Below are 55,876 nucleotides of genomic sequence, written 5' to 3'. Positions count from 1 at the left end.
TCGTTCTCTGTCCGGTCTTGCAGACCCGTACGTGGCCGCCACCCATCACACTGCAAGTCATGAGTGCGGCTCTAGTGAATCCACAGAGGGCTACGCCATGCTTAAAATTGTCCCCGACCCACCCCATGATAATCATTCCCTTGAAGACACCCTGATCCAGGCCGCGGACTATGCGCTGTGCGCCACGACCGTGGTGCACCAGGCACTGCTGCTGCACCCCAAGTCCCCGGTATCGATCTTGATGATGACCTCGCTGGATGAAATGGAGGCGCTACGGGTTTTGCTCGAATCGGCGCTGATCCAGGTGCAGATGCCCACAGGCCCTCGGACCTTGCATTAAGGCTTAAATGATCTGCCGCCTGAGCCGGCCCACAGGGCTCAGCAGCGCTGCGGGCATTGTAGGAGCCGGCTTGCCGGCGATGAGGCCAGGCCGGGCAGCGGAAATTTCAAGGAGTTTGAGCAATGACCACTCACACGACCAAATTCACTGTCGGCAAGACCACCTTCTTCCAGGGTGAAGACCACAGCCACCCACTGTTCCGCATCGAAGCCGGCATTCCATGCCAGGATGCCCGGGAGCAAGCGTCGGAGTTGATGGGGTATGTGCGGGAACTGACCATAATTGGCCTGATGGATGAGAAACCCATGATGATATGGGCTTCGCATTACCTCAGTGCCATGGCCAAGGCGCTGATGGATGATGCCGAGTTGGGCATGATGCATTAACAGCAGGCATTAAAAAGCCGGCTTGTGGCCGGCTTCTCGGGGACGCTTCCGGCTAATTTATGGTAAGCCGCAACCGCCTTAACTGTGTGGCCATCAAGGGCCTGAAAGAGATGGCGAACGTTCGTGTGAAACGTTGCCGAGCCCTCTGGACTGCGGCTTGCGCCGGTCGGGGCTGAATGTGGCGCGTAGCATACAAGGGCCTGCACAGGATGCCCAGCAAAAAATGGCACAGGGTGTTTCATTCGGGGCGTTGCTGGCAAAAATGCGACCAGTGGAAAACCCAGCCAAGTATCTTCAAGTGCTGTGCCTGGCGCTGGGCAGGGGTGAAGCGTTCCACGGTGTAGTTGCGCCGGTCATGGCTGTGCAGGCACAGGGTGCCCTTGTGGCCGAGGCTGAGGCTGTTCACCCTGAGTGCGCCATTGTGCAGCAGGGCATAGGTTTCACCGTCCTTGACCCGGGTCTGGCTGACGTCAATGGCCAGTATCGCGTCGCGTGGCACCCACGGCGCCATGTTTTGACTTGGCATGGCCAGGCAGACGACATTTTCTGTTGCCACGCCCAAGGCCTGCAGCGCCTCAACCGGGAGTTGCAGGTATTTGCCGTCCAGAGCCACCAGCTTGCCGTCGTGCACTTGCTGAAACGGCACTTGCAAGAGCCGGGTGGCCCGGGTCGATAGCGAGGTGGGCGAATTGTCCGAGGCGAGCGGCAGGGCACAGCTGCGCAGGATCGAGCTGGGGTGTTTGGGGCCTTCGCCACAGCGTAGCCAGCGGCGGTGAACGCAGAACAGGTCGGCCAGTTCGTCCAGGCGAGCCAGGGGAACGCCGCGTTTGAACCAGTTGTTGACGTGCTGGGGCGTCACACCGCGCTGGGCGGCGAAGTCGGAAGGGGTCAGGCCACACTCGTGGAGGAGGGCCTTGAGGCGGTCACCGGAGGTTTTCATGCAGCCGAGTGTAGCGGCGCGGTGCCAGTAGGGATATGAACCGGGTGTTGACGTGACGTGTAAGAAAAATGCCGTGTTGTAGGCTGTTGGATTAGGACAACGTAGGATCTTTTACTGTTTGCGGGACAGCGCGCACAAAAAAGCCCCGCCGAAGCGGGGCTTGGTGCAACCGGTATCAGCCCTTGTAGGCAGCGACCGATTTGGTGATCGCGGCGCGGGCGGCGTCGGCGCCTTCCCAGCCTTCGATCTTGACCCACTTGCCCTTCTCGAGATCTTTGTAGTTCGCGAAGAAGTGCTCGATCTGCTGGATCAGCAGTGCTGGCAGGTCGGTGTATTCCTTCACGTCAACGTACAGCTGCGACAGCTTGTCGTGCGGAACAGCGATGACCTTGGCGTCGCCGCCGCCGTCGTCGGTCATGTTCAGAACGCCGACCGGGCGGGCGCGGATGACCGAACCTGGGGCGACCGGGTAAGGCGTAACCACCAGCACGTCCAGCGGATCACCGTCGTCGGCCAGGGTGTTCGGGATGAAGCCGTAGTTGGCCGGGTAGAACATCGGGGTAGCCATGAAGCGGTCGACGAACAGGGTATCGCTGTCCTTGTCGATTTCGTACTTGATCGGCGCGTGGTTGGCCGGGATCTCGATGGCGACGTAGATGTCGTTCGGCAGGTCTTTGCCAGCCGGAATCTTGCTGTAGCTCATTGGGCAGTGCCCCCGTGTTTGATCAAAAAAGTGGCGGCGATTATAGGCACATTCGGCCAGGGCATGCCACGCCCGACCTGATGCGCGGGCGCCTCAGGCGTGGCTTTCGCGGTAGTCCGGGTGCTCGGCCTGCAACCGCGTCAGGCGCGCCAGAGGGTCCTGGCGGTAGAACAGCGAGAGTTGCCGGTACACCTGTGGATAAGCCTGCTGCAAGAGGTCGGGGGCGCTGAAGAAGTACTCGCTGGTGACGGCAAAGAATTCTGCCGGGTTTTCGGCCGCATAAGGGTCGATGGCCGTTTGCGTTTCAGGGTCGGCGTCCAGCTGGCGGTTGAGGTCGTCATACGCCTGCTGCATGGCCGTGGCCCAGTCTTCAACCTGCATGTCACTGTGCAGCGGTGGCAGGCCATTGGCATCGCCATTGAGCATGTCGAGCTTGTGCGCCAGCTCGTGGATCACCAGGTTGTAGGCTTCCCAGCCGCCGCTGGCCAGCACCCCGGCCCAGGCCATGATCACCGGGCCCTGCTGCCAGGCCTCGCCGCTGTGTTCGCCATCCCAGACATGCTCCACGCCACTGGCGTCGCGATGGCGCTGGGGGCTCTTGAAGTCGTCCGGGTAGAGGATGATCTCGTGAAAACCCTGGTACCAGTTGAGTTCCCCCAGGTGCAACAGCGGTAGCTGGGCCTGGGCGGCGAGGAACAGGCGTTGCTGATCATTCAGCTCGACGCCGGGCAGGGTGGTCAGGTGCTTGTCGAGCAGGAACAGGATGCAGGCATCACGTAGCCGACGGTCTTCGTCGTCGCTGATGCCGTCGAGCATCGGCAGGCGTTCACGGATCACCTGCCATTGCTGTGGATCGACCGGGTAGCGCGCCAGCGTGCGCTTGCGCCGCCAGGCGCTGAAGGACCACATGGCGTTCGTCAGTGTGCCTTGGCGGTGCGGCCCAGGCGCCCGCGCAGCAGGCCCAGGACCATGGGTACCAGCGACAGGAAGATGATGCCGACCACCATCAGCGAAAGGTGCTGCTTGATGAATGGCACGTTGCCGAAGAAGTAGCCGAGGGTCACCAGGCCGCCGACCCACAGCAGCGAGCCTGCAACGCTGAAGGCCAGGAAGCGTGGGTAATGCATGTGGGCGATGCCAGCGACGAACGGCGCGAAGGTGCGCAGGATCGGCAGGAAGCGCGCCAGGGTCACGGTTTTGCCACCATGGCGTTCATAGAATTCATGGGTGCGCTGCAGGTAGTCGCGACGGAAAATTTTCGAATCGGGTTTGTTGAACAGCCGTTCACCGGCCGTTCGCCCGATCACGTAATTGGTGCTGTCACCCATGATTGCCGCAGCCATCAGCAGGCCGGCCAGCAGCACCGGGTCCATGCCGCCACCTGCGGCCACGGCGCCGGCGATGAACAGCAGTGAATCACCCGGCAGGAAGGGCATTACCACCAGGCCGGTCTCGCAGAAAATCACGGTGAACAGGATGGCGTAGATCCAGGGGCCGTAATTGGTGACCAGCAGATCAAGGTAGGCATCGAGATGCAGGATGAGGTCCAGCGGGTTGAAATCCATGTACAGCACCTGTGTTCTTGACCCGCAGCTACGGGCGAGCGGACTTGCGGTAGGGTAAATTTTCAGACATGCCAGGAGCAGGCATTATACGGCCAAGTCGCGAGGATGCCCGGAGAGTTTGTAGCGGGGGGTTACTGAGGGTGCAGGTACCGGCCCGATCGCCGGCCAGCCGGCGCCCGGGCCAGTACTGATCAGTCTTGGCTGATCGGCAAGATGTAGCTTTCGAACTCGGTATCCTTGCGAAAACCGATGGATTCATAGGTCCTCTGCGCCACCTCGTTGTTGGCGCTGGTCGAAACCCGCATGCGCACGGCCTGGGTATCCTTGGCCATTTTCTTGGCTTCACGGATCAGGTGGTCAGCCACCAGCATGCGACGTGAGTCTTCGGCCACATAGATGTCATTGAGAATCCATACCCGCTTGAGCGACAGCGACGAGAAGCTCGGGTAGAGCTGGCAGAAGCCCAGCAGTTTGGCGTCGTCATCGTCCGGCAGTGCCAGGTAAATGACCGACTCGTCGCGTTTGAGGCGCGTTTCCAGGAATTTGCGCGAGCTGTCCGGGTATGGCAGTTGCCCATAGAACTCGCGGTATCGGACGAACAGCGGGGTGAGCAGGTCGAGGTGTTCCAGGGTTGCCTTGATAATGCGCATGTGCGGCCCTCAGAGTCCATTTGGGAAACAGCGGAATGCCAGCAGCTTTCAATCGCATGCTGCCCAATGCCGGCCAGAAGCGCAATCCACCGTCCGTGACATGTTCTTTACCCTTCACCGAGTAGGAAATTGCCTTTTTGATTAGAGGTGTTTTCACTGTCGATAGTATGGACCTCCGCTTCGTCCTTAAGATTCACGCCAGATAGCTGTCGGCGACAGGCCTCGCGCATCAGGTATAGCAGGCGATGCGCGGCCATGCCGTAGCTCAGGCCTTCCAGGCGCACGTTGGAGATGCAGTTGCGGTAAGCGTCGGTCAGGCCCACCTTTGGCGCGTAGGTGAAATACAAACCCAAACTGTCGGGTGAACTGAGCCCGGGGCGCTCGCCGATCAGCATTACGGTCATGCGCGCCCCCAGCAGTTGGCCCACTTCGTCGGCCACGGCTACCCGGCCTTGCTCCACCAACACCACCGGTGCGCTGGTCCAGCCATCGGCAGCGGCCTGTTCCTCGAAACGGGCCAGGAACGGCAAGGTATGGCGATGCACGGCCAGGGCCGAGAGGCCGTCGGCCACCACGATGGCAAGGTCGCAGCCGCCAGGGTTGGTCTGGGCGTGCTGGCGCAACTGTTCCACCGAGCGATCGTTCAGGCGCCGGCCCAGGTCCGGGCGTTGCAGGTACTGGTTGCGGTCGCTGGCGGCGCTGTGCAGTACCAGGCTGTCACGCCCGCGTTCCTTCAATTGTTCGCTCAGTGCCGTGTGGTCGAATGCCAGGTGCACGGCATCGCGGGCCTGGGCGTGGGCGAACTGGAAGTCCAGCTGGGCGCCGGTTGGCAGGCTGATGCCGCTACGCCCAAGGGCGATACGTGCCGGGGTCAGGCTGCGAAGGGCCTGCCAAGGGTTTTCGGGGGTGGGCGTCTGATGGTCCATGGTCACCTCTATGCCAGCTGCGCCAAGGCCTGGCGGAACGCCGGCGGCAGGTTGTCGCCAAAGCGCACCCGGCCATCGGCCTGGGTGAATATGCCGGTGCGCTGCAACCATGCCTCGAACTCAGGCCCGGGCTTGAGGCCCAGGGTCTGGCGCGCATACAGCGCGTCATGGAACGAGGTGGTCTGGTAGTTGAGCATGATGTCGTCGGAACCGGGGATGCCCATGATGAAGTTGATCCCGGCCACACCCAGCAGGGTCAGTAGGGTGTCCATGTCGTCCTGGTCGGCCTCGGCGTGGTTGGTGTAGCAGATGTCGCACCCCATCGGCACGCCCAGCAGCTTGCCGCAGAAGTGGTCCTCAAGGCCGGCACGGATGATCTGCTTGCCGTTGTACAGGTACTCGGGGCCGATGAAGCCGACCACGGTGTTGACCAGAAACGGTTTGAAATGGCGGGCAACTGCGTAGGCGCGGGTTTCGCAGGTTTGCTGGTCGACGCCGTGGTGAGCGTTGGCCGACAGGGCGCTGCCCTGGCCGGTTTCGAAATACATGAGGTTCTGCCCGAGCGTGCCGCGCTTGAGCGACAACCCGGCCTCGTAACCTTCCTGAAGCACGTTGAGGTTGATGCCAAAGCCGGCGTTGGCCGCCTCGGTGCCGGCAATCGACTGGAACACCAGGTCCAGCGGCACGCCGCGGTTGATTGCCTCGATCGAGGTGGTGACGTGGGTCAGCACGCAGGCCTGGGTGGGAATGTCGTAGCGCTGGATGATGGCGTCGAGCATTTCCAGCATGGCGCAGATCGAGGCGATGCTGTCGGTGGCCGGGTTGATGCCGATCATGGCGTCGCCATTGCCGTACAGCAGGCCATCGAGAATGCTGGCGGCAATCCCGGCCGGCTCGTCAGTGGGGTGGTTGGGCTGCAAGCGGGTCGACAGGCGCCCGCGCAAGCCCATGGTGCCGCGAAAACGGGTGACTACACGGATCTTCTGCGCCACCAGTACCAGGTCCTGTACGCGCATGACCTTCGATACAGCAGCGGCCATTTCCGGGGTCAGGCCAGGCGCCAGGGCGCGCAGGCTGTCCTCGTCGGCTTCGTCACTGAGCAGCCAGTCACGCAGGCCGCCGACGGTGAGGTGGCTGACCGGGGCGAAGGCCTGGGCGTCGTGAGTGTCGATGATCAGGCGGGTAACTTCGTCCTGCTCGTACGGGATGAGCGCTTCGCTGAGGAAGTGGCTGAGCGGAATATTGGCCAGTGCCATCTGCGCCGCCACCCGTTCACCGTCGTTGGCGGCAGCAACGCCAGCCAGGTAATCCCCGGAACGTGCGGGGCTGGCTTTGGCCATCACGTCCTTGAGGCTGTCGAAGCGGTAGACCAGGTGGCCTACCGTGTGTACGAAACTTGCCATACAGAATCTCCAGAGTGCCGCGGGCGTGCCCGCGGCAGGTGTCGGCAATCAGTGCAGGGCCTCTTCGGCCTTCTGGATCGCGGCGAATTCCTCTTCCGGTGTACCCGCAACCAAGTGGTGGCGGCTGTAGAACGCAAAGTAGGCAATCAGTACTGCATAGATCACTGCGGCGCCAATCACCACCCGTGGGTCGACCAAAAAGCCTGCGACCACGGCGATGCATGCCAGCACCAGGGCTACGCCCGAGGTGAAGATGCCACCAGGGGTGCGATAGGGGCGTTCCATCTTGGGCCGGCGGATGCGCAGGGTGATGTGCGCGGCCATCATCAGTACATAAGACAGCGTCGCACCGAACACTGCAACCAGGATCAGCAGGTCGCCCTGGCCGGTCAGTGACAGGCCGAAACCGATGATGCCAGGGATGATCAGGGCCAGTACCGGGGCCTTGCTCTTGTTGGTTTCGGACAGCTTGCGCGGCAGGTAGCCGGCGCGGGAAAGGGCGAAGATCTGCCGCGAATAGGCATAGATGATCGAGAAGAAGCTGGCAATCAGACCGGCCAGGCCAACCAGGTTGACGAAGCCGCCCATCCAGGTGGAACCGCCATACGCCTTGGAAAGTGCTTCTACCAGTGGGTTGCCGGAGGCTTTGAGCGCTTCGGAGCCCGCACCACCCGGGCCTACCACGAGGATCAGCAGGGCAAACGCCAGCAACACCAGCATTGCGCCAATCAGGCCGCGTGGCAGGTCACGTTTCGGGTTCTTGGTTTCCTCGGCCGCCAGCGGCACGCCTTCTACCGCCAGGAAGAACCAGATCGCGTAGGGGATTGCCGCCCACACGCCAACATAACCGAACGGCAGGAAGCTGCTGGCGCCGACCGCGTCGGTCTGGGCGATGTCGAACAGGTTCGCCGCATCAAAATGGGGCACCATGCCCACAAGGAAGACAGCCAGGGCGATGGCGGCGACGGCGGTGATGATGAACATCAGCTTCAGGGCTTCACCGACCCCGAAGATGTGGATGCCGATAAAGACGATGTAGAACGCCAGGTAGATCATCCAGCCGCCAATGCCGAACAGGGACTGGCAGTAGGCACCGATGAACACCGCGATGGCTGCCGGAGCGATGGCGTACTCGATGAGGATCGCCGTGCCTGTCAGAAAGCCGCCCCACGGCCCGAAGGCGCTGCGGGCAAAGCCATAGCCGCCCCCGGCGGTAGGGATCATCGAGGACAGTTCGGCCAGCGAAAAGCACATGCACAGGTACATGGTGGCCATCAGCAGGGTGGCAAGGAACATGCCGCCCCAGCCACCTTGGGCGAGGCCGAAGTTCCAGCCGGCATAGTCGCCGGAGATCACGTAGGCGACGCCCAGGCCCACCAGCAGGACCCAGCCGGCGGCGCCTTTTTTCAGTTCACGTTGCTGGAAATAGTCCGAACCGACCTTTTCGAAATCGACGGAAGCGCCTGCCGGTGCGCCGGAGGATTGATCGCTTGGCATAGTTTCACCTGTTCTTTTTCTTGGTGGCCGGAAGGGTTCCGGCCGATGGTGATGGGTACTGCAGGAAGCGAGCCATGCAAGCTACAAGCCGCAAGCTACAAGCCTCAAGAAAAAGCAGGTTGGCGTTCTATCCGCTTTTTCTTGCAGCTTGCAGCTTGCCGCTGCCGCTTAGAAGAAGCCCAGCGGGTTGATGTCGTAGCTCACCAGCAGGTTCTTGGTCTGCTGATAATGGTCGAGCATCATCTTGTGGGTTTCACGGCCCACGCCGGACTTTTTGTACCCGCCGAACGCGGCGTGCGCCGGGTACAGGTGGTAACAGTTGGTCCATACGCGGCCAGCCTTGATGCCGCGGCCCATGCGGTAGGCGCGGTTGATGTCGCGGGTCCATACACCGGCGCCAAGGCCGAACTCGGTGTCGTTGGCGATGGCCAGTGCCTCGGCTTCGTCCTTGAAGGTGGTGACGCTGACCACCGGGCCGAAGATTTCTTCCTGGAACACGCGCATCTTGTTGTTGCCTTTGAGCAGCGTCGGCTGGATGTAGTAACCGGTCGCCAACGCGCCTTCCAGCTTCTCCACCTTGCCACCGGTCAGCAGTTCGGCGCCTTCATCCTGGGCGATCTGCAGGTACGACAGAATTTTTTCGAACTGCTGTTGCGAAGCCTGGGCGCCGACCATGGTGTCGGTGTCGAGCGGGTCGCCGCGCTTGATCTGCAGCACCTTCTTCATCACCACTTCCATGAACTGCGGGTAGATCGACTCTTGCACCAACGCCCGCGACGGGCAGGTGCATACCTCGCCTTGGTTGAAGAACGCCAGCACCATGCCTTCGGCAGCCTTGTCGATGAAGCTCGGCTCGGCCTGCATGATGTCTTCGAAGTAGACGTTGGGTGATTTGCCGCCCAGTTCGACGGTAGACGGGATGATGTTCTCGGCGGCGCATTTCATGATGTGCGAGCCGACCGGGGTAGAGCCGGTAAAGGCGATCTTGGCGATGCGCTTGCTGGTGGCCAGTGCTTCGCCGGCCTCGCGGCCATAGCCCTGGACTACGTTGAGCACGCCGGGCGGCAGCAGGTCGCCAATCAGCTCTACCAGCACGGTGATGCCCAGCGGGGTCTGCTCGGCCGGTTTGAGCACCACGCAGTTGCCAGCGGCCAGGGCCGGGGCCAGTTTCCAGGCGGCCATCAGGATCGGGAAGTTCCACGGGATGATCTGCCCGACCACGCCCAGTGGCTCATGGATGTGATAGGCCACGGTATTTTCGTTGATCTCGGCGGCACCGCCCTCTTGGGCGCGTATGCAGCCGGCGAAGTAGCGGAAGTGATCGACCGCCAGCGGGATGTCGGCGTTGAGGGTTTCGCGGACCGGCTTGCCGTTGTCCCAGGTTTCGGCGATGGCCAGCACTTCCAGGTTCTGCTCGATGCGGTCGGCGATCTTCAGCAGCACGTTGGAGCGGTCCTGCACCGAGGTGCGGCCCCAGGCATCGGCGGCTGCGTGGGCGGCGTCGAGCGCCTTGTCGATGTCTTCGGCAGTGGAGCGGGGGAATTCAGCGATCAGCTTGCCATTCACCGGGGAGGTGTTGTCGAAATACTGCCCCTTGACCGGAGCTACGAATTCACCACCGATGTAGTTGCCGTAGCGGCTCTTGAAGGAAACCTTCGCGCCTTCGGTACCGGGATGTGCATAACGCATGGTGTGTCTCCTGGTTAATTGTGTTTGTTGAGGAGTTGGAAAGCGTAGAGCAAAGGTTGGGCCAGCGTGGGGAGGGCCATTGGAATCAAGGGGTTGCGCAGTTTCTGGATGAGCCTGCAGAGTGGGCTGTCCCAGGAGTGGCACGGCCTGGGTGACACTTTGTACCGTTTGCGACACGCTTGATTGCGGTGCATTGCAAAGCCCGGGCGGGTGGAGGATGCTGGCAGGACGCTCTATCTGCGGAGAACAAAAACCAATGCAGAGCCACCACCTCAGTCGGCATGCCCAGCAAGTGCATACCGTTGCCCACGGCGAAGCCGGCGGTGCCGGTAGCGACCCGTCGATTGCCCGATCCTGGCTGCGATGCCTGGAGGACTATCATCTTGATCCCGAGGTGCTTGCGGCGCCGGTCGTGCTGGAACACGGCCGCCTGCTCGAAAGCCGTGAGCGCCTGAACCAGGTGCTGAAAATCGCCGACAATGAAATGAACAGCCTGCACCAGCAGCTATCAGGTGCCGGGCACGCGGTACTGCTGACCGATGCGCGCGGTGTCATCCTCAATTGTGTCACCGCACCCAGCGAACGGCGCATTTTCGAGCGTGCAGGGTTGTGGTTGGGCGCTGACTGGAGCGAGGCGCGCGAAGGCACCAACGGCATCGGCACCTGCCTGGTCGAGCGCCAGGCGCTGACCATCCATCAGAACGAACACTTTCGCGGGCGGCACACCGGGCTGACCTGTTCGGCCAGCCCTGTTTTCGACCCGCATGGCGAGCTGCTGGCAGTGCTCGATGTGTCATCGGCGAGGCCGGATGTCTCGCGTCAGAGCCAGTTTCATACCATGGCGCTGGTCAACCTTTCGGCAAAGATGATCGAGAGCTGTTACTTCCTGCGCCACTTCGAGCAGCAATGGTTGCTGCGCTTCCATCTGCAGGCCGAGTCGGTGGGGTTGTTCAGCGAAGGGCTGCTGGCGTTCGACGCCGATGGCCGTGTCTGCGCGGCCAACCAGAGCGCCCTCAACCTGTTGGGCACCGTCCGTGGCGGGGTACTGGGCAAGCCGCTGGAAATGTTTTTTGCCTGTAACCATGATGAGCTCTTCAGCCGCGCCATGCCCAATGGCAGCACGGCCTGGCCGCTGTATACGCGTGATGGTCGCCAGGTATTTGCCAGCTTGCGCGGGCAGGCGAAGGCACCGGTGTGGGCGGTGCCGGCGGGTTTGCCCGAAGCCCGGCCAGAGGCTGCCCCCGGCATTTGTCTGATGGACCCGGCGCTGCAGGGTGATTTCCGGCGTGCGCTGCGGGTGTTCGAGCGTGATGTGCCACTGCTGGTGTCGGGCGAGACCGGTTGTGGCAAGGAAGCCTTCGCCCAGGCAGTGCACCACGCTAGCCAGCGACGCGGCAAGCCGTTCGTGGCAGTCAACTGCGCCTCGATTCCCGAAAGCCTGATAGAGAGCGAGTTGTTCGGTTACCGCGGCGGCAGTTTTACCGGGGCGCGCAAGGAAGGCATGCGCGGCAAGCTGCTGCAGGCCGATGGCGGCACATTGTTGCTCGACGAGATCGGTGACATGCCGCTGGCGCTGCAGACCCGTCTGCTACGGGTGCTGGAGGAACGTCAGGTGGTGCCGGTCGGTGGTGAGCCGCAAGCGGTCGATGTGCGGATCGTCAGTGCTACCCACCGCGACCTGCTTGAGCGGGTGGAGCAGGGCACCTTCCGCGAGGACCTGTATTACCGGCTCAATGGCCTGGAAGTGACGATGCCGGCGGTGCGTGAGCGCAGTGACAAGGCTCAGTTGCTGGATTTCCTGTTGCGGCAGGAAGCGCAAGGCCAGGCCATCGAAATCGAGCCAAGCGCCCGCCAGGCGCTGCTGGATTTTGCCTGGCCGGGCAATGTGCGCCAGATGCGCAACGTGCTGCGTACGTTGGTGGCATTGTGTGAGGATTGTCATGTCGCGTTTGCGGATCTGCCCGCAATCGTGCGCAACACTTCCAGCCCTGTAGGAGCGGCCTTGTGTCGCGAAAGGGCCGCCGAGCGGCCCCAGGATTTCGATAACGCTGCCCAGTTTGCGGGGGCCGCTTCGCAGCCCTTTCGCGACACAAGGCCGCTCCTACAGGCGGAGGGCCAGGCCCTGTTATCCGTACTGGAGGCAAACCGCTGGCACCTGACCCGTGTCGCCGAGCACTTGGGTATCAGCCGCAATACCTTGTATCGCAAACTGCGCAAACACGGCATCGCCAGGGGCGTCTGAGCGAAACAGCGGGTGCGATTTCCCGCGCCCTGGGCTACCCTGCCTCGAAGTTTTGCGAGGTCGACCATGCATATTCATATTCTCGGTATTTGCGGCACTTTCATGGGTTCGCTGGCGGTGCTGGCCAAAGAACTCGGCCACCGTGTGACCGGTTCGGACGCCAACGTCTACCCACCGATGAGCACCCAGCTCCAGGCCCAGGGCATCGAGCTGACCCAAGGCTATGACCCGGCCCAGCTGGACCCGGCGCCGGACCTGGTGGTGATCGGCAACGCCATGTCGCGGGGCAACCCGGCGGTGGAGCATGTGCTCAACAAAGGCCTGCCTTATGTCTCCGGCCCCCAGTGGCTGGCCGACCATGTGCTGCAGGGGCGTTGGGTGCTGGCCGTGGCCGGTACCCACGGCAAGACCACCACCAGCAGCATGCTGGCCTGGGTCCTGGAGCATGCCGGCATGAGCCCCGGCTTCCTGATCGGTGGCGTGCCGCAGAACTTCTCGGTGTCGGCACGCTTGGGCGATACGCCGTTCTTCGTGGTGGAGGCCGACGAATACGACAGCGCGTTCTTCGACAAACGTTCGAAGTTCGTGCACTACCGTCCGCGCACTGCGATTCTCAATAACCTTGAGTTCGACCACGCGGACATCTTCCCGGATCTGGCCTCCATCGAGCGTCAGTTCCATCACTTGGTGCGCACCATTCCGAGCGAAGGCCTGGTGATCCATCCGACCACCGAACAGGCGCTGGAGCGGGTAATCGGCATGGGTTGCTGGACGCCAGTGCAGACCACCGGCGAGGGTGGCCAATGGCAGGCGCGCTTGCTCAGTGCCGACGGCTCGCGCTTCGAAGTGCTGTTCGAGGGGCAAGCGCAAGGCGTTGTGGACTGGGCCCTGACCGGCCAGCACAACGTTGCCAACGCGCTGGCAACATTGGCCGCTGCCCGTCACGTGGGGGTGGTGCCTGCCATGGGCATTGAAGGCCTGAGCGCGTTCAAGAGCGTCAAGCGGCGCATGGAAAAGGTCGCAGAAGTTCAAGGCGTGACCATCTATGACGACTTCGCTCACCATCCGACGGCTATCGCCACCACCCTCGACGGCCTGCGCAAGCGGGTGGGCGAGGCACCGGTGATCGCCATCATCGAGCCTCGTTCCAACTCTATGAAGCTGGGCGCGCACCGTGACGGCCTGCCGGAAAGCGTCAACGATGCCGACCAGGTAGTCTGGTATGCGCCAGCCAACCTGGGCTGGGACCTGGCGGCGACTGCGGCGCAGTGCAAGGTGCCGAGCGTGGTCGCCGACAGCCTCGAAGCGATCATCGAGCGGGTCAAGGGCCAGGCGCGGCCGGGCACACACGTGGTGATCATGAGCAATGGCGGCTTTGGCGGCCTGCATGGCAAGCTGGCCGAGGCCCTGAAGTGAGCGGGCCGGAACGCATCACCCTGGCCATGACCGGCGCCTCCGGCGCGCAGTATGGCTTGCGTCTGCTCGATTGCCTGGTGCGCGAAGACCGTGAGGTGCATTTCCTCATCTCCAAGGCCGCGCAATTGGTGATGTCCACCGAGACCGACGTGCTGCTGCCGCCCAAGCCTCAGGCCATGCAGGCCTTTCTGACCGAGTACACCGGTGCTGCCGATGGGCAGATCCGCGTGTATGGCAAGGAGGACTGGATGTCGCCGGTGGCCTCGGGCTCCGGCGCACCGGCGGCCATGGTGGTGGTGCCGTGCTCCACCGGCACCTTGTCGGCCATCGCCACCGGGGCCTGCAACAACCTGATCGAACGTGCCGCCGACGTGACCCTCAAGGAGCGTCGCCAGCTGATCCTGGTGCCGCGCGAGGCGCCATTCTCGACCATCCATCTGGAGAACATGCTCAAGCTCTCGCAGATGGGGGCGGTGATCTTGCCGGCAGCGCCCGGCTTCTATCACCAGCCGCAGACCATCGATGACCTGGTCGACTTCGTCGTGGCGCGCATTCTGAACCTGCTGAACATCCCGCAGGACATGTTGCCGCGTTGGGGGGAGCATCATCTTGGGGCGGATGATTGAAGCGCACTTTACCTGCAATGCTGGCCGTCCTGCTGCTTGACGGCTGTGCCACGGTGCGCACGCTTGATGCCAACAAACCGGGCGCGCCGGTGGTGTATGCCGGCACCCGGCTGGACTTGTACGTGATCAATGGCGGGTGCTGCCCCAAGGATCATTTCGGGGCTCAGGCGCCGGCGTATCCGCGGCTGGACCTGCCTGGGAGCATGCTGCTCGATACCCTGCTGCTGCCATTATCGTTGCTGACGGCTGCCGGGATCGGCTTCCAGGCCACTGGCGGTCTGTAACGGCCCTGTCGCCGGCTTGCCGGCGACAGGGCCGTTCAGGCGGGCGCTATTTCTTGCCTAATCTACGCAGCTCATCCGACTCGACAACCCGAATCCCGTCCTCTTCCTCCAGCGCCAGGCGCCATAGCGCCCGCGCCAATGTGCAGGCTTCGATGCCCCGATACTTGCCCGGCATCAACCGTGCAAACGGGGAAGCCAGCCGTTCGCCCAAGCGCGGCGCAATGCGCTCACCCAGCAGCAGCGAAGGCCTGACAATCGTCAGTTGCGGCCAATCCTGCGCCTTGAGCGCCTCTTCCATTTCGCCCTTGACCCGGTTGTAGAAGATCGACGACTTGGGATCGGCGCCGATGGCGCTGACCACCAGCAGGTGGCGCGCACCCATCTCCCGTGCACGCTTGCTGAAGGCCACCACCATGTCCAGGTCGACGGCGCGGAACGCCTGCTCGGAGCCGGCCTGCTTCAAGGTAGTGCCCAGGCAGCAGTAAGCGATGTCCACGCGCCCGGCCAGTTGCGGTAGGAACACCGCAGGGTCACCGACCGGGTTTTCCAGGTGTGGGTGTTCGGCCAGGGGGCGGCGGGTGGGTGCCAGAACGCGGCTGATGGTGGGCTCGTTGAGCAGGCGGTCAAGCAGGTGTTCACCCGTCAGGCCCGTGGCTCCGGCAAGCAGGACATGCTGAGGCGTCAAGTACATGATGTCTCTCCTGTGTTACACACAAGTCTAGTGCGGGGCTGGCCTTTTTTCCTGCCCCTGCGAAGTCGCTTGTGCGGCATTACGTAAGGCTTTTTCAGCTTGCTGCTGGCGCAAGCGTTGCCAATGTGCCAGTACGGTTGATGGTGCCCAGATCTGTGGCTCGGAGGCTTCGAAACCTTCCCTCTTCTCACGTTCGGCAACACTGCTGCGCGCCAGTTCGAACGCTTGTTCGAGGTCGTCGGTCTGGTTCAGCGCCTGGGCAAACAGAGCCTCGCCGAAATAGGTGAAATCGGCCTCTTCCGAGCAGCCGAATGACACCCTGTCCGCCCGTGCGGCAGTCATGATGATCGTCCGCTCATCTTTGAGCGGGGCGATGTAACCCCCTGAATAGCAGGCGGAGATGACGATCACCTTGTCGCGCTCTTTGAGCGGCGCCAAGGCGCTGGCCAGTTCGTCGGCGGACAGGTCGGCAAGCTGCAGGCGTGGTTGGTCGAATACCAACTGGTGGTCCTGGCTGCCATGGCTGGTCAGGTAGATGAACACCAAGTCCTGCGGGCCGGTGCGCTCAGCCAGTGTGCGGGCGGCGCGGGTAAGGTTCTCGCGGGTTGCCATGGGCCGTGTGGACATCTGGTCGCGGTGGTTGACCAGCGTGATCTGGCCGTGGGCACCGAAGCGCACCTTCAAAAGATTGCTGACGTAGTCGGCCTCGCGCAGAAATACACTCTGCTGGCCGTCACCGGCGACCACCAGGCTATACAGCTCAATGGGCGGCGCGGAGCGCGGTACGCGCGCCAGCGCCTCATCCAGTAGCTTGCCCTGATTGAGCAGGGCCAGTTCCAGCGGGTCGGGGAGCAGTTTGCCGTTGTGGTCGCGAACGCGCACACCATTGACCCAGTAACCGCTTTGCACCTTGCCGCTGGCCAGGGTCAGTTTACCCTGGCCCTGGTAGGCGTCGTTTTCGAAGCCGCCGACGTAGCGGCTGCCATCGGGCAATTGCAGGCTGCCCTGGCCGGCCAGGCGCCAGTCGACGAAGCTGCCCTTGTAGTGGCTGCCATCGCTGCCCAGCATTTCCCCCTCGCCAAGCAGCGAGCCGTCCTTGAACTCGCCGATCCAGACATCGCCTTCGGCGTTTTCATAGCGGCCACGACCTTCCAGGCGGTTGTCCTTGAACTCGCCGATATATTGCTCGCCATCGACGCTGTCGTAGGTGCCGCTGCCCTGCAACAGACCGTCGACGAAGCGGCCACTGAACTGATTGCCGCTGGCATCGCTGCGTACGCCGGCACCATTGGGCTTGCCGCTGGCAAACAAGCCCTGGTAACGGCTGCCGTCCGCCAGTTCGAGCTCACCCGCGCCATGGTACTGATCGTCCTTGAACTGGCCGCGGTAGGTCTGGTCCGCCTGCTTGAGCGTACCTTCGCCGTCGCGACGGCCGTGGCTGAAGGTGCCTGCATAGTGGCTGCCGGGGGTGGTCAGGTCGCCCACGCCCTGAAACAGGCCGGCGGCGAACTGGCCGCGATAGACCTCGCCATTGCTGCCATGCCACTCGCCCTGGCCATGCCATTGGCCATCCTTGAAGCCGCCGGCGTACCAGCTGCCGTTGGGATAGTCGATGCGCCCTTCGCCTTGCAGCAAGCCGTCAACCACCTGGCCCCTGTAGCGACCGCCGTCGGGCAGGCGCGCATCCGGTGGCAACAGCGATTCGCCATCGCCACAGGCAGCGAGCATCAGGGTCAGGGTGAGAGGCAACAGAGCACGCATGGCCGAATCCGGGCAAAAGTTATGCCGAGTATGCCGCACAATGGGGCGGATGAGACAGCCATGGCAGGGGCCGCGTGGCGACCCCCAAAAAAAGATCAGACGAAGCAGAGCGAAAGCGGCTCGGCGATATAGGCCGGCTTCTCTTCGCCTTCGATCTCCAGTGTCGCGGTAGCCTTGAGCAACCACTGCCCAGGTTTCTTCTCGGTCACCTCACCCAGATCCACCTTCAGGCGCACCTTGCTGCCGACTTTCACCGGCTGAATGAAACGCACACTGTCGAGCCCGTAATTGACCACCATCTTCAGGCCTTCAGGCAGCACCAGTATGTCTTCCATCAGCTTTGGAATCAGCGACAAGGTCAGGAAGCCATGGGCAATGGTGCAGCCAAAGGGTGTCTTGGCCGCTTTGTCAGGGTCGACATGGATGAATTGAAAATCGCCCGTGGCCTCAGCGAACAGGTTGATGCGTTGCTGGTCGATCTTCAGCCAGTCGGAACGTCCCAGTTCCTTTCCAACGTACTGCGAAAGCTCGGTAACCGGTACATAGGGCATCGCGACTCTCCAGGTTGTCATTTGGTACGAGTGTGCAAGATCAGCACGGCGAACAATTACAGTCAAGTTGCCAGCATCAGGGCGAATATCCGCCCATAGCCTTGCGCGTGCTTATAATGGCCGGCATGGCCGAAAGGAGATCCTTATGCTGTTGCGTGGTTTGACCTGGCTGGTGCTGTTCCAGCTGCTGGGTACGGCGCTCAATCATCTGTTGGTGCCGATACTGCCCGGGCCGATCATCGGCCTTTTGCTTTTGTTGTCGTTCCTCATGGCCCGCGGTGAGGTCGGCAAGCCGTTGAACGAGGCGGCGAGCAGTCTGTTGCGTTACCTGCCGCTACTGTTGGTGCCGCCAGCAGTGGGTGTGATGGTGTATGCCAAGGATATCGCTGCAGACTTTTGGGCCATCGCCGGCGCGCTTCTGATCTCCTGCCTGGCCACCTTGGTCTTTGTCGGTGTATTGATGCAGAAACTCATGCATCGCCAGGGCAAGCGCGGGGAGCAGCCATGATCCTCGATTGGCAGGGCGCGCTCGATGCGGTTGTCCACCATCCGCTGTTTGGCATTGGTATTACGCTGGGTGCCTATCAGGTGGTGCTGGCAGCTTACGAGAAAACCCGCTGGATCTTCCTGCAGCCAGTACTGGTGTCGATGGTCATGGTGATCGGTGTGTTGCTGGTCTGTGGTATCGACTACCGTGAGTACCGCAAGAGCACCGAGATCATGAACATCCTGCTGGGGCCGGCCACGGTGGCCTTGGCCGTGCCGCTCTACCTCAACCTGCGGCGTATCCGTCAGCTGTTCTGGCCGACATTTACTACGCTGGTAATCGGAGGCCTGTTCGCCACGCTCTGCTGCCTGTTGCTGGGCTGGTGGTTCGGCGCCGAACACATGATCCTGATGACCATGGCGCCGAAGTCGGTGACCTCACCGATTGCCATGCTTGTGGCCGAGCAAATTGGTGGTGTGGCGGCCCTGGCGGCGGTCTTCGTGTTGATCACCGGGGTGATCGGGGCCATTTTCGGCCCTGCGCTGTTGAGCCGTTTTGGTGTGCATAGCCCCGAGGCGCGCGGCATGTCCCTGGGCGTGACCGCGCATGCCGTGGGTACCTCGGTGGCCTTGCAGGAAAGTGACGAGTGCGGCGCGTTTGCCGCACTGGCGATGAGCCTGATGGGGGTGGCCACGGCGGTGTTCCTGCCGTTGGCGGTCAGCCTGGTGGCTTGAGGAGTTGTGATGACGCTACCGCTGTTTCCCCTCAATACTGTGTTGTTTCCCGGTTGCCTGCTGGATTTGCAGATATTCGAAGCCCGCTACCTGGACATGATTGGCCGCTGCATGAAGCAGGGCACAGGCTTTGGTGTGGTGTGCATCGTCGAAGGCGAGCAGGTCGGCAAGGCGCCGCCTGTGGTTGCATCGATCGGGTGCGAGGCGCTGATCCGTGATTTTGTCCAGCAGGACAACGGTTTGCTGGGTATCCGTGTGGAAGGTGTGCGGCGCTTCGAGCTGGGTCAGACCGAGGTGCAGAAAGACCAGTTGCTGCTGGGCGATGTGCATTGGCTGGCGGAGCAGGCGGACAGCCCGCTGACCGATCAGGACGATGACCTGCTGGCCCTGCTGGTGGCGTTGGGTGAGCACCCGATGGTCGAGGCGCTGGACATGCCCCGTGACGTCGCGGGGCGCCAGGCACTGGCCAACCAGCTGGCTTATCTGCTGCCGTTCATGGAAGAGGACAAGCTGGACTTGCTGGCGATCGACTCGCCGTCACAGCGGCTGGCAGAAATCCAGAGGCTGCTGGAGCGGATTCAGGGCGAGTTGTTTGCCTGATAGAGGGTGGCTGCCTGTACAGCCCTATCGCCGGCTTGCCGGCGATAGGGCTGTACAGGCAGCGTCAATATTGGTAACGCTCCAGGGCCAGCGGCAAGGCATACAGGGCAAAGAAAGCCAGCAACGCGATACACGCCGGTAATACCAGCCACCATACCCGTTGTGGCAATGCATTGAGCGGCTGGCGATATTGCACCAGCGTCAGGCTGAGCGCGCAGACGCAGCAGGCCAGCAAGGCTCCGGCCAGGATGTCGGTCGGCCAATGCGCTCCCAGGTACACGCGCGACAGGGCAATCGCCAACGCCGGAATGCACCCCAGCATCACCCAAGTCAGGCGCATGCGTGGCGGCTGGCCACGCCCGGCCAGCACCGCCATCACCAGGAAGAACGCAAACGAGGCCGAGCTATGCCCGCTGGGCATGCTGTAACTGGTCAAGGGGTCGGTCAGCACCTCCGGTCGCGCCCGGGCGAACAGCCATTTCAGCGAGCCATTGGCAATTGCCGTACCCATCAAGGCGCCACCGGCGAACAGTGCATGCCGCCATTGTCGGGCGAGCAGCAGCAGGCCGGTGAGCAGCCCGCCCAGGAACAGTTGGGTGCGGAAATCGCCCAGGCGGGTTACCAGTACCATGGTGCCGTCCAAGGCTTGGCTGCGATGCTCCTGCACCAGGGTCATCACGCCCTGGTCGAACTCGTGAAAATACGGCCATCCCAGAAACACCCCGGCCAATGCCAGAAAGCTCAAGCCGGCGATCAGCCGCGTCCCGTGGCGCTGGTCGCGTACGCTGCTGTTCAGGCTCAGCCCGATCAGCACCGCCAGGGCGCCGGCGATGATGCCTGCATCCAGCCAGAACCCTTCCGGCAAGGGCAGGCGCATGGCCGCCCCGGTAGCCCAGCCCGGCAACAGGTAGGCGACCGACCAGCCGGCACCGGCCAGCACGCTGACCGCAATGAAACGCGGCAACGGCATGTCGAACATGCCCGCGACCATCGGCAGCATCGGCCGCAGCGGGCCTATGAAACGGCCAACCAGCAAGCTGGCGATGCCGTAGCGCTGAAAGTAGGTTTCAGCGCTGCCGATCCATTCCGGATGGTGGCGCAACAGGGGTAGGCGGCGGATGTTCTGGTGGAAGTACTTGCCTATCGTGTAAGACAGGGCGTCACCGAGCAGGCCACCGAGGAACCCCAGCAGCAATGTTTCGCCCAGGCTGAAGGTGCCGCTGCCGGCCAATACCGCGACGGCAAACAGCAGTACCGTACCAGGTACGATGATGCCGGCGATGGCCAGGCATTCGATGCAGGCCACCAGAAAAATTGCCACGCCAAGCCACTGCGGGTTGGCGCTGAGCCAGCCGGTCAGGCTGTCGAGCCATTGGCCCATGTTTCAGCTTCCTTGTTTGAGAATGAAAAAGTCTTGCCCTTCGACTTGCCCCCGGCGCAGCGGGTTCCGGGTGCAGAAGCGGGCGTATTCGGCGTCGATGAAACGGTACGGCAGGTGCTCATCGCGGCCATGGGGGATACCCAGGCGCGCGGCCTGGACCACTTTGGGCACGGTGATGGCACAATCCTCGACGTACAGGCGTTCAGGGTCGAAGCGCTGGCCATCCCACTGCGGTACCTTCAAGCCCAAGGCCCGGCAGAGCAGGGTCTGGCCGGCGCACAGGCGTTCGGCTGGGCGCAGCTTGCCGCTGGCGTCGGGGTTGTTCCACTGCATTTGCGCCAGGCTGTTGGCACCGGAAAGGGCGTCCACCCAGGGGTAGGCCGACTTTATGAGCACTGCATTGCCTGGGCCGTGTGCGCTGAAGTTGAGCGAGTCACCTCCGCGGGCGTAATACATGTAGATATGCCCGCCATCGAGAAACAGCGCCCTGCGTTTCTCTGTGTAGCCAAGCGAGGCATGGCTGCCCTTGTCAGTCAGGTAATAGGCCTCGGTTTCGATGATCCGTGCGGCCAGCCACAGGTCGTCATGCCGATGGCGGATGACCTTGCCCAGCAGGGCTTTGGCCAGGGTCTGGGCGTCTCGGTCGAAGAAGCTGTCGGGCAAGGCGCGGGCAGGGCAGGGGGTCGTGTCTGGCATGCTGGCGGTTCGTCGTGGTCAGGCGCGGATGATAGCAACGATTGGCTTAATCGAGGCTGAACCAAGACAGTTCGATAAGGCCGGTTACATCTTTCCTACAGATTCTTGTCTGCCATTTTCTACCATCCGCCACCCGCCGCTGGGCGTATACCTGCGCGGCAGTTATAATCAGCCGATTTCCCCTTCGCCAAGACACCGAACCCATGACTGAGTCCGTTCTTGACTACATGACCCGTTTGGGTCGCGCCGCTCGCCAGGCCTCCCGGGTGATCGCCCGCGCCAGCACTGCGCAGAAGAACCGCGCCCTGCAGGCTGCTGCCGATGCACTGGACGCCGCGCGTGCCGAGCTTACCGCAGCCAACGAACAGGACCTGGCCGCCGGCCGTGCCAACGGTCTGGAGCCTGCCCTGCTCGACCGCCTGGCCCTGACCCCAGCGCGTATCGACGGCATGATCACCGGCCTGCGCCAGGTGGCCAGCCTGGCAGACCCGGTCGGCGCCATCCGCGACATGAGCTATCGCCCGTCGGGTATTCAGGTCGGCAAGATGCGCGTGCCGCTGGGGGTGATCGGGATCATCTACGAATCGCGCCCGAACGTGACCATCGATGCCGCCAGCCTTTGCCTGAAGTCAGGCAACGCCACCATCCTGCGCGGCGGCTCCGAGGCCATTCACTCCAACCGCGCCATCGCCACGTGCATTCAGCGTGGCCTTGCCGAGGCCGGCCTGCCGGCCGCCGTGGTTCAGGTGGTCGAGACCACCGACCGTGAGGCGGTTGGCGCGCTGATCAGCATGCCTGAGTTTGTCGATGTCATCGTCCCGCGGGGCGGCCGTGGCCTGATCGAACGCATCAGCCGCGATGCCCGTGTGCCGGTCATCAAGCACCTGGACGGCATCTGTCACGTCTATGTTGCCGAGCACGCGGACCTGGACAAGGCCTGGCGCGTTGCTTTCAACGCCAAGACTTACCGTTACGGTATTTGCGGTGCGATGGAAACCCTGCTGGTCGACCAACGTGTGGCTGAAGGTTTCCTGCCGGAAATGGCCCGCCGTTTCCAGGAAAAGGGCGTCGAACTGCGCGGGTGCGAGCGTACCCGTGCGCTGATCGAGGCCAAGCCGGCCAGCGAAGACGATTGGCACACCGAGTACCTCGACGCCATCCTGTCGATTCGTGTGGTCGATGGCCTGGACCAGGCCATCGAGCACATCAACCACTATGGCTCGCATCACACCGATTCGATCATTACCGAACACCAGGGCCAGGCCCGTCAGTTCATGGCCGAGGTGGACTCGGCATCGGTGATGCTCAACACCCCGACCTGCTTCGCCGACGGCTTCGAGTATGGCCTGGGCGCGGAAATCGGTATTTCCACCGACAAGCTGCACGCCCGCGGCCCGGTCGGCCTGGAAGGCCTGACCTGCGAGAAGTACGTAGTGATCGGCGATGGCCAACTGCGCGGCCAGGAGTCCTGCTGAGTTGAGCAAGGCCCAGGCAGTCCGGCGCATCGGCATTCTTGGCGGTACTTTCGACCCCGTGCACATCGGCCACCTGCGCAGCGCGCTTGAGGTCGCCGAGTTCATGGGGCTGGAAGAGATGCGCCTGTTGCCCAATGCCCGGCCGCCACACCGCGACACCCCGCAGGTGGCGGCCGAAGATCGCCTGGCGATGGTGCGTGGGGCCGTGCAAGGCGTCGAACGCCTGAGCGTGGATGCCCGCGAGCTTGAGCGCGACAAACCGTCCTACACCATCGATACGCTGGAGTCGGTCCGCGCCGAACTGGGCGCTGCTGACCAGCTGTTTCTGGTGTTGGGCTGGGATGCCTTCTGCGGCTTGCCTGGCTGGCACCGCTGGGAAGAACTGCTGCAACACTGTCACATCCTGGTGCTGCAACGCCCGGATGCCGACGTTGAACCCCCTGACGAGCTGCGCAACCTGTTGGCCGCGCGCTCCGAGAGCGATCCCACCGCCATGTCCGGCCCGGCGGGTAGTATTTCGTTCGTCTGGCAGACACCGCTTGCGGTGTCGGCTACACAGATCCGACAGCTGCTGGCCAGCGGCAGGTCGGTGAGGTTCCTGGTGCCGGACGCCGTACTGGCCTACATCGAGGCGCATGAACTGTATCGTGAGCCTAACTGACGGTGCCCTGTGGGCGCCTCATCCAACGAGTTGAACGAGTTTTATATGAGCAAGCAGAAAATCAATGGCGAAGAACTGGTCAAGCTGACCATCAGCGCGCTGGAAGACGTCAAGGCCCAGGATATCCAGGTCATCGACGTTCGCGAGAAGCACAGCCTGACCGACTACATGATCATTGCCACCGGTACCTCCAATCGCCAGATCAACGCGATGCTGGAAAAGGTCCGTGAAGCGGTCAAGAAAGAGGGTGCGCAGCCGCTGGGCGAAGAAGGCAAGGGCGACAGCGACTGGGTACTGCTGGACCTGAACGACGTCATCGTGCACATGATGACCGCCGCTGCCCGCCAGTTCTACGACCTGGAACGCCTGTGGCTGGGTGCCGAGCAGAGCCGCGCCGCCGATGCCAAGCACCACAGCCCGGAAAACGCCAGCGACTACTTCACCGACAAGCTCAAAGACCGGGAATAAGGAAGCGTCGTGCGTCTGCGCCTGATCGCGGTCGGCTCGCGCATGCCCAAGTGGGTCGAGGAAGGCTGGCATGAATATGCCAAGCGCCTGCCCCAGGAGCTGTCGCTGGAGCTGGTGGAAATTCCGCTGAACACCCGTGGCAAGAATGCCGACGTCGCCCGCCTGATTCGTCAGGAGGGTGAGGCCATGCTGAGCAAGGTTCAGCCCGGGGAACGCATCGTCACCCTCGAGGTCCATGGCAAGCCCTGGAGTACCGAGCAATTGGCGACCGAGCTGGACCGCTGGCGGCTGGATTCGCGCACGGTGAATTTGATGGTGGGCGGCCCGGAAGGGCTGGCGCCTGAGGTTTGTGCGCGCGCCGAGCAACGCTGGTCGCTGTCGCCGCTGACCCTGCCGCACCCGTTGGTAAGGATACTCATCGGCGAGCAGATCTACCGCGCCTGGACCGTGTTGTCCGGGCACCCTTACCACAAATGAGCCTGTAAGCAGTCCGATGTCGCAGCCGATCCGCCTCAAGGACCACGAGAAAGACGCCCGCCTGGTGCGTAACCGCGTCGTGGTCGGCGCCGTCGCGATCATGCTGCTTGTCTGCGTGTTGATCGCACGCCTGTACTACCTGCAGATCATCCAGTACGACTACCACTCCACGTTGTCAGAGAACAATCGGGTGCACGTGCAGCCGATCCCGCCGACGCGCGGGCTGATCTTCGACCGCAATGGGGTGATCATCGCCGATAACCGGCCGAGCTTCAGCCTGTCCATGACCCGTGAACGTGCGGGTAACTGGCAGGAAGTGCTGGACAATATCGTGGAAGTGCTGGAGCTGACGCCGGACGATCGTGCACTTTTCGAAAAACGCATGAGGCAGGGGCGAAGGCCGTTCGAGCCAGTGCCGATCCTGTTCGAGCTGAACGAAGAGCAGATCGCCCGCGTGGCGGTCAACCAGTTCCGTTTGCCTGGCGTCGAAGTGGTCGCCCAGTTGGTGCGGCATTACCCGCAAGGTGCGCATTTCGCCCATTCGGTAGGGTATGTCGGGCGGATCAACGAGAAAGAGCTCAAAAGCCTAGATCCGGTGAACTACAGCGGCACCCACCATATCGGCAAGACCGGCATCGAGCGCTTCTACGAAGCCGACCTGCATGGCCAGGTCGGTTACGAGGAAGTCGAGACCAACGCTCGCGGGCGCGTGCTGCGGGTCCTCAAGCGTACCGACCCGAAACCTGGCAAGGACATCGTGCTGAGCCTGGACATCAAGTTGCAGGAAGCTGCCGAAGCGGCCCTGGGTGGGCGCCGCGGTGCGGTGGTAGCGCTCGACCCGCGCAACGGCGAAGTGCTGGCGATGGTCAGCCAGCCGAGTTTCGACCCCAACCTGTTCGTCACCGGCATCAGTTTCAAGGCCTACGCCGAGTTGCGCGACTCGATCGACCGGCCGCTGTTCAACCGCGTGCTGCGCGGCTTGTACCCGCCGGGTTCGACCATCAAGCCGGCGGTTGCCATCGCCGGCCTCGACAGTGGTGTGGTCAACGCCGGCAGTCGTGTGTTCGACCCGGGGTATTACCAACTGCCCAACTACGATCACAAATACCGTAACTGGAACCGCAGTGGTGATGGCTGGGTCGACCTGGATACCGCAATCATGCGTTCCAATGACACCTATTTCTACGATCTTGCCCACAAGATGGGTATCGATCGGCTGTCCATCTACATGAACAAGTTCGGCATCGGCCAGAAAGTTGCCCTGGACATGTTCGAGGAGTCGGCCGGGCTGATGCCGTCGCGTGAATGGAAGCGCGCCACCCGCCGCCAAGCCTGGTTCCCAGGTGAAACCCTGATTCTGGGCATCGGCCAGGGCTACATGCAGGCAACACCGCTGCAACTGGCCCAGGCCACAGCGCTGATCGCCAACAAAGGCGTTTGGAACCGCCCGCACCTGGCCAAGACCATCGAAGGCCAGCCGCCCGTGGACCCGAACCCGATGGAAAACATCATCCTGCGTGACAAGTCCGACTGGGCCAAGGTCACCCACGGCATGGAGCAGGTGATGCACAACGCCCGCGGTACTGCACGCAAGGCTGCGGCCGGTGCCCAGTACCGCATTGCCGGCAAGAGCGGTACCGCGCAGGTGGTAGCGATCAAGCAGGGCGAGAAATACGACCGCAACAAAATTCAGGAGCGCCACCGCGACCATGCGTTGTTCGTCGCCTTCGCCCCGGCCGACGATCCGAAGATCGTGGTTTCGGTGATGGTCGAGAACGGCGAGTCCGGCTCCGGTGTAGCCGCACCCGTGGTGCGGCAGATCATGGACGCCTGGCTGCTCGACGAGAACGGTCGGCTCAAGCCCGAGTTCGCTCCTGCCACTGTCGCCCAGGAAACGGCCCCGTGAAGAACAATTTCGATCGCATGCTCTCCAGCGAGGACGTGATGCGTCGACGCGCCAGCTTCCTGCAGCGCATCCACATCGACGGCCCCTTGCTGGTCATCCTGCTGACCCTCGCCGCCGGCAGTCTGTTCGTGCTCTATTCTGCCAGCGGCAAGAACTGGGATTTGCTACTTAAGCAGGCCACTTCATTCGGTATCGGGCTGGTGTCGATGTTCGTCATCGCTCAGCTTGAACCCCGCTTCATGGCGCGCTGGGTGCCTCTTGCCTATCTCACTGGGGTGCTGCTGCTGGTCGTGGTGGACGTCATGGGCCATAACGCCATGGGTGCCACGCGCTGGATCAACATACCCGGGGTAATACGCTTCCAGCCCTCGGAGTTCATGAAGATCATCATGCCAGCGACCATCGCCTGGTACCTGTCCAAACGCACCTTGCCGCCTCATTTGAAACACGTGGCCATCAGCCTGGTGCTGATTGGCGTGCCGTTCATCCTCATCGTCCGCCAGCCGGACCTGGGTACGGCGTTGCTGATCCTTGCCTCCGGCGCCTTTGTGCTGTTCATGGGCGGCCTGCGCTGGCGCTGGATCCTCAGCGTGCTGACGGCAGCTGTGCCTGTGGCGGTAGCCATGTGGTTCTTCGTCATGCACGACTACCAGAAACAGCGTGTGCTGACGTTCCTCGACCCTGAAAGCGACCCGCTGGGCACCGGCTGGAACATCATCCAGTCCAAAGCGGCCATTGGCTCGGGTGGCGTGTTCGGCAAGGGCTGGCTGCTGGGCACCCAGTCGCACCTGGACTTCCTTCCCGAGAGCCATACCGACTTCATCATCGCCGTGCTCGGCGAGGAATTCGGCCTGGTCGGCATCTGCCTGCTGCTGATCGTTTACCTCTTGCTGATCGGTCGTGGGCTGATGATCACGGCTCAGGCGCAGACCTTGTTCGGCAAGCTGCTTGCAGGCAGCCTGACCATGACCTTCTTTGTATATGTATTCGTCAATATCGGTATGGTCAGCGGCCTATTGCCCGTGGTGGGCGTGCCGCTGCCCTTCATTAGTTATGGCGGAACTTCGTTGGTGACGCTGCTGTCAGCGTTTGGCGTTCTCATGTCGATCCATACGCACCGTAAATGGATCGCACAGGTTTGAAAAAGGTGAAGAATTTCATGCAAGCAGTGCGTAACTGGGCTGCCCGTTTTGCGCCGTGGTTCGGCGCGGTGGGCCTGTTCGCCGCTGTCCAGCAGGCGCATGCCGGCGATTATGACGGCTCGCCTCAGGTGGCCGAATTCGTCGGTGAGATGAGCCGCGACTATGGCTTTGCCAGCGAGCAGTTGATGGGCGTGTTCCGCGAGGTTCAGCGCAAGCAATCGATCCTGGACGCCATATCGCGGCCGGCCGAGCGGGTAAAACCGTGGAAGGATTACCGACCGATGTTCATCACCGACGCGCGCATCGCCCGCGGTGTGGACTTCTGGCGCCAGCATGAAGCGGTGCTGGCCCGGGCGGAGCAGGAGTACGGCGTACCGGCGCAGTACATCGTCGCGATCATCGGCGTGGAAACCTTTTTTGGCCGCAACACTGGCAACTACCGTGTGATCGATGCCTTGTCGACCCTGGGCTTCGATTACCCGCCGCGCGGCGAGTTCTTCCGCAAGGAGCTGCGTGAATACCTGCTGCTGTCGCGCGAAGAACAGCTCGACCCGCTGACCCTCAAAGGTTCATACGCCGGTGCCATGGGCCTGCCGCAGTTCATGCCGAGCAGCTTTCGCAACTACGCGGTGGACTTCGATGGCGATGGCCACATCAATATCTGGAACAACCCTGACGATGCCATCGGCAGTGTCGCCAGCTACTTCAAAGAGCACGGCTGGGTGGCTGGGCAGGGCGTGGTCAGTCGTGCCCAGGTCAGTGGTGCGCGGGCAGACGACGGCCTGACCACGGGCATCGAGCCGGTGAAAACGGTCGCAGAGTTGCAGGCGCTTGGCTGGTCGAGTCATGATGCGTTGCGCGGTGATCTGCCAGTCACCGCCTTCCGTCTGGAAGGCGCAAACGGGCCTGAATACTGGTTGGGCCTGAAGAATTTCTACGCGATCACTCGCTACAACCGCAGCGTGATGTATGCCATGGCGGTGCATCAGCTTTCGGAACAGCTGGTCCAAGCACGGGGCGTCAAGTAATGCGCGCAATGATTTCTGCCAATACCTTCAAGTTGCTGGCCTGCATGGCCGTCGGCATGCTGCTGGTCAGTTGCTCCTCCAGCCGGCCGGCCCCCCAGAAAAGCGGCAATACCGTTCGTGCGCAGCCTGGCCTGGATATCAACCGTGCCCACAAGGACGGTGCGCCGTGGTGGGACGTGGATGTGAACAAGATCCCGGACGCGACGCCGACCGTGCACACTGGCAACTACAAGGCCAACCCTTACACGGTGCTGGGCAAGACCTACTACCCCATACAGGACTCGCGCAACTACCGTGCCGAAGGCACCGCCTCCTGGTACGGCACCAAGTTCCACGGGCAGAACACCGCCAACGGTGAGCTGTACGACCTGTATGGCATGAGCGCAGCGCACAAGACCCTGCCGCTGCCGGCCTACGTGCGGGTGACCAACCTCGCCAACGGGCGCAGTGTGATCCTGCGGGTCAATGACCGTGGCCCGTTCTACTCCGACCGCATCATCGACCTGTCCTATGCCGCAGCCAAGAAGCTCGGCTATGCCGAGAGCGGCACCGCGCATGTGCGGGTCGAAGGTATCGATCCCCAGCAATGGTGGGCTCAGCGTGGCCAGCAGCCGCCGTTGATGCTCAAGGAGCCTAAGGCCACCCAGCCTCAGGCGATTGCGGCCAGCACCGGGCGTGTCGAGCAATGGTCGCCGCCGGCGCAGCAACACGCAGCGCCCGTAGTGCCAGTGCAAGTGGGTGGCAACAATGTGCCGGCAGGCAACGGTGGCAGCTTCCTGCAGGTGGGCGCGTTTGCCAACCCCGACGCCGCCGAGCTGTTGCGTTCGAAGCTGAGCACCATGGTCAGCGCACCGGTGTTCATCAGCTCCATCGTGCGTAACCAGCAGACCCTGCACCGCGTGCGCCTGGGGCCGATCAGCAGCCAGGGCGAAATCCAGCAGGCGCAGGACAGCATTCGCCTGGCGAACCTTGGCCAGGCCAAGCTGGTCACAGACTGACGGCAGCGGCAAGCTTCAAGAAGAAGCCAAGGTGCGCGTCGCCTTGTCTTGCAGCTTGAGGCTTGAGCCTCTAGCTGTCTGTTTTGTCATGAATTGACGGGCGCGGCCATGTACAATGTCCGCTTTTGCCCGCAGCGACATAAAGCCGCACTTCCTGGGCTCGGCCCTGAGCCGCAAAAACTAGACTGACTGGCGCTGGGCACACGATGTGGCCCAGGGAACATCTCAGACCATTAGCGATTTTCGAGAGACGGATGAACATCACCAACCTTGCCAAACGACTTTGCCTGCCCGTACTGCTGATGATCACGCCTGCTGCCTTTGCGGCAGAGCAGATGATGCCGGCACCACCGCAACTGGCAGCCAAGTCCTACGTACTCATGGACGCGTCCAGCGGCAATGTGCTGGTCGAGAACAATGGTGACGAGCGTCTGCCGCCGGCCAGCCTGACCAAGCTGATGACCGCCTACATCGCCACCCTGGACATCCGCCGTGGCCAGATCGGCGAGAACGATCCGGTCACCGTCAGCGAGAATGCCTGGCGCACCGGTGGTTCGCGCATGTTCATCAAGGTCGGTAGCCAGGTCACCGTCAGTGACCTGCTGCATGGCATCATCATCCAGTCGGGCAACGATGCATCGGTCGCCTTGGCCGAGCACATCGCTGGCAGCGAAGATGCCTTTGCCGACATGATGAACAAGACTGCCGCCGACCTGGGTCTGTCCAACAGCCACTTCATGAACCCGACCGGTCTGCCGCACCCGGACCACTACTCCTCGGCCCATGACATGGCTACCCTGGCGCGCGCGATCATCAACGTCGACCCGGCCCACTACGCCATCTACTCGCAGAAAGAGTTCTTCTGGAACAACATCAAGCAGCCAAACCGCAACCTGCTGCTGTGGCGTGACAAGACAGTCGATGGCCTGAAGACCGGCCACACCGAAGAAGCCGGCTACTGCATGGTGGCCTCGGCTGTACGCGACGGCCAACGCTTGATCGCGGTGGTGTTCGGCACCAACAGCGAGCAGTCCCGTGCTGCCGAAACCCAGAAGCTGCTGACCTATGGCTTCCGCTTCTTCGAAACCCAGACCTTCTATCAGAAGGGCACGGAACTGACCCAGGCCCCGGTCTGGAAAGGCGCCACCAGCATCGTCAAGGCCGGCCTGGCCGACGACCTGACCCTGACCATGCCCAAAGGCCAGATGAAGCGCCTCCAGGCTTCGATGACCATGAACCCGCAGCTCACCGCACCGATCGCCAAAGGTGACGTGATCGGTAAAGTGGAAGTCAAACTGGACGAGAACGTGGTTCACAGCGCCGACCTGATCGCCCTGGATGGCGTAGAGGAAGGTGGTTTCATCCGTCGTATGTGGGATAGCATCCGTCTATTCTTCTACGGGTTGTTCAACTGATACGTGACCTGCACGCCCCCGTAATCCTGCGGGGGCGTTGTTGTTGCCACGGCTTACGAGGCCGTTTCCGCCATGAGCGAACCTGACGTCAAGTCGCACAAGATCGAATTCCCCTGCGCCGATTACCCGATCAAGGTCATCGGCGATACCGTTGTCGGCTTCAAGGACATGGTGATCGAGGTCCTGAGCAAGCATGCCAAGGTCGACCTCGCCACTTTGGCCGAGCGCCAGAGCAAGGAAGGCAAGTACACCACGGTGCAGTTGCACATCGTTGCCGAGAGCGAAAATCAGCTGCACGATATAAACAGCGCCCTGCGTGCCACCGGCATCGTGAAAATGGTGCTCTGATGTCCCTTTGTCTCGGTTTTCGCGAGCTTGGCCTGCAGCCCTATGAACCGGTGCTGGAAGCCATGCGTCGCTTCACCGAGCAGCGTAGCCCGGACAGCCAGGATGAAATCTGGCTGGTAGAGCACCCCGCGGTTTTCACCCAGGGCCAGGCCGGCAAGGCCGAGCACCTGCTGGTACCGGGCGATATTCCGGTGGTGCAGACCGATCGGGGTGGCCAGGTGACCTACCACGGCCCCGGGCAACTGGTTGCCTACCTGCTGCTGGACGTGCGCCGCCTTGGCTTTGGTGTGCGCGAACTGGTCAGCCGCATCGAACAGACGCTGATCGAGCTGCTTGCCAGTTACGGTGTCAGCGCTGCGGCCAAGCCCGATGCGCCGGGTGTCTATGTCGACGGAGCGAAAATCGCCTCCCTCGGCCTGCGAATCCGCAATGGCCGTTCTTTTCACGGCCTTGCTCTGAACGTGGACATGGACCTTGCGCCATTCCGCCGAATCAACCCCTGCGGGTATGCGGGGCTGGCCATGACCCAGCTGCGTGACCTGGCAGGCCCGATCGAACTCGACGAGGTCAGGACAAGGCTGCGCGGACAGCTGGTCAAGCACCTCGACTATGCTGAGCAGACGACCCTGACGGGCGGAATCGACTGAATATGACAACTGTGCAAGAAGCCGTGCCGAACCTGATACCTACCCAGGATGCCACCCCGCGCCCAGCGCCGAAGAAGGTGGAAGCTGGGGTCAAGCTGCGTGGTGCCGACAAGGTGGCGCGCATTCCGGTGAAGATCATCCCTACCGATGAGCTGCCCAAGAAACCCGACTGGATCCGCGTGCGCATCCCGGTTTCCCCTGAGGTAGACCGCATCAAGCAACTGCTGCGCAAGCACAAGCTGCACAGCGTGTGCGAAGAAGCTTCCTGCCCGAACCTGGGTGAGTGCTTCTCCGGTGGTACCGCCACCTTCATGATCATGGGCGACATCTGCACCCGTCGCTGCCCGTTCTGCGATGTCGGCCACGGCCGGCCGAAACCGCTGGATGTGGACGAGCCGAAAAACCTGGCTGTTGCCATCGCCGACCTGCGCCTGAAGTACGTAGTGATCACCTCGGTGGACCGCGACGACCTGCGCGACGGTGGTGCCCAGCACTTCGCCGACTGCATCCGCGAGATCCGCGCGCTGTCGCCGGGCGTACAGCTGGAAACCCTGGTGCCGGATTACCGTGGCCGGATGGATGTGGCCCTGGAGATTACCGCGCAAGAGCCGCCGGATGTTTTCAACCACAATCTCGAAACCGTACCGCGCCTGTACAAGGCCGCACGTCCCGGTTCGGACTACGACTGGTCGCTGGACCTGCTGCAGAAGTTCAAGCAGATGGTGCCGCACGTACCGACCAAGTCTGGCCTGATGCTCGGCCTGGGCGAGACGGACGAAGAAGTGATCGAAGTGATGCACCGCATGCGTGAGCATGACATCGACATGCTCACCCTCGGGCAGTACCTGCAGCCTTCGCGCAGCCACCTGCCAGTGCAGCGTTTCGTGCACCCCGACACCTTCGCCTGGTTTGCCGAGGAAGGCTACAAGATGGGCTTCAAGAACGTCGCATCGGGCCCGTTGGTGCGTTCGTCCTACCATGCCGACCAGCAGGCTCACGAAGCCAAGATCAAGCTCTGATCCTGGTTTGAGCCGTACATGCCGATGCACGCCGAAAGGCGGCATCGGCATTTTTGTTTTTGTGCCCAGCGCTGCAAGGAGTTGCGATGAATTGCGCCGAAACGTTTGAACACCGCCTGCCCGCCGCGCTGCCCGGCAATGCCTGCTTTGCCATTGTCGCCCCGGCGGGGCCGGCAAGGCTGGATGCGCAAAAGGCTGGCCAGTGGTTTGCCGAGCGCGGTTATCGCTGCCGTATCTACCCTGGAGTGGGGCAGGCCGAAGGCTATCTGGCGGGCTCCGATCAGCAACGGTTACAGGATCTGCACGATGCCTTCGCTGACCCGACCATTGACGCGGTCCTGTGTATGCGCGGTGGCTATGGCAGCATGCGCCTGCTCGATCAGCTCGACTTCGACTTGATCCGGCGCAACCCCAAGCCGCTGATCGGCTACAGCGACATCACTGCGCTGCACACGGCTATCTATCGTCATAGCGGATTGATCAGCTTTCATGGGGCGATGCTCAACGCTGACCTGCTGGGTGCCAAGCTCGCACCGACCGAGTCGTCGCTGATGGCGCAGTTGAGTGGGGCGTTAGGGGAGGGTGATGCCATCGTGCACCCGGCTGAATTCGTCTTGAATTGCGTGGTGCCTGGTGTTGCCAGGGGGCGTTTGCTGGGCGGCAACCTGTCGATTCTGGGGGCGACCCTGGGAACACTGGCGCAGATCGATACGAAGGGCTGCATCCTGTTCATCGAGGACGTCAACGAGCCGCTTTACCGGGTGGACCGGCTGCTGACCCAGTTGCGTCTGGCAGGCAAGTTGGCGGGGGTGAAGGGGGTGCTGGTGGGGGATTTTGCCGGTATCACCGTGGCGGCGTTGACGCCCCTGTTGCTGGACATCTTCGCGCCGTTGGGTGTGCCAGTGCTGTCCGGGTGGCGCAGCGGGCATTGTGACCCGAACGTGTGTTTGCCGCTGGGTGCAGAGGTGGTGCTGGACAGCGAGGCGCGGAGCCTGGTATTGGCGCAGGATTTGTTCAAGGGGTGAGATTGTCGGGGCCGCTTTGCGGCCCTTTCGCGACGCAAGGCCGCTCCTACAGGGGGATGAGCGATTTCTCGTGTCGCGATGGGGCGCAAGGCGCCCCCGGCATTATCACCGTTGACGCAGGCTATCGAGCAACTTGTGCGTCGGGTACCCATCTGCTGGCCACCCAAAACCCTGCTGCGCATTGCGAATGGCCTTACGGGTATTGGCACCGATGATGCCATCGGGGTTGCCCGCATCATGCCCGTTGGCGTTGAGCAGGTTCTGCAGCTCCATGCGCTCGCTGCGGCTCAGCGGCAAGTCTTCTTTGGGCCAGCTGCCTGCGATGAAGCCCCAGCCCGAAAAACGATCGCCCAGCAAGCTCACGGCCAGTGCATAGGACGATGAGTTGTTGTACTTGAGAATGGCGCGGAAGTTGTCCAGCACCAGGAATGCTGGGCCACGGGCGCCGGCCGGCAGCAGCAGGGCTGCGGAAAGTTCGTTGCTGCCCATCGGCAGTTTGGTGCCCGCCGGCAGTTTCACACCCAATTGCAACCACTCACTGACGGGCTTGCGCAGCGCGCCATCGGCCAGCCAGAAGTCGAAGCCTGCAGGTACCTGAACCTCGAAACCCCATGGTTGCCCGCGCTTCCAGCCGGAGCTTTGCAGGTAATGCGCAGTCGATGCCAAGGCATCCGGAGTGCTGTTCCAGATATCGCGGCGGCCGTCACCGTCGAAGTCCACTGCATGGGTGTTGTAGGTGGTGGGAATGAACTGGGTCTGGCCCATGGCGCCGGCCCAGGAACCACGCATGGCCTCTGGCTGGATGTCACCATGCTGGATGATCTGCAGCGCGGCAATCAGCTGATCCTGGGCAAACTGCGGGCGGCGGCCTTCATACGCCAGGGTCGCGAGTGAGCGAATTACCGACTTGCTGCCTTGGAACTGGCCAAAGTTGCTCTCCATGCCCCAGACCGAGACCAGGACCTGACGGTCTACACCATAGCGCTGTTCGAGGCGGGTCAGCAGCTCGGCATTCTGCTCAAGCAGTTTCTTGCCGTTTCGCACTCGCAGCGGCGACAGTGCTCCCTCCAGGTATTCCCACACCGGGCGGGTGAATTCGGGCTGGCTGCGGTCTGCCTTGATCACATCCATGTCCGGCGTCACGCCAATGAACGCGCGGTCGAAAGTGCTTGCCGAGATACCAGCCTGCAGCGCTTGCTGGCGGAAGCCGGCCTGCCATTGGGCAAATGTTTGCAGCGGCTGAATTTCAGTGCTGACGTCGGGCGTGGCGCTGGGCAGAGTCACTACCGGCGCGGGCTGGGCGGGGGCCAGCGGCAGGGCGTCGGCGGCGGTGGGCTTTTCCGCGCAGGCGACGAGCAGGATTAAGCTGGAGGCCGCGAGCAGCTGGCGGGATTTCCAGCGAGGGGTAAGACTGAAGGGCATGCACAGATCCAGAATTTCAGGTCAGGTGCCGACCATATCATGCCTGCGCTTTCGATGCTTTCATGCGGCCAAAAAGTAAGAAGCCTCCCAATCTCTCGATTGGAAGGCTTCGCGGCGGTAGCTGCCTTTGCCCTTGTCCGGTCGCTCCTGGCGGCAGCGGAACAAGGGTTGGGCGACGATGGATTTGGCCTTGTTGGGGCCGTGCTTCTTCGGCTTTTTGCTCATGGCGGGATTCCCGGGCTGGGGGGGTTTCGGGGCGGACTCTAGGCCTGTAGAGAGGCCGGGGCCAATTGATTGTGTCAATGGTTTGAAATACCGGGGCTGCAAAGCAGGCTCCCAGTATTTGAGTCACTCAGGCGGTAGAGCCAACCGCTGCCCGGCCATGAGCAATGACAAGCGTGACAGCCCGGTCCATGGTGACCCCACGGCTTGCCCCTTGATCTGCGCATCGATGCGCTGGGCATCCTGCAGCAGCTGCGCCCAGCGCTGCGCCGACAGGCGCTGCAGGGCTTTGCTGACCAGCGGCCGGCGCTTGTCCCATACCGGTGGGCGGGCCTGGCTGAAGGCCTTGTCCAAGGGCACACCCTGGCTGAACTGCTGCGAAAGCCCCGCCAGCAGACGCAGTTCGCGCGCCAGGGCCCACAGAATCACAGGTGGCTCCACGCCTTCACCGCGCAGGCCTTCGAGCATGCGCAGGGCATGCGCAGCTTCGCCATTGAGAATGGCATCGACCAGGCCGAAGACATCGAAGCGCGCGCTGTCGGCAACGGCCGCCTGCACCGTGTCTACGGTGACCTGGCTGCCGTCGGCGAGCAGTTTGAGCTTTTCGATTTCCTGGGCAGCAGCCAGCAGGTTGCCTTCGACACGTGCGGCAATGAGGTCGACCGCATCACGCTGGGCCGAAAGGCCGGCCTGTGCCAAACGCTGGTTGATCCACTGCGGCAACTGCTGGGCATCCACCGGCCAGATCTGGATGAACTGGCAATGGCTGCCCTCGATCAGGGCCTTGCCCCATTTGGTCTTCTGCGCACTGCCATCGAGTTTGGGCAGGCTGACCAGCAGCAGGGTGTCCTCGGCAGGGTTGGCGCAGTATTCCATCAGCGCCGCTGCGCCTTTGTCACCAGGCTTGCCCGAGGGCAGGCGCAGTTCCAGCAGCCGGCGTTGGGCGAACAGGGACAGGCTGGCGCCCGCCTGCAGCAGGGTGCCCCAGTCGAAACTGGCGTCGGCGCTGAACACCTGGCGCTCGTCAAAACCCTGCTGACGCGCAGCATTGCGTATGGCGTCGGCGGCTTCCTGGCACAGCAGCGGATCGTCGCCACTGACCACATAGACAGGGGCCAGAGCGCCTTGCAGGTGCTTGTTGAGTTGGGCGGGGGCGAGCTTCATCGGAAACAGGCGGGGCACCGGAGTGCCCCGCACGGGCTTAATTGCCCGGAATTTCCAGCGGAGATTGCTGCGGCGTTTCCGCCTGCTGGCTGCGCGCGGCTTCTAGTGCGGCGGCTTCGGCCTTGGCGCGTTCGTCAGCTTCGCGCTGCAACTGGTCCAGCTGAGGCGGCGTCAGCATCTGCAGGCGCACGACCATGGCGTTGACCAGGTCGCGGCGCATTTCTTCGCGGGCAACAGTGGCTTCCTGGTCGGAACCGGTGATGTTGCCGCCGTCGCGTACATAGATTTTGCGCACTTCCAGCTTGTCGCTCATCAGCTCCAGGTTGTTCAGGCCAAGGATGCTGTAGCTGAGCACTGTGGTCAGTTCGTACTCGGCAGATTGGTTGCTGCTGGCGTAGGACGCTGCGCGCTGGGTTTGCTGTTCGTTGGTCAGTACCAGGCGATACGGGGCGCCGGTGTGCACATTGACGCCGCTGCGCTCCAGTACTTCGCGCAGTTGAGTCACGGTCGGGCCGTAGGCATCACGTGCACTGACGTCCATTTCCTTGACGCTGAGCTCGGAGGTGCCGGTGCCGCGCAGCTGGAAACCGCAGGCGCTGAGCATGATGGCCAGGCCCAATACCAGCAGATTGCGTTTGATCATGTTGTTGCTCCCTTGTGGGCCGATACCGCCCACCCGCACTGGCTGCAGGTGGGCGTTGCCATCAGTTGGCGACGATGTTGACCAGCTTGCCTGGCACTACGATGACCTTGCGGATGGTCAGGCCATCGATGAAGCGCAGGACATTTTCGTTGTTGCGGGCGGCGGCTTCGATTTCTTCGCGGCTGGCGGCTGCAGGCATTTCTACCTGGCCACGCAGTTTGCCGTTGACCTGGACCACCAGGGTGACGGTGTCCTGCACCAGAGCGCTTTCATCGACAACTGGCCAGCCAGCATCGATAACCGCTTGCTCATGGCCCAGCGCCTTCCACAGTTCGTGGGAAATGTGCGGGGTGATCGGGGCCAGCAACAAGGTGACGGCCTCCAGGCCCTCTTGCAGCAGCGCACGGTCTTGCTCGGTGCCCTGGGGGGCCTTCTCCAGGACGTTCATCACGGTCATCACCTGGGCGATGGCGGTGTTGAACTTGTGGTACTGGCCCACATCGGTGCTGGCCTGCTTGATCGCGGCGTGAATTGCACGGCGGATGACCTTCTGCTCGTCGTTCAGCGTGGCGAGGTCCAGTTTACCCGGCAGGCCCTGGTTGACGTGGCCCTGGGCCAGGCGCCAGACACGACGCAGGAAGCGGCTTGCACCTTCGACACCAGAGTCCGACCATTCCAGGCTCATGTCGGGCGGCGAGGCGAACATCATGAACAGGCGGCAGGTGTCGGCGCCGTAGGCTTCGATCATCGACTGTGGGTCGACGCCGTTGTTCTTCGACTTCGACATCTTCTCGGTGCCGCCGATTTCCACCGGCAGGCCGTCGGTCTTCAGGCGTGCGCCAATGATCTTGGCCTTGGCATCGCGCTCGATTTCGACGTCGGCCGGGTTGAACCAGTCCTTGCCACCGTTGCTGGCGACGCGGTAGTAGGTATCGGCGACCACCATGCCCTGGGTCAGCAGGTTCTTGAACGGTTCATTGGAGGTGACCAGGCCTTCGTCACGCATCAGCTTGTGGAAGAAACGCGCGTAAAGCAGGTGCAGAATGGCGTGTTCGATGCCGCCGATGTACTGGTCGACCGGCAACCAGTGGTTGGCCGCTTTCGGATCGACCAGGCCCTTGTCGTAGTTCGGCGAAGCGTAGCGGGCGAAGTACCAGGACGACTCGACGAAGGTGTCCATGGTGTCGGTTTCACGCTTAGCCGCAGCGCCGCATTTCGGGCAGCTGCACTCGTAGAACTCGGGCATGCGCGCCAGCGGCGAACCGGCGCCGTCCGGCACCACGTTCTCTGGCAGGGTGACCGGCAGCTGGTCTTCCGGCACCGGCACGTCGCCGCAGGACGGGCAGTGGATGATCGGGATCGGGCAGCCCCAGTAACGCTGGCGGCTGATGCCCCAGTCGCGCAGGCGGAACTGGGTGCGGGATTTGCCCAGCTCCTTGCGGATCAGGGCCGCCTCGATGGCGTCGAAGGCGCCAGCGAAGTCCAGGCCGTCGAACTCGCCGGAGTTGATCAGCTGGCCGTGCTCGCCGTAGGCCGCCTGCCATTCGCTGCCGACTTCGTCGCCGGCGCTGGTGCGCACCACAGCCTTGACCGGCAGGTTGTACTTGTGGGCGAACTCGAAGTCGCGCTCGTCGTGGGCCGGTACGGCCATTACGGCACCGTCGCCGTAGTGCATCAGCACATAGTTGGCGACCCATACCGGCAGCTTTTCACCGCTCAGGGGGTGCTCGACCAGCAGGGAAGTGGGCATGCCCTTCTTCTCCTGGGTGGCCATGTCGGCCTCGGCAACGCTGCCGCTCTTGCACTCGTCGATGAATGCCTGCAGCGCCGGGTTGCCCTGGGCAGCCTGGGTAGCCAATGGGTGCTCGGCGGCAACGGCAACGTAAGTCGCGCCCATCAGGGTGTCCGGACGGGTGGTAAAGACTTTCAGCGTACCTTCGTGGCCGATGCTCGCCTGATCGTACGGGAACTGTACTTCCATGCCGCGCGACTTGCCGATCCAGTTGCGCTGCATGGTCTTGACCTGCTCAGGCCAGCCCGGCAGCTCGTCGAGGCTTTCCAGCAGCTCGTCGGCGTAGTCGGTGATGCGGAAGTAGTACATGGGGATTTCGCGCTTTTCGATCAGCGCGCCCGAACGCCAGCCGCGGCCGTCGATGACCTGCTCGTTGGCGAGCACGGTCTGGTCGGCCGGGTCCCAGTTCACGGTACCGTTCTTGCGGTAGATGATGCCTTTTTCGAACAGGCGGGTGAACAGCCACTGTTCCCAGCGGTAGTAGTCCGGCTTGCAGGTGGTGACTTCACGTGCCCAGTCGATGGCAAGGCCCAGGCTCTTGAGCTGGGTCTTCATGTAGTCGATGTTTTCGTATGTCCACTTGGCCGGGGCGACGTTGTTTTTCATCGCCGCGTTTTCCGCGGGCATGCCGAAAGCGTCCCAGCCCATCGGTTGCAGGACGTTCTTGCCCAGCATGCGCTGGTAGCGGGCAATCACGTCGCCGATGGTGTAGTTGCGCACGTGGCCCATGTGTAGCTTGCCGCTCGGGTACGGGAACATCGATAGGCAATAGTAGGTGTCTTTGCCTGGCTGTTCGGTAACAGCGAACGACTGTTGCTCGTCCCAGAAATGCTGGGCGGCGGCTTCGATATCACGGGGCGTGTATTGTTCGTGCATGGCTACTTTTGGCTGAGAGAGAAGAGACCTTGTTCCAGGCAGCGGAACCTCGCTGCGTCCGGCACTCCGGTGTCGTGAGAGTGAACGCCGTAGCATACAGTAGCGCCGCGCATCGTGGGAAACCCTGATTGCGAATGGCCGCTGGTCGCTGCACCGGGCTGCTTTTCGAAGCGGCGCTAAGCTCAGGTGTGGGGGGAGATATTCTTTATCTTCAATGAGGTGAACGGATGGGAGAGACGCAGCTACCCGCAATCAAACCGGAGCTTTACGAACGCCTGATCGACCGTCTTGGCCTGGCCCTGGAAGTCGCCAGAACGTCGGTACGATTGCGCGACGAGATGCCAGCCGAGCTGGAGTTGCGTGGCCTGAGCCATGCAGAGTTCGAAGTGATCAAGGCTTACCTGGACTCGGTCCCGGAACGCCGTAATGCCTGCGCCGGTAGTTACCCGCATGCGGAACCGACATCGGCGAAGATCATCTGGCTCAAGGACAAGAAACGCCCCGCCACGACGGCGACACCCAGGACGCTGCCACATCGCTAGCCGTTCAGGGCGCCCGGCGCAGGCCATCGCGCCCCGGTAATTCAACAAACACTTCACCCGATCGGCGCCGGCAGCGCACTTGTTGACCGGCGCCGATCCTCATAGGCTGCACGCCTGCCAAGGAGGTGTAGCCGATGCCGATTCGATTTTTTATCAAACAATGGTTGATGCCGCCGGGCATCCTGTTCCTGCTGTTGCTGGCGGCCTGGTGGCTGCGCGCCCGGCGGCCGCGGCTGGCGGCGCTGTGCTTTGTGCTGGGGCTGGGTGGGTTGTGGTTGATGAGCCTGCCGCTGGTGGTGCAGCACGGTGCGCGCCTGCTGGAAACCGAGCCCCCGCTGGCATCCGGCGATTGGGCCAGCCTGGCGCACCGGGCGGATGCCATCGTCGTGCTTGGCGCAGGGCGTGAGCGCGGTGATCCGGCCTGGGGCGGTGAGGACCAGCCCTCGGCAACGGCGCTTGAGCGTATGCGCTTTGCCGCGCGACTGGCCAAGGCTTCGGGCTTGCCGGTGCTGACCAGTGGCGGTTTGCACTACGGTACCCCGCCGAGCGAGGCGCAGCTGATGGCGGATCGGCTGCGTGAAGATTTCGCTGTCGAGGTCAAATGGAAGGAAGAGGCCAGCCGGACCACCTGGGAAAATGCCCAATTCAGCGCGCAATTACTCAAGCCACTGGGTATTGGGCGTGTGGTGCTGGTGACCCAGGCCTGGCACATGCAGCGTTCGCGCTGGAGCTTCGAGCAGGCCGGGTTTGAGGTGATACCGGCGCCGATGGGGTTCCTTGGGCGGGATCATGCGCGGCCGTTTGCCGGGTTGCTGCCGGAAAGCCGGGCGATGTGGCAGAGCGGGCAATTGCTGAATGAAGCGGTAGGGTTGGCGGGGTATCGATTGTTCTATTGATTCAAGAGAGCACTCGAGCCCTTGTAGGAGCGGCCTTGTGTCGCGAAAGGACTGCGCAGCAGTCCCAGGATATCTGTGGCGCCGCTGATATCCTGGGGCCGCTTCGCAGCCCATCGCGACACAAGGCCGCTCCTACGGCCTGATCAGACGGTTTTGGCTATGCGCCCCGCCAGCAATGCCCAACCCAGCAGCAAGGCACAGACAATCGCCAGCGGCCACGAGCGCCACTGCAGGTACGGCGTCAGTTGCTGCATCGGGACCACTTCGCCATACAGCACGGCCCGCTGGAACTGCGGAACCTGGGCCGTAATCCGGCCAAACGGGTCGATCAAGGCGGTAACGCCGTTGTTGGTGGCGCGGATCATCCAGCGGCCGGCTTCCAGCGCGCGCATCTGCGCCATCTGCAGGTGCTGCAGCGGGCCGATCGAGGTGCCGAACCAGGTGTCGTTGCTGATGGTCAGCAACAGGTCGCTGCGCGCCGCCAAGCCCGCAGCGAACTCGGGGTAGACCACCTCGTAGCAGATGTACGGGGCGATCTGGTAACCCTTGGCCTGGAGCAGTGGCTGGTCCTCAGGGCCGCGGGCGAAGTCCGACATCGGCAGGTTGAAGAACTCGATCAGGCCGCGAAGCATGTCCTGCAGTGGCACGTATTCGCCGAAGGGCACCAGCTTCTGCTTGAGGTAGGTGCCATCGCCTTCGCCCGTCACGGTCACGCCGTTGTAGTAGCGGCGTTGCTGATGCACCACTTCGCGCACCGGCACGCCGGTGATAAGCGCCGAATGCCGGTCGGCGGCAAAACGCCCCATCACGTCGATGTAGCCTTGGGCCTGGTCCTTGAGGATCGGCACGGCTGTCTCTGGCCAAACCAGCAGATCCACCGGTTTTGAGCTGAAGCTCATGTCGCGGTACAGCGCCAGTTGTGCATCGATGTGCGCCGGGTCCCATTTCAGCTCTTGTTCGACGTTGCCCTGCAGGGCTGCGACCGTCAGTGGGTCGCCAGCAGGCTTGGTCCAGGCGTGGTCTTTGAGGGCCATGCCGACAGCCCAGGGGGCCAGCAGCAACAAGGCTCCCACGGCAAGGAACGATGGGCGTGCACGCAGGCGGTGCAGGTTGCACAGCAGCGCCGCGCTCAATGCCAGGGCGAAAGAGATCAGCCACACGCCGCCCAGCGGCGCCAGGCCAGCCAAAGGCCCTTCCAGTTGGCTGTAGCCGGCATAAAGCCAGGGGAAACCGGTCAGGAACCAGCCACGGAAAGCCTCTTGCAGCAGCCACAGGGCAGCAAAGCACAGCGCATCGGCCAAGGGGGCTTCATTGCGGCGCAGCCAGCGCGCCCATAGCCAGGTGGGCAGGGCAAAGAACCAGGCAAGGGCGGCGAAGAACGCCACCAGCAGCACGATCGCCAGCAGCGGCGAGGCGCCGCCGTAGGTGTTCATGCTGACGTAGATCCACCAGGTGCCGGCCCCGTACAGGCCAAACCCGAACCACCAGCCGCGCCACATGGCCTGGCGCGGGGTGAGCTCGCGCAGGCCGAGGTAGAGCACCGCGATGGACAACAGGGCCAGCGGCCAGATGTCGAATGGCGCCAGGGCCAGAAGGGTAGAGGCGCCGGCCGCCAAGGCCAGCAGGTTACCGGGCCAGCCGGGGCGGGTGATCCAACGCATGTTTGTCCTTAGCGGGTGATCGGGGTCAGGCGCAGCAAGTGTATCCGCCGGCTGTCGGCATTGAGAATACGGAACTTGTAGGGCCCGATCTCAGTGGTCTCGTTGCGCTTGGGCAGGTGGCCGAAAGCGCTCATCACCAGGCCGCCAACCGTGTCGAACTCATCATCGGAGAACTCGCTGTCGAAGAACTCGTTGAAGTTCTCGATCGGCGTGAGCGCCTTGACCAGGAAGTCGCCGCTGGGCAGTGGCTTGATATAGCTGTCTTCCTCGACATCATGCTCGTCTTCGATGTCGCCGACGATCTGTTCGAGCACGTCCTCGATGGTGACCAGGCCCGCCACGCCGCCGTACTCGTCGATGACGATGGCCATGTGGTTGTGGTTGGCGCGGAACTCGCGCAGCAGCACGTTCAGGCGCTTGGACTCGGGCACGAACGTGGCCGGGCGCAGCAGGTCCCTGATGTTGAAGCTGTCGCCGTTCTCTTTGAGGATCAGCGGCAGCAGGTCCTTGGCCAGCAGGATCCCGAGCACATCGTCATGGCTTTCGCCGATCACCGGGTAACGCGAGTGCGCGGCGTCGATGACGGCCGGCAGGAATTCGCGAGGCGACTGGGTAGCCTTGATGCTGATCATCTGCGAACGCGGCACCATGATGTCGCGTACCTGCAGGTCGGCGACCTGGATGGCGCCTTCGACGATGGTCAGCGCTTCGCTGTCGAGCAGCTTGTTCTGATGGGCTTCGCGCAGCAGCTCGAGGAGCTCCTGGCGGTTTTTCGGCTCATGGGCAAAAGCCTGGGTCAGTTTACCCAGCCAGGACTTCTGCCCGTTGCTCGATCGATCTTCGCTCATGGCGTTTCTCGTGATCCTTGCAGTATCAGTGTGTGATTGAATCGTTTTCATCATCGGCATACGGGTCAGGGTGACCCAGTTCTGCCAGCAATTCCCGTTCCAGCGCTTCCATTTCCTCGGCCTCATCGTCTTCGATGTGGTCGTAGCCAAGCAGGTGCAGGCAGCCGTGGATGACCAGGTGCGCCCAATGCGCTTGCAGCGACTTGCCCTGTTCGGCAGCCTCACGCTCGACCACCGGCACGCAGATCACCAGGTCGCCCAGCAGCGGGATATCGAGCAGTTCATCGGGCACATCGGCCGGGAACGACAGCACATTGGTCGCGTAGTCTTTGTGCCGGTAGGTGTGGTTGAGCTCGCGGCCTTCGGCTTCGTCGACCAGACGGATGGTCATTTCCGAGTCGGCGCTGCGCTGGCGCAAGGCCAGTTCGCACCAGGCGCGCAAAGCGGCATCGTCAGGGGTGGCGGCATCCGTGGCGCGCTGCAGGTCAAGTTCAAGCATCTTTGCCGGGCGCCTCGGGCTTGGCCTGGCGGGCATCGAAGCGGTCATAGGCCTCGACAATGCGCTGCACCAGTGGGTGACGAACCACATCTTTGGGTTGGAAGTGGGTAAAACTGATACCCGGAACGTCCTTGAGCACCTCGATCACATGAGCCAGGCCCGACTTGGTGCCACGTGGCAGGTCGACCTGGGTGATGTCGCCGGTGATCACCGCAGTGGAGCCGAAGCCGATACGGGTCAGGAACATTTTCATCTGCTCGAGCGTGGTGTTCTGGCTCTCGTCGAGGATGATGAAACTGTTGTTCAAGGTACGGCCGCGCATGTAGGCCAGCGGGGCGATCTCGATCACCTGGCGCTCGATCAGCTTGGCCACGTGCTCGAAGCCGAGCATTTCGTACAGGGCGTCGTACAGCGGGCGCAGGTACGGGTCGATCTTCTGGGCCAGGTCGCCAGGCAGGAAGCCAAGCTTTTCGCCGGCCTCGACCGCCGGGCGCACCAGCAGGATGCGGCGCACCTGCTCGCGCTCCAGGGCATCGACGGCGCAGGCCACGGCCAGGTAAGTCTTGCCGGTACCGGCCGGGCCTACGCCGAAGTTGATGTCGTTGGCCAGGATTTCCTTGACGTAGCGCTGCTGGTTGACGCCGCGTGGGCGAATGTTGCCCTTGCGCGTGCGCAGGGAAACGCTGACCTCGTTGACTGCCGGGTTATCGATGTTCTCGACGGTCGACTCCTGCAGGTACAGGTGCACGGTTTCCGGCGACAGCTCGGTGGCCTTGGCCTCGCGATAGAGGCGGCGCAGCAGTTGCTCGGCAGCAGAGGTTGTCTTGGGTTCGCCGATCAGCTCGAATTGATTGCCGCGGTTGCGGATTTCGATAGCCAGGCGTTGTTCGATCAGGCGCAAGTGCTCGTCGAACTGGCCGCACAGGTTGGCGAAGCGGTGGGCCTCGAAGGGTTCGAGGATGAAGCGATGAGGTTGTATGGGTGCGTTCAAGGTCGTTTTTAGCCGCTCGACGGCAATAATGGTGAACTCAAGAATAACCCTTGAAGGGCAGGGGCGAAAGCACTGAAACGTTCAACGGTATCGGCGGCACAGATCAACGGGCCTGTCTGTTATGATGCGCGCCTTTTCTTACGCATGTGTTATCCCGGCAAACATGAGCAAACGCGAACCCGCCATCTATAAAGTGATCTTCCTCAATCAGGGGCAGGTCTTCGAGATGTATGCCAAACAGATCTATCAGAGCGACCTGTGGGGCTTCCTGGAAATCGAGGAATTCGTTTTTGGGGAGCGCACCCAGATCGTGGTCGACCCGAGCGAAGAGAAGCTCAAGAACCAGTTCGAAGGTGTGATCCGCAGCTTCGTGCCGATGCACTCGATCGTGCGTATCGACGAGGTCGAGCGCCTGGGCACGGCCAAGATCAGCGAAGCCAAGGGAAGTGGCAATGTGATGCCGTTCCCTATGCCGATGCCAGAGAAGTAAAGCGAGTCAGGGGAGCGGCGAGAACGGCGTGCGCCCTTCGGCGCTTTGCAGTTCCAGCAGGTATTTGCGGAAGATCTGGCCGAGCACCTGGGTGGCATGCTCCAGTTCATCGCGGGGCATCTGCTCGGTGACTTCGTCGGCCATGTCCAGCGCATCTTCGGCGCCGTTGACCGCCGCCATTTTCAGCAGGATATAGGCCTGTACGTTGTTGGCCTCGACCCCTTCACCATGAAAGAACATGCCGCCAAGGCGATACTGGGCTTGTGCATGGCCCTGCAGCGAGGCTTTTTCGAACCAGTCCAAGGCCATTTTCAGGTCTTTGGGGGTTTGCGCGTAGTAGTACTCACCCAGTTCGTACTGCGCCTGGGCGTCCCCGGTCGCCGCCATCTGCTCGCAAGCCTTGAGGGCGTTTTGCTGGTCCTCTGGCTGGACATTGAGCGTGCAGCGCCCCGTTGCAGGAATCAGCAACGAGTTACCGCCCTCCGCCAGTGCCAGCAGGGGCTGAAGAAGCAACAGGCAGCCCAGGGCAAGGGCGCGGCCGGTGCGGTTCATGGGGATCGACTTACCTCTGCAAAGCTACGGCCAATGTCTCTGGTGGCACATTATGGGATAAGCAGCGCCAACCTTACAAAGTTTTACTCGAATTTATGTACCGGTGGGAAAAGTTACTGGTGATGGACGGGCATTTATCGCCAGAGCTCTTCGCGGGTTTACCCGGCGAAGAGCTCTGACCGCGCTTTACTTCAGTGCGGCAAATGCCCGCTCAGCCGCATCCAGGGTGATCTGCAGCTCCTTGTCACCGTGTGCGATCGAGGTAAAGCCGGCCTCGAACGCGCTAGGTGCCAGGTAGACGCCACCGTCGAGCATCAGGTGGAAGAAGCGCTTGAAGCGCTCGGCATCGCTGGCCATCACGTCATCGAAGGTGACGATATCGTCGGCGCCGCTGAAGTACAGGCCGAACATGGCACCTGCCTGGGTTGTCACGAACGGCACGCCAGCGGCATCTGCGCGCTGCTGCAGGCCGTCGAGCATGCGGCTGGTGAAGCCGCTCAGCTCGTCGTGGAAGCCCGGGCGGCTGATCAGCTTCAGCGTGGTCAGGCCTGCGGCCATGGCCAGCGGGTTACCCGACAGGGTACCGGCCTGATACACAGGGCCCAGCGGGGCGATGCAGCCCATGATCTCGCGCTTGCCGCCGAAACAGCCGACCGGCATGCCGCCGCCGACGATCTTGCCGAAGGTCGACAGGTCCGGCGTGATGCCGTAGTAGCCTTGGGCGCCGCCCAGCGAGACGCGAAAGCCCGTCATCACTTCGTCGAAGATCAACACTACGCCGTGCTTGTCGCACTGCTCGCGCAGGCCTTCGAGGAAGCCAGGCGCTGGGGGGACGCAATTCATGTTGCCGGCCACTGGCTCGACGATGATGCAGGCTACGGTCTGGCCGACTTCCGCCAGGGTCTTCTCGACTGCAGCGATGTCGTTGAACGGCAGGGTCAGGGTGTGCTTGGCGAAGTCCGCCGGCACGCCTGCCGAGCTTGGCACGCCCTGGGTCAGCAAACCGGAGCCGGCCTTGACCAGCAAGCTGTCGGAGTGGCCGTGGTAGCAGCCTTCGAACTTGATGATGGCGTCGCGGCCGGTGTAACCCCGGGCCAGGCGGATCGCGCTCATGGTGGCTTCGGTGCCGGAGCTGACCATGCGTACCATTTCCATGGACGGCACCAGCGAGCAAACAAGGTCTGCCATCTCGGTTTCCATGGCGGTCGGCGCGCCGTAGGACAAGCCGTGCTGCAACTGGTTGCGCACCGCGTCGAGCACCTGTGGGTGGCCGTGGCCGAGGATCATCGGGCCCCACGAACCCACGTAGTCAACATAGCGCTTGTCGTCTTCGTCGACGACATAGGCGCCTTCGGCATGCTTGAAGAACAGCGGGGTGCCGCCGACGCTCTTGAAGGCGCGGACCGGCGAGTTGACGCCACCTGGGATGTGCTTCTGGGCTTGGGCGAACAGGGATTCGGAACGGGACATGGGATCTTCTCTTGAAATCAGGAAGCGAACAGGGCGTTGAAGGCGCGGGCGCGGCGGGTGACTTCCTGCGCGCTGTCGGCACCGAACAGGCCATGGATCACCGCCAGCAGGTCGGCACCGTGGGCGACCAGCGGAGCGGCGTTGTCGAGGGTGATGCCGCCGATCACGGCGAGCGGCAGTTTGACCTGGGCCCGGGCCTGCGCCAGCAGGCCAACATCGGCAGCGGGTGCACCGGGCTTGGTCACGGAATTGAAGAAACGGCCAAAGGCGACATAACTGGCGCCTTCGCTGGCAGCCTGGGCGGCCAGGTCGAGGCTGGCGTGGCAGGTCGAGCCAATGATGGCCTGGCGGCCCAGCAGCGCACGCGCCGGGGTCAATGGGCCGTCGGTCTGCCCCAGATGCACACCGACGCCCAGGCGCGCAGCCAGTTCGGCGTCGTCGTTGATGACCAGCTCGGTGCCGTAGCGTTCGCAGAGCTTGAGAAGCGCTTGGGCTTCACGCAGTCGACGGGCGGCATCATCGCTTTTATCGCGGTACTGCAGCAGGCGCACGCCGCCTTCCAGTGCCGCCTCGACATGGGACAGGAAACGGCCGGCGAGCAGCTGGCTGTCGGTGATTGCATACAGACCGCGTAGCTTCATCAGAAAGCCTCGTATCAGGAGCAGAAGTCCAGGGGCAGGCGGCGCGGGACGAACTGGCCCTTGCCCAGCTGCTCGGCGTCACGCAGGGTGCGCCAGGTGTAGTCGAGTGCACTGCGCACGGCGCTTTGCAGGGCTTCGCCCAAGGCCAGGCGGCCGGCCAACGTGCTGGCCAGGGTACAACCCGAGCCGTGGTAGCTGCCAGGCAGGCGCTGGCAGGTCCAGGTATGATGCTGGCCATCGCGGCTGTACAGGCGGTTGTGGATTTCGTCTTCGTCGCCGTGGCCACCGGTGATCAGCAGGTGTTTGCAGAACGGCAACAATTTTTCGGCACACTCGTCTGCCGTACCTTCGGGCAGTTCGGCAAGAATGCGGGCCTCGGGCAGGTTAGGGGTGGCGATGGCGGCCAGCGGCAACAGGCGCTCGCGCAGGGCATAGCCGACCTCGTCCTTGCCCAGCCGGCCACCGCCACCGGCGCGCAGCACCGGGTCGCAGACCACCGGCAGGTGCGGGTGGGCACTGAGCAGTTCGGCGACGGTATCGACCATTTCGATCGAGCCGAGCATGCCCAGCTTGACCGCGGCTACCGTGGAGTCGGCCAGTACGGCATTGGCCTGGGCCAGCACCCACTCGCGGTCGAGCACGCGGAAGTCGGAAACATTGACGGTATCCTGCACGGTCAGGGCGGTCACCGCAGGTGCGGCGTGACAGCCTTGGGCGATCAGGGCTTCGATATCTGCCTGCAAGCCGGCACCGCCACTTGGGTCGTGGCCGGATAGACAGAGGACAACGGGGCGGGAGCTGTAGGTATTCATGGTCGGCGAGCTTACCACCAAACCCTTTTGTACGGATCGTCCTACAAACGGGTTTTGTTGATCGATGGGTCAGCTTTATGCTTTTCACTGGCCTGAAAGCACTGATCTAGAGCCTTTTAAGCTTAAATCAAGATGGCCCGTTGCCAGCCTTCAAAGCTATGCTAGAGTGCTCGGATAACTCGATAAACGGGCTTTACCGGAATTCGTCGTCTCATAGGGATAGGGGGCCATTGCGACGTGTCCGGGCACGCCATGCTGGGGCCGTATGCGCTATTTGCTGATTTTGCTTCTGGGCTGCTTGCCCGTGCTGGCCACTGCGGTCGATTTCGACGACACCACCCGGTACCTTTCGCTGGGCAGCACCATGCAGGTCTATGAAGACCGCGAGGGCAGCGCCAGCATCGCCCAGGTTACCGCGCCCACCTTCGCCAAGCGTTTTCGCCTGCACCGTGAACAAGTGCTGAATGCCGGCTATTCGACTTCGGTGTTCTGGCTCAAGGTCGATTTGCGCTACCTGGCCTCGGCCAACCCCGCACCGCGCCAATGGTTGCTGGAGCTGGCGTACCCGCCGCTGGATCACCTCGAGCTCTATCTGCCGGGCGCCGATGGTACCTACCGCCTGGCACAGCGTACCGGCGATGCCTTGCCCTACGACAGCCGGCAGATCCGCCAGAACAACTACCTGTTCGAACTGCCGCTGCAGCCCAATCAGGCGACCACCGTCTACCTGCGCCTGCACAGCCAGGGCTCGGTACAGGCGCCGTTGGCGCTGTGGTCTGCCGAGGCCTACATGGAAGAGCAGCCCACGCGCCTGTATGTGCTGGGGATGATCTACGGGGTGTTGCTGGTGATGCTGGTGTACAACCTGTTCATCTTCCTCAGCGTTCGGGACGTCAGTTACCTCTACTACATCCTCTATATTGCCTCGTTCGGCTTCTACCAGGTGTCGGTCAACGGCGCAGGGGTGGCGTACTTCTGGCCGAACAGCCCTTGGTGGGCGAATGCCGCCACGCCCTTGTTCATCGGTGCTGCCGGCTTGTTCGGTTGCCAGTTCGCCCGCCACTTCCTGCGCCTGGGCACGATCAGCCGAGGGTTCGATCGGCTGCTGCAACTGTTGATGCTCGGGGCAGTGCTGGTGATGCTGCTGGCGGTGAGCATGCCCTATGGCATTGCCTTGCGCATGGCCACTGTGCTGGCCCTGCTGTTCACCGTCAGCATTTTCACTGCGGGGCTATACGCCTGGGTGCGCGGTCTGCGCGTGGCTCGCTGGTTCATCATTGCCTGGACGGCGTTCCTGCTGGGCGGGCTGGTCAATACCCTGATGGTGCTGGGGTACCTGCCCAATGTGTTCCTGACCATGTATGCCAGCCAGCTCGGTGCGGCGCTGGAAGTGGCGTTGTTGTCCCTGGCCCTGGCCGACCGTATCAACAGCATGCGCGAACAGCAGGCGCAGACCCTGCGTGATACCGGGCGGACACTGGAACAACTGAACCAGCAGCTGGCCAGGAGCAACCACCTCAAGGATGAATTCCTGGCCACGATCACCCATGAACTGCGCACCCCGATGAACGGTGTTATCGGCTCGCTGGAGCTGATGCACACGTTGCCGCTGAGCGCCGAGATGGCCCAGTACCACCGCACGGCGGTGGGCTCTGCGCAGAACATGATGGACATGGTCGACGATATTCTTACCCTCACCGAGCTGCAGGCGGGTCGCCTGCGCGCGCAGCCGGTGCCGTTCAGCTTGCGCCGCACGCTTCAGGACCTGCGTGCCGGCTACGCTGGAACGGCCCTTGGCAAAGGGCTTTACCTGAGCCTGGACATTCCCGCAGAGCTGCCGGACGAACTGCTTGGCGATGCGCATAAGTTGACGCGCTGCCTGGGTTGCCTGGTGGACAATGGCCTGAAGTTCACCCACCAGGGCGGCGTGATGGTTCAGGTGCGCGGCCGTCGGCTTGGGCCCGACAGCCTGGCGCTGACCTTCACCGTCAGTGACAGCGGCATCGGCTTCGATGACCTGGACCAGGCGATCCTGTATCAGCGCTTCTTCCAGGTCGATGGCTCGATGACCCGGCGCTACGGTGGCCTGGGCATCGGCCTGTCGATCTGCCGGCAGTTGGGCGAGGTGCTGGGGGGCACGTTGATGCATGAGTCTACGCGGGGGTTGGGGAGCCGTTTCGAGTTGACGCTGAATGTGGCGATAGCGCAGGTGCAGGTAACGGCGGGCAGGGCGGCTTCGGGGGTTACCCGGTTCTGAAGGCTGCCGGGCGCATGCCACGATGGTGTGCGTTGCCACCTGTTTAGTCATTATTGTCACTTTGACTGGCCCACAGGGAGTGCTTCACTGGGACTTTCATGCATACCCGGCCCCAGGAGCTCCCGATGAACCTGCACCAGTACGCTGAAACCCACGAAGTCACCAATCAGCCACCGTCCCTCGACGGCGCGAACCTGTACCGCCTGGACCTGCCACTGCAGGAGTGGTCGCGGCGTTTCGGTGCCGGCTGGGCCGAATCGCGGATCGATGCCTACGGTGCCTTGGCCGGTGGGCCCCTGATGGCCGCAGGCTTTCTGGCCAACGCGCACAAACCAGCGTTCAGCAGCCATGACCGTTACGGGCACCGCATCGACCTGGTGGAGTTCCACCCCGCCTACCACGAGCTGATGCGTACGGCCGTCGAACACGGCCTGCCGTCGTTGCCCTGGGCCGAGCCGCGCCCCGGTGCCCATGTAGCCCGGGCATCGATGACTTACCTGCACAGCCAGGCAGAAGCCGGTACCGGTTGCCCGCTGACCATGACCTTTGCCGCTGTCCCCGCACTCAGGCTGCAGCCTGAGCTGGCCGAGTACTGGTTGCCGAAGATTCTCGCCCGCGAGTACGACCCCCGCAACGTCGGCGATCAGCACAAGGCAGGTGTGACCATCGGCATGGCCATGACAGAAAAGCAGGGCGGTACCGATGTACGCGCCAACACCACCCGCGCCTATCCTGTCGGCAGCCCGGGGTCGGGCCAGGCCTACGAGCTGGTTGGGCATAAATGGTTCTGTTCGGCGCCGATGTGCGACGCCTTCCTGACACTGGCGCAGACCGACAAAGGCTTGAGCTGTTTCCTGTTGCCACGCCATCGCCCGGATGACAGCCGTAACCAGTTCTACATCCAGCGCCTGAAGAACAAGCTCGGCAACAGCTCCAATGCTTCCAGCGAAGTGGAGCTGCGTGGCGCTCTGGCCTGGATGGTCGGCGAGGAGGGGCGGGGAGTGCCAACCATCATCGAGATGGTGGCCATGACCCGCTTCGACTGCATGGTCGGCTCAAGCGCCCTGATGCGCCAGGCCTTGACCCAGGCTACCCACCACTGCGCGCACCGCAAGGTCGGCGGCCGGGTGCTGAGCGAGCAGCCGCTGATGCAGAACGTGCTGGCCGATCTGGCACTGGAAAGCGAAGCGGCCCTGGCCTTGAGCCTGCGCATGGGGCAAGCGCTAGAGCAACTCGATGATCCGCAGCAGGCGCACTTCGCCCGGTTGGTCACGGCGGTGGGCAAGTATTGGATCTGCAAGCGCGCGCCCGCGATGATCAACGAAGCTGCCGAATGCCTGGGCGGCGCCGGTTATGTCGAGGACAGCATCCTGCCGCGCTTGTACCGTGAAGCACCGGTCAATTCCACTTGGGAGGGGTCGGGCAACGTCCAGTGCCTGGACGTACTGCGTGCCTTGTCCAAGGAGCCGGGCGTGCTCGATACGCTGTTCGCTGAACTGGGCGATGGCCATGGCGATCCACGGCTGGCGGCGCACATCGGCAATCTCAAGGGCGCGTTCGCCGACACGGGCGACATTCAGTATCGTGCCCGGCAGCTGACCGAGGACATCGCCCTGGCCCTGCAGGCCAAGCTGTTGCTGGAAGCGGGCAACACCTCGGTCAGCGATGCCTTCATCGGCAGCCGGCTGGCCGGCGGCGGCCGCGTTTACGGGGCATTGCCGCGCGGCGCCGATGTCCAGGCGCTGGTGGCACGGGCCACGCCGGTCTGGCCCGGCTGACAGGGGGTGTTTTTACCGGCGAAGGCAGGCAAGATGGCTGACATGCATGTCCAGACAGGAAGCACAGTGTGAGCCAAGCCTTTGTAGTCGTTGATACCCCCGAACAGGCCGTCGACCGTCTGGCGGCCTTGCATGAACAGGCCACCGGGGCCCTCAGCCAGGCCCTCAAGCGTTACCTGAAGGACCGCACCGAGCCGGACGCCGACGAGCGCGCCGTTTACCGCTACCCGGCCTTGCGCCTGACCTATTACAGCCACGGCGAAGTCGCCGCCACCACCCGTGCCTATGCCAAGGTACAGGTGGCGGGCACCTACAGCGTCACAGTCACCCAGCCTGCGGCATTTCGGGGTTATCTGCTCGAGCAGTTGCGTCCCTTGATGCACGACTACACCGTGACCGTCGAGGTAGGCGTCAGCGAGCAGAACATCCCGTACCCTTACGTGGTCGACCAGGGCGATGAACTGGCGGGCAGCGGCATCACTGCCGCCGAGCTGGCACGGGTATTCCCCAGTACCGACCTGTCCGCCGCCACCGACGACATTGCCGATGGCCTGTGCGACTGGGGCAGTGCCCAGACACTGCCACTGGCGCTGTTCGACGCCGCCCGCGTGGACTTCTCGCTGCGCCGCCTGGTGCACTACACCGGCAGCGACTGGCGCCATGTGCAGCCTTGGATCCTGCTGACCAACTACCACCGCTATGTCGACCAGTTCATCAGCCATGGCCTTGAACAGCTGCGTGACGACCCGCGCTTCGTGCGCATGGTGCTGCCGGGCAACGTGGCGATCGAAAAGGGCATGGACCATGGTGAGGCCCAGGCCCTGGTGGCCAGCGTGGTCTGGCACCGCTATCAGATGCCGGCGTATCACCTGATCGCCGCTGACGGTGATGGTGTCACCCTGGTCAACATCGGCGTCGGCCCGTCCAACGCCAAGAACATCACCGACCACCTGGCCGTGCTGCGTCCGCATTGCTGGCTGATGATCGGCCACTGCGGGGGCCTGCGTCAGTCGCAGACCATCGGGGACTATGTGCTGGCGCACGCTTACATGCGCCGCGACGGTATCCTTGACCGGGTGGTGCCGCCGAACATCCCGATCCCGGCCCTGGCCGAGGTGCAACTGGCGTTGCAGGAGGCGGCAGCCCAGGTTACCGGCGAACGTGGCGAGGAATTGAAGAAGCGCCTGCGCACCGGCACCGTGCTGACGTACGACGACCGTAACTGGGAGCTGCGCTGGGCCCAGGAACGGCCGCTGATCAACCTGTCGCGGGCCGTGGCGGTAGACATGGAGAGCGGCACCATCGCCGCCCAGGGTTATCGCCTGCGAGTGCCATATGGCACCTTGCTGTGTGTGTCCGATAAACCGCTGCACAGCGAAATCAAGCTGCCTGGGTCGGCCAACGCCTTCTACAACCGCGCGGTCAGCCAGCACTTGAAGATCGGTATCGCCGCCCTCGACCTGCTGCGCACCGAGCTCAATTCGCTGCACTCGCGTAAACTGCGCAGCTTCGATGAGCCGCCGTTCCGCTGAGGATCCATGCCACTGCCACCCCGTTCCAAGCCGCGCCACCCCAAGGCGCGGCCTGCCGGCCCAAAGCGCCAGCCCAAGGCGCCACCGGCCGAGCCTCGCCTGATCCTGTTCAACAAGCCGTTCGATGTGCTTACCCAGTTCAGCGACAGCGATGGCCGTGCCACGCTCAAGGATTACATTGATATTCCTGGCATTTACCCGGCCGGGCGGCTGGACCGTGACAGTGAAGGGTTGCTGTTGCTGACCAACGACGGCGGTTTGCAGGCGCGCATCGCCGACCCCAGGCACAAGCTGGCCAAGACGTACTGGGTGCAGGTGGAAGGCGAACCGAACGATGAGCAGCTAAAGCGGTTGCGCGAAGGCGTGGAGCTCAATGACGGGCCGACCTTGCCTGCCGAAGCACGGCGCCTCGATGAGCCTGAGCTGTGGCCGCGCAACCCGCCGGTACGCTTTCGCAAGAGCGTGCCGACCAGTTGGCTGGAGCTGGTGATTCGCGAGGGGCGTAACCGCCAGGTGCGGCGCATGACAGCGGCGGTGGGCTTGCCGACTTTGCGCCTGGTGCGGGTGCGGATCGGTGATTGGGCGCTGGATGGGTTGGAGCAGGGGTGTTG

At 62.8% G+C, this 55,876-nt stretch carries 56 protein-coding genes (1 of these 56 only partly in view); 29 read left to right on the top strand and 27 right to left on the bottom strand.

Translation table 11 applies throughout. The annotated features are described in order from the left end of the window. The first annotated feature begins 97 nt into the window (after positions 1–97). Together NGJ21_RS09450 and NGJ21_RS09445 are read left to right on the top strand one after the other, a co-directional pair. The gene (locus NGJ21_RS09450) at positions 98–340 is read left to right on the top strand and encodes a hypothetical protein (protein ID WP_251962053.1); all 243 of its coding nucleotides are present in this window, start codon (positions 98–100) and stop codon (positions 338–340) included. A gap of 122 nt (positions 341–462) precedes the next feature. Further along, positions 463–726 carry a DUF3077 domain-containing protein gene (locus NGJ21_RS09445; RefSeq protein WP_046785111.1) on the top strand — a complete coding sequence of 88 codons (264 nt, stop codon included), beginning with the start codon at positions 463–465 and terminating at the stop codon, positions 724–726. A 238-nt stretch (positions 727–964) separates the two neighbouring features. Here NGJ21_RS09445 and NGJ21_RS09440 read toward each other — a convergent pair whose 3' ends face one another. From NGJ21_RS09440 to exaC, 9 genes are all read right to left on the bottom strand, one after another. Next, positions 965–1,666, bottom strand: a complete 702-nt coding sequence (locus tag NGJ21_RS09440; protein ID WP_251962052.1) for a LexA family transcriptional regulator — start codon at positions 1,664–1,666, stop codon at positions 965–967. Positions 1,667–1,841: 175 nt separating this feature from the next. Beyond that, on the bottom strand, positions 1,842–2,369 hold the full coding sequence (ppa, locus tag NGJ21_RS09435) for an inorganic diphosphatase (RefSeq protein ID WP_003255365.1): 528 nt from the start codon (positions 2,367–2,369) through the stop codon (positions 1,842–1,844). Between the two features lie 93 nt (positions 2,370–2,462). Beyond that, on the bottom strand, positions 2,463–3,278 hold the full coding sequence (locus tag NGJ21_RS09430) for a M90 family metallopeptidase (protein WP_251962051.1): 816 nt from the start codon (positions 3,276–3,278) through the stop codon (positions 2,463–2,465). A gap of 8 nt (positions 3,279–3,286) precedes the next feature. Beyond that, positions 3,287–3,934 carry a DedA family protein gene (locus NGJ21_RS09425; RefSeq protein WP_012312530.1) on the bottom strand — a complete coding sequence of 216 codons (648 nt, stop codon included), beginning with the start codon at positions 3,932–3,934 and terminating at the stop codon, positions 3,287–3,289. 191 nt (positions 3,935–4,125) lie between these two features. Continuing rightward, positions 4,126–4,584: a GNAT family N-acetyltransferase gene (locus NGJ21_RS09420; RefSeq protein WP_012312531.1), complete on the bottom strand. Its 459-nt coding sequence runs from the start codon at positions 4,582–4,584 to the stop codon at positions 4,126–4,128. Positions 4,585–4,691: 107 nt separating this feature from the next. Then, on the bottom strand, positions 4,692–5,510 hold the full coding sequence (eutC, locus tag NGJ21_RS09415; RefSeq protein ID WP_251962050.1) for an ethanolamine ammonia-lyase subunit EutC: 819 nt from the start codon (positions 5,508–5,510) through the stop codon (positions 4,692–4,694). A gap of 8 nt (positions 5,511–5,518) precedes the next feature. After that, positions 5,519–6,913: an ethanolamine ammonia-lyase subunit EutB gene (locus tag NGJ21_RS09410; protein ID WP_046785115.1), complete on the bottom strand. Its 1,395-nt coding sequence runs from the start codon at positions 6,911–6,913 to the stop codon at positions 5,519–5,521. 48 nt (positions 6,914–6,961) lie between these two features. Next, a complete protein-coding gene (eat, locus tag NGJ21_RS09405; RefSeq protein ID WP_039604782.1) occupies positions 6,962–8,410 on the bottom strand; it encodes an ethanolamine permease in 1,449 nt (482 codons plus the stop codon). 168 nt (positions 8,411–8,578) lie between these two features. After that, positions 8,579–10,099 (bottom strand): acetaldehyde dehydrogenase ExaC, encoded by a 1,521-nt coding sequence (gene exaC / locus NGJ21_RS09400; protein ID WP_046785116.1) that lies wholly within the window; start codon positions 10,097–10,099, stop codon positions 8,579–8,581. A gap of 256 nt (positions 10,100–10,355) precedes the next feature. On the opposite strand from exaC, the gene NGJ21_RS09395 reads away from it, so the two are divergent. From NGJ21_RS09395 to NGJ21_RS09380, 4 genes are all read left to right on the top strand, one after another. Continuing rightward, on the top strand, positions 10,356–12,341 hold the full coding sequence (locus tag NGJ21_RS09395; RefSeq protein WP_251962049.1) for a sigma-54-dependent Fis family transcriptional regulator: 1,986 nt from the start codon (positions 10,356–10,358) through the stop codon (positions 12,339–12,341). Positions 12,342–12,407: 66 nt separating this feature from the next. Further along, positions 12,408–13,757, top strand: a complete 1,350-nt coding sequence (mpl, locus tag NGJ21_RS09390) for a UDP-N-acetylmuramate:L-alanyl-gamma-D-glutamyl-meso-diaminopimelate ligase (RefSeq protein WP_119688203.1) — start codon at positions 12,408–12,410, stop codon at positions 13,755–13,757. Then, the gene (ubiX, locus tag NGJ21_RS09385) at positions 13,754–14,383 is read left to right on the top strand and encodes a flavin prenyltransferase UbiX (RefSeq protein ID WP_039603651.1); all 630 of its coding nucleotides are present in this window, start codon (positions 13,754–13,756) and stop codon (positions 14,381–14,383) included. Before mpl ends, ubiX begins: the two co-directional genes overlap by 4 nt. Before the next feature lie 17 nt (positions 14,384–14,400). Then, entirely contained in the window at positions 14,401–14,667 is a 267-nt protein-coding gene (locus tag NGJ21_RS09380) for a YceK/YidQ family lipoprotein (protein ID WP_404602079.1), read from the top strand. Positions 14,668–14,713: 46 nt separating this feature from the next. On the opposite strand, the gene NGJ21_RS09375 is transcribed toward NGJ21_RS09380, so the two are convergent. The 3 genes from NGJ21_RS09375 to NGJ21_RS09365 form a co-directional block, all read right to left on the bottom strand. Further along, the gene (locus NGJ21_RS09375; RefSeq protein WP_012312540.1) at positions 14,714–15,358 is read right to left on the bottom strand and encodes an oxidoreductase; all 645 of its coding nucleotides are present in this window, start codon (positions 15,356–15,358) and stop codon (positions 14,714–14,716) included. A gap of 27 nt (positions 15,359–15,385) precedes the next feature. Further along, the gene (locus NGJ21_RS09370) at positions 15,386–17,119 is read right to left on the bottom strand and encodes a C13 family peptidase (protein ID WP_115273489.1); all 1,734 of its coding nucleotides are present in this window, start codon (positions 17,117–17,119) and stop codon (positions 15,386–15,388) included. 95 nt (positions 17,120–17,214) lie between these two features. Beyond that, on the bottom strand, positions 17,215–17,670 hold the full coding sequence (locus NGJ21_RS09365) for a MaoC family dehydratase (RefSeq protein ID WP_046785122.1): 456 nt from the start codon (positions 17,668–17,670) through the stop codon (positions 17,215–17,217). 145 nt (positions 17,671–17,815) lie between these two features. Between NGJ21_RS09365 and NGJ21_RS09360 the strand changes: the two genes are divergently transcribed. From NGJ21_RS09360 to NGJ21_RS09350, 3 genes are read left to right on the top strand one after another with little or no spacing between them, the layout of a single operon-like run. Next, the gene (locus NGJ21_RS09360) at positions 17,816–18,178 is read left to right on the top strand and encodes a CidA/LrgA family protein (protein WP_046785123.1); all 363 of its coding nucleotides are present in this window, start codon (positions 17,816–17,818) and stop codon (positions 18,176–18,178) included. Then, positions 18,175–18,891: an LrgB family protein gene (locus NGJ21_RS09355; RefSeq protein WP_046785124.1), complete on the top strand. Its 717-nt coding sequence runs from the start codon at positions 18,175–18,177 to the stop codon at positions 18,889–18,891. Before NGJ21_RS09360 ends, NGJ21_RS09355 begins: the two co-directional genes overlap by 4 nt. A 9-nt stretch (positions 18,892–18,900) precedes the next feature. Then, a complete protein-coding gene (locus NGJ21_RS09350; RefSeq protein ID WP_115273490.1) occupies positions 18,901–19,491 on the top strand; it encodes an LON peptidase substrate-binding domain-containing protein in 591 nt (196 codons plus the stop codon). A 64-nt stretch (positions 19,492–19,555) separates the two neighbouring features. Here NGJ21_RS09350 and NGJ21_RS09345 read toward each other — a convergent pair whose 3' ends face one another. Continuing rightward, complete coding sequence (locus tag NGJ21_RS09345; protein WP_115273491.1) at positions 19,556–20,872, bottom strand: bifunctional DedA family/phosphatase PAP2 family protein; 1,317 nt, start codon at positions 20,870–20,872, stop codon at positions 19,556–19,558. Between the two features lie 3 nt (positions 20,873–20,875). After that, positions 20,876–21,568 (bottom strand): DNA-3-methyladenine glycosylase, encoded by a 693-nt coding sequence (locus NGJ21_RS09340; protein WP_251962048.1) that lies wholly within the window; start codon positions 21,566–21,568, stop codon positions 20,876–20,878. A 203-nt stretch (positions 21,569–21,771) separates the two neighbouring features. Between NGJ21_RS09340 and NGJ21_RS09335 the strand changes: the two genes are divergently transcribed. The 13 genes from NGJ21_RS09335 to NGJ21_RS09275 all read left to right on the top strand — a co-directional run bounded on the left by NGJ21_RS09335 (position 21,772) and on the right by NGJ21_RS09275 (position 34,177). After that, the gene (locus NGJ21_RS09335; protein WP_046785128.1) at positions 21,772–23,043 is read left to right on the top strand and encodes a glutamate-5-semialdehyde dehydrogenase; all 1,272 of its coding nucleotides are present in this window, start codon (positions 21,772–21,774) and stop codon (positions 23,041–23,043) included. Beyond that, positions 23,012–23,704, top strand: a complete 693-nt coding sequence (gene nadD / locus NGJ21_RS09330) for a nicotinate-nucleotide adenylyltransferase (protein WP_251962047.1) — start codon at positions 23,012–23,014, stop codon at positions 23,702–23,704. Before NGJ21_RS09335 ends, nadD begins: the two co-directional genes overlap by 32 nt. Positions 23,705–23,749: 45 nt before the next feature. Further along, complete coding sequence (gene rsfS / locus NGJ21_RS09325) at positions 23,750–24,172, top strand: ribosome silencing factor (RefSeq protein WP_012312550.1); 423 nt, start codon at positions 23,750–23,752, stop codon at positions 24,170–24,172. Positions 24,173–24,181: 9 nt separating this feature from the next. Next, a complete protein-coding gene (rlmH, locus tag NGJ21_RS09320; RefSeq protein WP_008090421.1) occupies positions 24,182–24,649 on the top strand; it encodes a 23S rRNA (pseudouridine(1915)-N(3))-methyltransferase RlmH in 468 nt (155 codons plus the stop codon). Between the two features lie 16 nt (positions 24,650–24,665). After that, a complete protein-coding gene (gene mrdA, locus NGJ21_RS09315) occupies positions 24,666–26,555 on the top strand; it encodes a penicillin-binding protein 2 (RefSeq protein WP_046785130.1) in 1,890 nt (629 codons plus the stop codon). Positions 26,556–26,593: 38 nt separating this feature from the next. Further along, positions 26,594–27,697, top strand: a complete 1,104-nt coding sequence (rodA, locus tag NGJ21_RS09310) for a rod shape-determining protein RodA (RefSeq protein ID WP_042111868.1) — start codon at positions 26,594–26,596, stop codon at positions 27,695–27,697. A gap of 17 nt (positions 27,698–27,714) precedes the next feature. Continuing rightward, positions 27,715–28,725 (top strand): lytic murein transglycosylase B, encoded by a 1,011-nt coding sequence (gene mltB / locus NGJ21_RS09305; protein WP_251962046.1) that lies wholly within the window; start codon positions 27,715–27,717, stop codon positions 28,723–28,725. Continuing rightward, positions 28,725–29,723, top strand: coding sequence for a septal ring lytic transglycosylase RlpA family protein (locus NGJ21_RS09300; RefSeq protein WP_237859206.1), 999 nt, complete (start codon positions 28,725–28,727; stop codon positions 29,721–29,723). The genes mltB and NGJ21_RS09300 overlap by 1 nt, the downstream gene beginning before the upstream one ends. Before the next feature lie 254 nt (positions 29,724–29,977). Then, the gene (locus NGJ21_RS09295; RefSeq protein ID WP_046785132.1) at positions 29,978–31,138 is read left to right on the top strand and encodes a D-alanyl-D-alanine carboxypeptidase family protein; all 1,161 of its coding nucleotides are present in this window, start codon (positions 29,978–29,980) and stop codon (positions 31,136–31,138) included. A gap of 72 nt (positions 31,139–31,210) precedes the next feature. Then, complete coding sequence (locus NGJ21_RS09290; RefSeq protein ID WP_012312556.1) at positions 31,211–31,486, top strand: DUF493 domain-containing protein; 276 nt, start codon at positions 31,211–31,213, stop codon at positions 31,484–31,486. Further along, positions 31,486–32,133, top strand: a complete 648-nt coding sequence (gene lipB, locus NGJ21_RS09285; protein ID WP_012312557.1) for a lipoyl(octanoyl) transferase LipB — start codon at positions 31,486–31,488, stop codon at positions 32,131–32,133. Before NGJ21_RS09290 ends, lipB begins: the two co-directional genes overlap by 1 nt. Before the next feature lie 2 nt (positions 32,134–32,135). Further along, entirely contained in the window at positions 32,136–33,152 is a 1,017-nt protein-coding gene (gene lipA / locus NGJ21_RS09280) for a lipoyl synthase (protein ID WP_012312558.1), read from the top strand. An 86-nt stretch (positions 33,153–33,238) separates the two neighbouring features. After that, positions 33,239–34,177 carry a S66 peptidase family protein gene (locus NGJ21_RS09275; protein WP_251962045.1) on the top strand — a complete coding sequence of 313 codons (939 nt, stop codon included), beginning with the start codon at positions 33,239–33,241 and terminating at the stop codon, positions 34,175–34,177. A 105-nt stretch (positions 34,178–34,282) separates the two neighbouring features. Here NGJ21_RS09275 and NGJ21_RS09270 read toward each other — a convergent pair whose 3' ends face one another. The 5 genes from NGJ21_RS09270 to leuS all read right to left on the bottom strand — a co-directional run bounded on the left by NGJ21_RS09270 (position 34,283) and on the right by leuS (position 40,296). Then, positions 34,283–35,599 (bottom strand): lytic murein transglycosylase, encoded by a 1,317-nt coding sequence (locus tag NGJ21_RS09270; protein ID WP_174140980.1) that lies wholly within the window; start codon positions 35,597–35,599, stop codon positions 34,283–34,285. 60 nt (positions 35,600–35,659) lie between these two features. Then, positions 35,660–35,824 carry an alternative ribosome rescue factor ArfA gene (arfA, locus tag NGJ21_RS09265; protein ID WP_016489355.1) on the bottom strand — a complete coding sequence of 55 codons (165 nt, stop codon included), beginning with the start codon at positions 35,822–35,824 and terminating at the stop codon, positions 35,660–35,662. Positions 35,825–35,947: 123 nt separating this feature from the next. Beyond that, the gene (gene holA, locus NGJ21_RS09260; protein WP_119689114.1) at positions 35,948–36,985 is read right to left on the bottom strand and encodes a DNA polymerase III subunit delta; all 1,038 of its coding nucleotides are present in this window, start codon (positions 36,983–36,985) and stop codon (positions 35,948–35,950) included. A 37-nt stretch (positions 36,986–37,022) separates the two neighbouring features. Continuing rightward, positions 37,023–37,628, bottom strand: coding sequence for an LPS-assembly lipoprotein LptE (locus NGJ21_RS09255; RefSeq protein WP_012312563.1), 606 nt, complete (start codon positions 37,626–37,628; stop codon positions 37,023–37,025). 61 nt (positions 37,629–37,689) lie between these two features. Beyond that, the gene (gene leuS, locus NGJ21_RS09250; RefSeq protein ID WP_046785135.1) at positions 37,690–40,296 is read right to left on the bottom strand and encodes a leucine--tRNA ligase; all 2,607 of its coding nucleotides are present in this window, start codon (positions 40,294–40,296) and stop codon (positions 37,690–37,692) included. Positions 40,297–40,523: 227 nt separating this feature from the next. Between leuS and NGJ21_RS09245 the strand changes: the two genes are divergently transcribed. After that, on the top strand, positions 40,524–40,838 hold the full coding sequence (locus NGJ21_RS09245) for a hypothetical protein (protein ID WP_012312565.1): 315 nt from the start codon (positions 40,524–40,526) through the stop codon (positions 40,836–40,838). A gap of 134 nt (positions 40,839–40,972) precedes the next feature. Next, the gene (locus NGJ21_RS09240; RefSeq protein ID WP_251962044.1) at positions 40,973–41,734 is read left to right on the top strand and encodes a YdcF family protein; all 762 of its coding nucleotides are present in this window, start codon (positions 40,973–40,975) and stop codon (positions 41,732–41,734) included. 143 nt (positions 41,735–41,877) lie between these two features. On the opposite strand, the gene lnt is transcribed toward NGJ21_RS09240, so the two are convergent. Genes lnt through NGJ21_RS09220 form a run of 4 tightly spaced genes read right to left on the bottom strand, consistent with a single transcriptional unit; the run spans position 41,878 to position 45,733 of the window. Next, positions 41,878–43,395, bottom strand: a complete 1,518-nt coding sequence (lnt, locus tag NGJ21_RS09235; RefSeq protein WP_115273495.1) for an apolipoprotein N-acyltransferase — start codon at positions 43,393–43,395, stop codon at positions 41,878–41,880. 8 nt (positions 43,396–43,403) lie between these two features. Beyond that, on the bottom strand, positions 43,404–44,243 hold the full coding sequence (locus NGJ21_RS09230) for a CorC family transporter (RefSeq protein WP_046785138.1): 840 nt from the start codon (positions 44,241–44,243) through the stop codon (positions 43,404–43,406). Positions 44,244–44,268: 25 nt separating this feature from the next. Beyond that, on the bottom strand, positions 44,269–44,742 hold the full coding sequence (ybeY, locus tag NGJ21_RS09225; protein WP_012312569.1) for an rRNA maturation RNase YbeY: 474 nt from the start codon (positions 44,740–44,742) through the stop codon (positions 44,269–44,271). Continuing rightward, on the bottom strand, positions 44,735–45,733 hold the full coding sequence (locus NGJ21_RS09220; protein ID WP_012312570.1) for a PhoH family protein: 999 nt from the start codon (positions 45,731–45,733) through the stop codon (positions 44,735–44,737). The genes ybeY and NGJ21_RS09220 overlap by 8 nt, the downstream gene beginning before the upstream one ends. A 163-nt stretch (positions 45,734–45,896) precedes the next feature. Between NGJ21_RS09220 and NGJ21_RS09215 the strand changes: the two genes are divergently transcribed. After that, positions 45,897–46,223 (top strand): DUF1820 family protein, encoded by a 327-nt coding sequence (locus NGJ21_RS09215; RefSeq protein ID WP_039601874.1) that lies wholly within the window; start codon positions 45,897–45,899, stop codon positions 46,221–46,223. A gap of 6 nt (positions 46,224–46,229) precedes the next feature. On the opposite strand, the gene NGJ21_RS09210 is transcribed toward NGJ21_RS09215, so the two are convergent. The 4 genes from NGJ21_RS09210 to NGJ21_RS09195 form a co-directional block, all read right to left on the bottom strand. Then, positions 46,230–46,775, bottom strand: a complete 546-nt coding sequence (locus tag NGJ21_RS09210) for a tetratricopeptide repeat protein (RefSeq protein WP_119688210.1) — start codon at positions 46,773–46,775, stop codon at positions 46,230–46,232. Between the two features lie 186 nt (positions 46,776–46,961). Next, positions 46,962–48,245 (bottom strand): glutamate-1-semialdehyde 2,1-aminomutase, encoded by a 1,284-nt coding sequence (gene hemL / locus NGJ21_RS09205; RefSeq protein ID WP_115273497.1) that lies wholly within the window; start codon positions 48,243–48,245, stop codon positions 46,962–46,964. 17 nt (positions 48,246–48,262) lie between these two features. Next, positions 48,263–48,886, bottom strand: coding sequence for a thiamine phosphate synthase (gene thiE, locus NGJ21_RS09200; protein ID WP_115273498.1), 624 nt, complete (start codon positions 48,884–48,886; stop codon positions 48,263–48,265). A 14-nt stretch (positions 48,887–48,900) separates the two neighbouring features. Then, positions 48,901–49,698 (bottom strand): hydroxymethylpyrimidine/phosphomethylpyrimidine kinase, encoded by a 798-nt coding sequence (locus NGJ21_RS09195; RefSeq protein WP_115273499.1) that lies wholly within the window; start codon positions 49,696–49,698, stop codon positions 48,901–48,903. A gap of 265 nt (positions 49,699–49,963) precedes the next feature. Here NGJ21_RS09195 and NGJ21_RS09190 point away from each other — a divergent pair, with 265 nt between their 5' ends. The 4 genes from NGJ21_RS09190 to NGJ21_RS09175 all read left to right on the top strand — a co-directional run. After that, complete coding sequence (locus NGJ21_RS09190; RefSeq protein ID WP_046785142.1) at positions 49,964–51,955, top strand: sensor histidine kinase; 1,992 nt, start codon at positions 49,964–49,966, stop codon at positions 51,953–51,955. Between the two features lie 125 nt (positions 51,956–52,080). Continuing rightward, entirely contained in the window at positions 52,081–53,733 is a 1,653-nt protein-coding gene (locus NGJ21_RS09185) for an acyl-CoA dehydrogenase family protein (RefSeq protein ID WP_251962043.1), read from the top strand. A 68-nt stretch (positions 53,734–53,801) separates the two neighbouring features. After that, positions 53,802–55,265 carry an AMP nucleosidase gene (amn, locus tag NGJ21_RS09180; protein WP_012312578.1) on the top strand — a complete coding sequence of 488 codons (1,464 nt, stop codon included), beginning with the start codon at positions 53,802–53,804 and terminating at the stop codon, positions 55,263–55,265. Positions 55,266–55,271: 6 nt separating this feature from the next. After that, positions 55,272–55,876, top strand: the 5' portion of a protein-coding gene (locus NGJ21_RS09175; RefSeq protein WP_251962042.1) for a pseudouridine synthase. It continues 25 nt past the right edge of the window; the window shows 605 of its 630 coding nt (coding positions 1–605); the start codon lies at positions 55,272–55,274; its stop codon lies off the right edge, out of view.

It is taken from the genome of Pseudomonas sp. Marseille-Q5299 (assembly GCF_943737035.1).
GTDB lineage: Bacteria > Pseudomonadota > Gammaproteobacteria > Pseudomonadales > Pseudomonadaceae > Aquipseudomonas > Aquipseudomonas putida_E.
This window is presented reverse-complemented; position numbering and strand designations above follow the sequence as displayed.

Coding starts and splice junctions, on each gene's coding strand:
- exaC (WP_046785116.1), bottom strand. CDS start 10,099: ATGCGTTATGCACATCCCGGTACCGAAGGCGCGAAGGTTTCCTTCAAG.
- NGJ21_RS09375 (WP_012312540.1), bottom strand. CDS start 15,358: ATGTACTTGACGCCTCAGCATGTCCTGCTTGCCGGAGCCACGGGCCTG.
- NGJ21_RS09445 (WP_046785111.1), top strand. CDS start 463: ATGACCACTCACACGACCAAATTCACTGTCGGCAAGACCACCTTCTTC.
- lnt (WP_115273495.1), bottom strand. CDS start 43,395: ATGCGTTGGATCACCCGCCCCGGCTGGCCCGGTAACCTGCTGGCCTTG.
- NGJ21_RS09270 (WP_174140980.1), bottom strand. CDS start 35,599: ATGCCCTTCAGTCTTACCCCTCGCTGGAAATCCCGCCAGCTGCTCGCG.
- NGJ21_RS09370 (WP_115273489.1), bottom strand. CDS start 17,119: ATGCGTGCTCTGTTGCCTCTCACCCTGACCCTGATGCTCGCTGCCTGT.
- NGJ21_RS09195 (WP_115273499.1), bottom strand. CDS start 49,698: ATGAATACCTACAGCTCCCGCCCCGTTGTCCTCTGTCTATCCGGCCAC.
- leuS (WP_046785135.1), bottom strand. CDS start 40,296: ATGCACGAACAATACACGCCCCGTGATATCGAAGCCGCCGCCCAGCAT.
- NGJ21_RS09240 (WP_251962044.1), top strand. CDS start 40,973: ATGCCGATTCGATTTTTTATCAAACAATGGTTGATGCCGCCGGGCATC.
- arfA (WP_016489355.1), bottom strand. CDS start 35,824: ATGAGCAAAAAGCCGAAGAAGCACGGCCCCAACAAGGCCAAATCCATC.
- NGJ21_RS09230 (WP_046785138.1), bottom strand. CDS start 44,243: ATGAGCGAAGATCGATCGAGCAACGGGCAGAAGTCCTGGCTGGGTAAA.
- NGJ21_RS09440 (WP_251962052.1), bottom strand. CDS start 1,666: ATGAAAACCTCCGGTGACCGCCTCAAGGCCCTCCTCCACGAGTGTGGC.
- NGJ21_RS09300 (WP_237859206.1), top strand. CDS start 28,725: ATGCGCGCAATGATTTCTGCCAATACCTTCAAGTTGCTGGCCTGCATG.
- rsfS (WP_012312550.1), top strand. CDS start 23,750: ATGAGCAAGCAGAAAATCAATGGCGAAGAACTGGTCAAGCTGACCATC.
- holA (WP_119689114.1), bottom strand. CDS start 36,985: ATGAAGCTCGCCCCCGCCCAACTCAACAAGCACCTGCAAGGCGCTCTG.
- NGJ21_RS09290 (WP_012312556.1), top strand. CDS start 31,211: ATGAGCGAACCTGACGTCAAGTCGCACAAGATCGAATTCCCCTGCGCC.
- NGJ21_RS09410 (WP_046785115.1), bottom strand. CDS start 6,913: ATGGCAAGTTTCGTACACACGGTAGGCCACCTGGTCTACCGCTTCGAC.
- NGJ21_RS09335 (WP_046785128.1), top strand. CDS start 21,772: ATGACTGAGTCCGTTCTTGACTACATGACCCGTTTGGGTCGCGCCGCT.
- NGJ21_RS09430 (WP_251962051.1), bottom strand. CDS start 3,278: ATGTGGTCCTTCAGCGCCTGGCGGCGCAAGCGCACGCTGGCGCGCTAC.
- ybeY (WP_012312569.1), bottom strand. CDS start 44,742: ATGCTTGAACTTGACCTGCAGCGCGCCACGGATGCCGCCACCCCTGAC.
- NGJ21_RS09215 (WP_039601874.1), top strand. CDS start 45,897: ATGAGCAAACGCGAACCCGCCATCTATAAAGTGATCTTCCTCAATCAG.
- NGJ21_RS09395 (WP_251962049.1), top strand. CDS start 10,356: ATGCAGAGCCACCACCTCAGTCGGCATGCCCAGCAAGTGCATACCGTT.
- NGJ21_RS09345 (WP_115273491.1), bottom strand. CDS start 20,872: ATGGGCCAATGGCTCGACAGCCTGACCGGCTGGCTCAGCGCCAACCCG.
- hemL (WP_115273497.1), bottom strand. CDS start 48,245: ATGTCCCGTTCCGAATCCCTGTTCGCCCAAGCCCAGAAGCACATCCCA.
- NGJ21_RS09190 (WP_046785142.1), top strand. CDS start 49,964: ATGCGCTATTTGCTGATTTTGCTTCTGGGCTGCTTGCCCGTGCTGGCC.
- NGJ21_RS09355 (WP_046785124.1), top strand. CDS start 18,175: ATGATCCTCGATTGGCAGGGCGCGCTCGATGCGGTTGTCCACCATCCG.
- NGJ21_RS09380 (WP_404602079.1), top strand. CDS start 14,401: ATGCTGGCCGTCCTGCTGCTTGACGGCTGTGCCACGGTGCGCACGCTT.
- NGJ21_RS09295 (WP_046785132.1), top strand. CDS start 29,978: ATGAACATCACCAACCTTGCCAAACGACTTTGCCTGCCCGTACTGCTG.
- rodA (WP_042111868.1), top strand. CDS start 26,594: ATGCGTCGACGCGCCAGCTTCCTGCAGCGCATCCACATCGACGGCCCC.
- ppa (WP_003255365.1), bottom strand. CDS start 2,369: ATGAGCTACAGCAAGATTCCGGCTGGCAAAGACCTGCCGAACGACATC.
- NGJ21_RS09450 (WP_251962053.1), top strand. CDS start 98: ATGCTTAAAATTGTCCCCGACCCACCCCATGATAATCATTCCCTTGAA.
- NGJ21_RS09255 (WP_012312563.1), bottom strand. CDS start 37,628: ATGATCAAACGCAATCTGCTGGTATTGGGCCTGGCCATCATGCTCAGC.
- NGJ21_RS09185 (WP_251962043.1), top strand. CDS start 52,081: ATGAACCTGCACCAGTACGCTGAAACCCACGAAGTCACCAATCAGCCA.
- NGJ21_RS09245 (WP_012312565.1), top strand. CDS start 40,524: ATGGGAGAGACGCAGCTACCCGCAATCAAACCGGAGCTTTACGAACGC.
- mpl (WP_119688203.1), top strand. CDS start 12,408: ATGCATATTCATATTCTCGGTATTTGCGGCACTTTCATGGGTTCGCTG.
- mltB (WP_251962046.1), top strand. CDS start 27,715: ATGCAAGCAGTGCGTAACTGGGCTGCCCGTTTTGCGCCGTGGTTCGGC.
- NGJ21_RS09365 (WP_046785122.1), bottom strand. CDS start 17,670: ATGCCCTATGTACCGGTTACCGAGCTTTCGCAGTACGTTGGAAAGGAA.
- lipB (WP_012312557.1), top strand. CDS start 31,486: ATGTCCCTTTGTCTCGGTTTTCGCGAGCTTGGCCTGCAGCCCTATGAA.
- NGJ21_RS09210 (WP_119688210.1), bottom strand. CDS start 46,775: ATGAACCGCACCGGCCGCGCCCTTGCCCTGGGCTGCCTGTTGCTTCTT.
- NGJ21_RS09420 (WP_012312531.1), bottom strand. CDS start 4,584: ATGCGCATTATCAAGGCAACCCTGGAACACCTCGACCTGCTCACCCCG.
- eat (WP_039604782.1), bottom strand. CDS start 8,410: ATGCCAAGCGATCAATCCTCCGGCGCACCGGCAGGCGCTTCCGTCGAT.
- lipA (WP_012312558.1), top strand. CDS start 32,136: ATGACAACTGTGCAAGAAGCCGTGCCGAACCTGATACCTACCCAGGAT.
- NGJ21_RS09275 (WP_251962045.1), top strand. CDS start 33,239: ATGAATTGCGCCGAAACGTTTGAACACCGCCTGCCCGCCGCGCTGCCC.
- nadD (WP_251962047.1), top strand. CDS start 23,012: ATGGCCAACTGCGCGGCCAGGAGTCCTGCTGAGTTGAGCAAGGCCCAG.
- NGJ21_RS09350 (WP_115273490.1), top strand. CDS start 18,901: ATGACGCTACCGCTGTTTCCCCTCAATACTGTGTTGTTTCCCGGTTGC.
- NGJ21_RS09360 (WP_046785123.1), top strand. CDS start 17,816: ATGCTGTTGCGTGGTTTGACCTGGCTGGTGCTGTTCCAGCTGCTGGGT.
- thiE (WP_115273498.1), bottom strand. CDS start 48,886: ATGAAGCTACGCGGTCTGTATGCAATCACCGACAGCCAGCTGCTCGCC.
- eutC (WP_251962050.1), bottom strand. CDS start 5,510: ATGGACCATCAGACGCCCACCCCCGAAAACCCTTGGCAGGCCCTTCGC.
- NGJ21_RS09425 (WP_012312530.1), bottom strand. CDS start 3,934: ATGGATTTCAACCCGCTGGACCTCATCCTGCATCTCGATGCCTACCTT.
- NGJ21_RS09340 (WP_251962048.1), bottom strand. CDS start 21,568: ATGCCAGACACGACCCCCTGCCCTGCCCGCGCCTTGCCCGACAGCTTC.
- mrdA (WP_046785130.1), top strand. CDS start 24,666: ATGTCGCAGCCGATCCGCCTCAAGGACCACGAGAAAGACGCCCGCCTG.